The sequence below is a fragment of the Sphaerospermopsis sp. FACHB-1194 genome (genome assembly GCF_014696235.1).
Taxonomy (GTDB): domain Bacteria; phylum Cyanobacteriota; class Cyanobacteriia; order Cyanobacteriales; family Nostocaceae; genus Sphaerospermopsis; species Sphaerospermopsis kisseleviana.
In genome coordinates, this window is sequence record NZ_JACJPU010000032.1 from 1 (window position 1) to 56,724 (window position 56,724).

Genomic DNA, 56,724 nt, shown 5'->3' on the forward strand with positions numbered 1-56,724 from the left:
TCGTTGTTGCTTGTTAACTTTGAGTTGGGTTTTGAATCCTAGTAGCATACAGTGATTTTACTGTAATTCTGTCACAAAGCAAAAGATGACAGGAAATTTTCAGTAAATGTGAGTATTTGTTAGTATTAGTTAAGAAAACAGTAACTAGCTACTAACCCCCAGTAATTGTACCTTATTAAACCAATGATCTATCAGTTAAAATCTCATAACCATCTTCTTTCACTAACACAGTATGTTCAAACTGAGCAGATAAAGCATTATCAACAGTTACAGCAGTCCATCTATCAGCCAAAATTCTGGTATTTTTTGAACCTGCATTTAAAATTGGTTCAATGGCTAAAGTCATACCAGCACGTAATTTCACATTGGGAATCTCACGAGTTCTATAGTTAAAAACCGCAGGTTCTTCGTGTAAATTTCTACCCACTCCATGACCTGTAAATTGTTCCACCACACTAAATTTATTCATTTTTACATGGTCTTCAATCGCACCAGCAATATCCGCAAGGTGAGCGCCGGCTTTAACTTGTTCAATTCCTTTATATAAAGCTTCTTCCGCTATTTTTATTAATCTAGCTGCTTCTGGGGTGACATTTCCCACGGCAATTGTTATACAAGAATCACCATGAAATCCCTGATAATAAGCACCTGTGTCAACTTTTAATACATCACCGGAGCGAATAACCTTTTTCGGACTAGGAATACCATGTACAACTTCATTATTAATACTAGAACAAATCGAAGCCGGAAAACCGTGATATCCTTTAAAGCTAGGAGTTGCACCCATTTCGCGGATACGTTTTTCTGCATGAGCATCTAAGTCAGCAGTTGTCATTCCTGGTTCTACTAACTCAGAAATTTCTTTGAGAACAGTGGCTACAATCTTAGCCGATTGTCGCATGATTTCGATTTCGCGGGGAGATTTAATTTCTATACCCCTGCGTTGTCTGGGTGCTGTGGGTTTGGTTTGAACTGTTTCAGAAATTAGGTTGCTGAGAATGTTCATCATGTAATTTAGTAATTTCCGTGACTTTACGGCTTAGATTTCAGGTTGTTGAGATTTATTGCAAAAAATATCTATCTTTACGTTAGCTTATTTTGCGTTATTTAGAAAATTTGGTAACGGGTAATTGGTAATTGGTAATTTTCCATCCCATGTTTTATAAGTTTTTTTAATCTGAATTTTGCCAAATTTGTTCAACTTACTATTTTTCGCAATAAATCACCTCTATTCTCAATATTATTGAGAACATTATCAATAATTTTACGAGTTTAGGTTTTTTCAGCGATTGATATTTACTTACTAACTTTTTCTGGTACTATATATGTATAATCTAAGGGATTAATATATCATTTTTATAATTATTACAAGATAGTTATTCCTCATCGGAATCCATTGTATCAGGTTCTATCGTTTTTGTCAACAGTTTAATCTCTCTATTTGGCGGGTTTTTCTGGTAAAAATTCACAACTATAAATCCTGTACATTCTTAAATCCTGATTTTGAGAAAGATAGATAAAGATATAGGACTAATATTTGATTTTTGAACAGAACTCCATACATGGTTCGGCTTCGCTCACCATAAATACTGACAGCCTTCTTTCCTGTTCCCTGTTCCCTGTTCCCTGTTCCCTGCCTCTACAAAAAATTCATGAATCAAATCAGATCACTATAGATTAGGATTTAATGACTATTTCTCCTTTCATACCTGCTTCAGAATGTCCGGGGATGGTACAACGTAAATTATATTTTCCGGTTTTGAGAGGAACAAACACCCATTCTGCTTCTGCACCGGGTTTGAGTTCTAATTCGTGGATGTTACCTTTAATTTCCACATTTCCCGCTTCTACCTTTTGGGTCCAAATAGCATCAGCGAAATCTTTACTTGTAAAATAATGCTTGACGGGGCTAGGGTTAGTTAAAACTAGCTTGTACAGTTTTCCTGATTGAAATTCTAAAAAATTAGGTTCAAATTTCAACTCACCCGCAGCATTTCCCAGGCTGACAGTAATTTCGGACGGTGGTTGTTTGAGTATATCAACAGAGGAATTGTTTAAGTTTTCTGCGATCGCTAAATTTGTATTTGTGAAACTCAGACAAATCAGAAGTGTCAATAAACAAAAGACTGAATATAGACGTTTAGTAATTTGCTTTACAAAATAGGTATACATAATCAAAGTTCCTAGTGAGCGATAAGTCGCTCAAAATCTAAATTAGCATGAGGACTAAAGTCCTGACTACATACGTTTTGTCACTTAATAGAATTATCTGCTATTATTGCAGGTCCAGCAGTAACTACTACCAATTTATCAGGATCGAGTTGCTGACGCGCAAATTGATCAACTTCGTTTTTGGTGACTTTTTGGATTTTTTCTGCAAAACCCTGTAATTCTATCCCATCCAGTCCAAAAACCTCGTTCATTAAAATTCTAGCGGTTAACTGCTCTGGTTTAGACAGTGAAATATTATAGTTACTAATCAAAGTGCGTTTTGCGGTTTCTACTTCTTCTGGGGTGACACCTTGCTGATTTATTTGTTGTAAGATTTTGCGGGTAGTTGCGATCGCCTTATTTGCATCTTCAGGACTGGTTTGCATTTCAATTAAAAATGTGCCAATATTCTTTCCCCCTTGGAAATTACTATAAATTCCATAAGTCAAACCTAAGCGATCGCGCACTTCTGAACCAAGTCTACCAGATACGCTGTTTCCTGCCAAAATTTCATTCAAAACCAAAGCTGAATAAAATCTCGGATCTTGACGTTTGACACCCAGATCCCCCATATAGGTGATAGTTTGCGACTTTCCGGGTAACACTGAATTAATCTGTAAACCACGTTCCGTTTTTACCACCAGGGGATATTCTACCATCGGTGGTTTTCCCTGAACTCGCCAATTACCAAATTGAGTTTCTAAGAGCGATCGCACTTTTTCAATTTCAAAATCACCCACCAATACTAAAATCATCGTATCTGGGCGATAATGTTTTTGTCGAAATGCCATCACATCTTTCCGGGAAATTTTCTGTATACTTTCTAAAGTTGGGAAAATGTGTAATGGATGATTTTGCGGATATAATGCTTGCATAAATTTCCGGTTTGCTACTTCATCAGCATCATCCAGTTCTAACTTTAAGCCATTTACAGCTTGTTGACGACTAATTTCTAACTCTTTTTTAGGAAAAGTGCTATTTTTAACGACATCAGCTAAAGTCTCCAGCAAAACTGGTAAGTCTTCCTGTAAACTTTTACCCTGAATCCGCACACCTTCCCGCAATGTGGTAAAATCTAAACTCGCTCCCCTACGATCTAAAATATCTGCAATAGTTAATGTATCTTTGGTTTTCGTCCCATTTAACAAATTATCCGCCACTAAAGACGCTAAACCGGCTTGATCAGTTTTGTCAAATTCCTTTCCTGCTTTAATATATCCACCTAACGTCACTGTCGGACTACTCTTGTCTGGTAATAACAACACCCGCAACCCATTGACAAACGTTAAGCGTTGTGGTACGTGTGGAATTGAATGATTAAAATCATCAATCTTTTCATCTGTAGCTGGTAAATACTTCGTCACCTCAGATGCAGTTATTTTCACACCAGTAGTTAAATTTTCTGCTGTGGAAAATTCAGAAGTTTGATAATTTTCATCTTGGGCATTTTGCACAGGTACAAAAAAACCAACCGCTGCTGCTTCTGGTTTTAGATACTTATTAATTACATCTATCACATCCGCTGGTTTGACTTTGCGGACATTTTCTATATATCGTTCTGTATATCTATAATCATTAGCAATAAGCAGATCATTAGCAAACTGCATCCCTTGACTGGTGATATCACGTCTGTTTAAAATTACATTTGCTATGAGTTGACTCTTAGCGCGTTCAACTTCCTCTAATGTTACACCAGTTTTGACAAGTTTCGTTATTGCGTTCTTGGTAGTTGCATCAATTTTTTGTAAATTTTGATTAGGTGCAACAGTAACAGATAAATGATACCAGCCAATTGCTCGCAAACTGACAACATGAGCAGAAATATCAGTTGCTAAACCAGATTTTACCAAAGCCTGATACAAATAAGAATTTTTTCCCCCCGTCAAAATATAATCCATTACTCCCAAAACTGGAGTATCGGGATCATTTAAATGGGGAAGTGGATAAATTATCTGTAAAAACTTTCCCGCACCAGGTTCTTGTAAAACTATAGGAGAAGTTGGTACTTGGGGAGTTGGGGGTTTAGGGAGTTGGGGAAGTCGTTGACTTTTGGGAATTTTTCCAAATATTTCCTTAACTGTTTCCAAAGCCCTTGCAGTTGGGAAATCGCCCACAATCACCAAGATAGCATTATTTGGATGATAGTATTTATCATAATAATCCCTCACCTGCTCAACTGTCAACCTTTCCACATCAGCCACAGTACCCGCAGGAGGTAAACCATAACCATGATCAGGAAATACAGACTGCATCACAGCACGCTTGAGGCGGTATTTAGGACTATTTTCATCACCTTGTAACTCAGAAATAACAACCCGCTTTTCACTTTCTAGGTGTTGGTTATCAATGAGTAAATTTTCCATTCTGTCTGCTTCCAGTTCCAGCAGTGCTTTCAGCTTATCGCGTTCCGCAGTATGGTAATATGCTGTTTGCTCAAAACTGGTAAAAGCATTAGAGTCACTACCCAAAGCACTAAATAACTGTCCAAACTGCACCGGACGGTTTTTTGTGCCTTTAAACATTATGTGTTCTAACTGGTGAGCAATACCATTGATGCCAGGAGCTTCTTTAGCCGAACCTATATTGTACCACATTTGCACCGTAACAACTGGTGCATTATGAACTTCTTTAGTGAGAACAGTTAAACCATTATCCAGAACAGTCTTTTGAACATTGTTTGTCACTGTCAGATTATTTTTGTTTGCGTCTACGGATATTTGCTGATAATGTTCCCAGTTGAGTTTAATAAAATTGAGATTTCCAGAAAACAAGTATCTCAGCAAAAAGGCTGATATCAAGGAGAAAAGGAATAATAGTAGCGGTACACGATAGCGATGGAAGCTAGAAATTACAAGCATATATTTTTTGAATATAAGTAAATAAGACTACATCTTTTTACCTATACAGTTCGAGTTTAAACTTTCTGGAAAATTTTGGGAAGGAGTTCAGGAGTCAGGAAAAAGATAAATATTACCTGTTCCCTATTGCCTTCTTACTGTCACCAGTCACCAGTCACCAGTCACCAGTCACCAGTCACCAGTCCCCAGTCACCAGTCCCCAGTCCCCAGTCACCTGTCACCTATTTCCCCAAAAACCGAATAAACTCCAAAGGTAAACCGTCAGTGTCAGCAATGAAAGTGACTTCTAAAATGCGATCGCCTATTTGCTGCTGAGTTGGTTCTAAAAGAACTTGGAGAGGTGACAACTCAGATACATCAGAGATTTTCGCTTTTAAGTCTGACAACCAAATATATAAATCTGGTACGGTTTGGGTTAAATCAAAAGAAAGATGATAATAACCCACATAATGCTCATCTGCAAAAGCATCAGGGGCGGGTTTCGGCTGTGGGATCTGGATCAGTTCAATGCGGCTATCTAATCCTTCCATCCAGCAAGCTAAAGTATAACCGGTAGTAAAGCGATCGGCAACCGTAAATCCTAACTGTTCATAAAATGCGATCGCCCGGTGAATATTCGCAGTTCTAATAGAAGCATGGTGCATGGAATTTTAGATTTTAGATTTTAGATTTTAGATTTTAGATTTTAGATTTTATATAAATATAAGTAAATATGCTGGTAAAAGCTTAGTAGCAAAGCAAATGGCAAAAGGCAAAAGGCAAGAGATAATAAGAAGATAAATATGCTTACCAATTACCAATTATCAATTACCAATTACCAATTACCAATTACCACTAATATCTACTCAAACAACCGGAAATAAGGATAGCGCACAGGTACACCAGGTTCTTTATCCAAATCAAAATTAATCACATCCCAAGATGGATCTTCAGCGGGATCAGGTCCAAACTCCACTGGTAAACCATATAAACGAGCAGTACCAGCTTCCGGTTGTCCAGAACGCCAAGGACTGCTGCGTTCTAAATAACCACTCATTAACTCTTGATAGCGACGGGCAATAATTACCCTTGTAGCCCGATAACCTTGAGTATATAGCTTATCTAAAGCCTCGTGAATTTCAAAGCGAATGCCATCAGGATGAGTATGTTGTCGATACCATTCATTATTCCACCTCCGCCAATGACGACCCGACTGGAGATGTACCAACTCTTCCGTTTTCGGGTTCGCTTCAAAAGCGCCATGACGCGTACATAAATAAGTATCAGTCAACGTCAGCGCCGGAATAGTCTGGCGACAGTGTGGACACTGTATTTCAGGTCCAAATATTGGGTACTGTAAGCCTGGATTCATCATGAAGTGTGTACAAGCATAGTTTTATTTTTACCAGCACCAATAGGTTGGATTTAACACTTCGGCTCTACTACTTTGAGTGAGTTGCCGCAAAAGCAAATCTCAGCAGTTTTTTCCTTAGCGTACAGACCAAACGACTGTGGTATCCTGGTTGTGCAACCAGCCTCAAAGGTTGGAGTTTTTCCAGTGTTCCTGGGTACCATATCAATATTCTATCGTGTCTACTGTTTCCTATTGGACATCTCCCGATTTTTCTCAAGCTGCCTTTATCGCAACCAACGCCGTTGTTGTCGGATCAGTCAGGATCGCAGCAGGGGCAAGCATCTGGTATGGTGCAGTAGTGAGGGGGGATGTAGAACGTATTGAAATCGGCGAATGCACAAACATACAGGATGGAGCCATTTTACATGGTGATCCTGGTCTGCCCACCATCTTAGAAGATCATGTTACTATAGGACATCGTGCCGTGGTACATTCTGCCCATATTGAACGGGGGAGTTTAATTGGCATCGGCGCGATAATTTTAAATGGAGTCCGCGTTGGCCATAGTAGCATCATTGGCGCTGGTGCAGTTGTTACCAAAGACATACCCCCATTTTCCCTAGTAGTTGGCATCCCCGCTAAAGTCGTCCGTCAACTCACAGAAACGGAAGCTGCCGAACTCATAGAACACACCCAAAAGTACCACAAATTAGCCCTCGTTCACGCCGGTAAGGGGGATGATATTGGTTTTAGGTAATATTATTCCCAATCACCAATCACCAATCACCAGTCACCAGTCCCCAGTCCCCAGTCACCAGTCACCAGTCCCCAGTCCCCAGTCACCAGTCCCCAGTCCCCAGTCCCCAGTCCCCAGTCACCAACTTCAACATTCTTGACAATGCCCCTTGGAAAAATACCCGACTTCAGATAAAAATAAAAATTGATATCTGTTGACAAAACTTTAATTTCTAGATAACAGAGGTTTCTAAATATGGACATTGATACCCGTGTAGTCATCGTTTTAGCACCATTAGCCATTGCAGCAGGTTGGGCTGCTTTTAATATCGGTGCTGCTGCAATCAGACAAGTGCAAAACTTTTTAAATAAAGAAGCATAATTTAGGTAATGGGTAATGGGTAATAGGTAATGGGTGATATTTCTCCAATTACCAATTACCAATTACCAATTACCAATCACCAATTACCAATTCTGTGAACATCAACTCCCTACTGCAACCCTTTCAACACTTTGGCGTTAACCTGGAACTACCCCGCATTGTCAAATTATTGGCAAATCTTGACAATCCCCATCAAAAAGTACCAGTGATTCATGTTGCTGGAACTAATGGTAAAGGTTCTGTTTGCGCTTATCTATCATCTGTTCTCACTGAAGCCGGTTATCGCACAGGAAGATATACTTCACCTCATTTAATAGATTGGCATGAGCGCATTTGTATTAATGAACAACCCATCACTTCAGAAAATCTGTTTCAATTAATACAGCAAGTTCAAGAAGCAATAGATAAAAATGGAGAATCACCGACCCAATTTGAAGTAATTACCGCAGCCGCTTGGTTATATTTTGCACAGCAAAAAGTCGATATAGCCGTGGTAGAAGTGGGATTAGGTGGTCGTTTAGATGCGACTAATGTTTGCGAAAAGCCTTTAGTAACAGTAATAACTTCTATTAGTAGAGAACATTGGCAACAATTAGGACCCACAATATCTGATATTGCCAGAGAGAAAGCGGGTATAATTAAAGCTGGATGTCCTGTAATTATGGGACCTTTACCAGAAGATGCCGAAAAAGTAGTAATATCCCGCAGTTTAGAATTACGAAGTCCGATTTTTACCCCGCAACCAGCAGTAGAAATTAATCCTGGATGGGCAGAATATCAGACAATTGAAAATTCAGGATCAATTAAATATAAATTACCATTAAAAGGGCAAATTCAATTAACAAATTCTGCCTTAGCATTAGCCGCTTTAGAAATATTACAACGACAAGGATGGGAGATTTCTGAACAAGCAATTATTAATGGGATAGAAAAAACCAAATGGCCAGGAAGAATGCAATGGTTTACCTGGAAGAATAAACAGAATAATCACGATTATCAATTATTAATAGATGGCGCACATAACCCAGCATCAGCAGCAGTTTTGAGAAATTATGTAGATAGTATTACCCCACCCCGCAAGCAGGGAGGGGAGTATAATTCTATAACTTGGGTAATGGGAATGTTAGCGACAAAAGATCATGGTGATATTTTTAAGGAGTTGTTAAAAAAAGGAGATAAATTATATTTAGTACCTGTGCCTGATAGTAATTATGCAAATTTAGAAGATTTAAAAAAATTAGCTTTAGAAATTTGTCCAGATTTAGGTTTTTGCAGCATCTATGAAGATGTATTTTTGGCTTTAGATGCTGCTTTCACCTCTTCAGAAAACCTGGTTATTTTATGTGGTTCTCTTTATCTCATCGGCTATTTTCTAGGTAATTCATAATTAGGGTTTGCTGAAAAAGTCCCTTCGTTGAGGCAGGGAATAGGGAATAGGGAATAGGGAATAGTTTTAGCTATCTGTTATCCCCAGATTTTCTAATTTATGAGACCCAAAATGCACAGTTTTTAAGGTATACCCTTCAAAAATCTTGCACTTTCTTTCCTCCTGATCAGCCTCAAACCTTTGATTTACCAGTATTTTGGGTTTATTCAGCAAGCCCTAATTATCAATTGTCAATTGTCAATTATCAATTACCTATTATCCCATTGTTGTGCTGCATCTGTGACAGCTTGATCAACTGTTTTTTGTTTTAACATTGCCGCTTGGAGATTTTCATAAATTGCCTTTTGCAACAATTTAAAATCCTTCATTTTGGGAGTTAAAACTTCTGCTTTTTGCATTTGTTCAGCACTGATAATTCTGGCTTTTTCCACAGTAGAAGCATTAGCCGGAACTTCCTGAAAATAACTATCTGATAAAGCTTTCACCGTCGAAGGTAAAACATTTGCAGCTTTAGCAAAAGCTAATTGATTTTCGTCATTGGTGACAAATAAAGCAAATTTCACTGCTGCATCAGGATTTTTGGTAGCACGGGGGATGACAATATTCATTACAGCCACATTTTTCTTACCTGTATCACCGGTTATTTGGGGTGCGATCGCCGAAGCTTTAGCAATTTCTGGGGCATTATTAGAAATAGTCTTCAAAAACTCAGGACCAGAAGCTAAAAACGCCGTTTCCCCAGATTGGTATAAATCAATAGCATGACGATGGCCTTGAGTCAATGATTCTTTAGGTAGTAATCCTTTCTGATATAAATCTACCCAATACTGAAAAGCTGCTTTTCCTTGTGGTGTGTTAAAAGCCGCCTTACCCTCAGCATTTACCAAAGTCACACCCATTTGCACAAAAGATTCCAAAACCTCACCAGAATCTTGAGGTACAAAAGTAGCAAAAAAGGCGTATTTACCAGTTTTATCTTTAATTTGTTGCGCCGCTTGTGCTAATTCTGTATAAGTTGCAGGTGGTTTTGTGATACCTGCTTGTTTGAGCAAATCAGTGTTATAAATAGTTAACCTCGTAGTCAGATACCAGGGAATCCCAAAACTTTTACCATTGAGGGTACTAGCTTGCCAAATATTGGGCAAATAGGAGGAACGGACTTCACTAGGGACCTTTGCATCCAAATCTAACCAGGCATTTCTTCCTGCTAGTTGGGAAGCAAAATCTGGGTTAAGGTTAACAACATCTGGGGGCGTTTTTGCGGAGACAGATGTTAAAATCTTGTTCTCCATCGCAGCCCAAGGAACATCCACCCATTTGACTTTGATACTGGGGTTTTGGGATTCAAAAGTCGAAATCAGACTTTGGAAGTAGTTAGTAAATTGGGGTTGGAGTTGCATCGTCCAAAACTCAATGGTGGCGACTCCTGAAGCAGCAGGTTTTGTAGTTGTACTCACATTACCCGTGCTGCAACTGACCACCCAACTAGCTAATAAGCCAAACAAAACCCAAACAGTTAGTTTTTGTAATTTTTGCAATCTGATCATCGTGGTAATATTTTTACGATTAACGAGGGTGATTGGTGATTGGTGATTGGTGATTGGGGACTGGGGACTGGGGACTGGGGACTGGGAAAGAAAATTTTAGATTTTAGATTTTAGATTTTAGATTGGAGTTAACAAAAACAATCCAAAATTCTTGCATCCAAAATCCAAAATAAATAACTCCTGACTCTTGTACGGGCGTTCGCGAAGCGTGCTGGAAGCATCAGCATTCGGAAAATAGCCTTTTCATAAAATTGATAATTGGTCGCCCGAATGCTTCGCCCCTACGACTCCTGACTCCTTATCATAAATTTTCCATTTAGCAATCTAGCAGGTAAAACTGTGGTTAGCATCTTGAGTAATCTTGGTAATCTCCTTGGTAAATCCAACAAAGGTGTTGGTATTGAACTAGCACCAGATCGAATGAACATAGTTCAAATGCGTAAGCAGCGCCAAGGTTTAAAAATAGAATCTTTGATAACTTACCCCGTCCCAGAGGGAATAATTATAGATGGTAAGATTAACGATTCTCCCCGGATGGCGGAAATTATCCAACAGGCAATAGCTGAAAGCAAAATCCAAGCTTCCCGTTTTGCTACTTGTATTCCCGGAAAAGATGCTATTGTGCGTGTGATTCCTGTACCAGCTGAGTTGGATGATAAAGAGTTGCGGGACATTGTGCTTAACCATGAAGCAGCATTGTATTTACCCTATCCACGAGAAGAAGCTGATGTAGATTATCAAAAATTGGGGTATGTTGTAGACGAGGATGGCATTGAAAAAGTACAAGTGCTTTTGGTTGCCACTCGTAAAGAAGTGACAGATACCTATATTAATACTTTTGCCGAAGCTGGATTAGCAGTTGATGTTTTAGAGATTAACAGTTTTGCTCTGATTAGAACTATTCGGGATCAGTTGCGACTATTCGGACCCCAAGAAGCAGCAGTTTTAGTTGATATTGAATTTGATAGTACAGAAATTGCCATCATTATCAATGGAGTACCACAATTTTCTCGTGCTGTGCCTATAGGTACATATCAACTGCAAGCGGCTTTATCTAGGGCAATGAATTTGCCCATATCACGGGAGATGGATATGTTGATGGATATGATTATTCCCGCAAATCCTTTGGATGTAGCTAGAACCGGGCTGACTGGTGCTAATCCTGGTATGAGTCCGATGTTAAAAATACTAGGAGAATTAGCTGATGAATTACGTCGTTCTATAGATTTTTATATCAATCAGAGTGAGGGTTTAGAAGTTGCACAGATTTTACTAGCTGGTATGGGAGGAGGATTGCAACAACTGGATGAATTTTTTACTCAAAGATTAGGTTTTCCTACTACTCAAATAGATCCGATCAGAGATTTATCTTTGGAAGTAGAAGAAGATAAATATCCCCCAGTGCAACGCCCTGGTTTGGGGATAGTTCTTGGTTTAGGAATGCGGGAGGCATAAAAAAATGTACAGTCTAGATATTAATTTTCTCAAAGATCGCTCACCTGCTGAGTTGGATAATAATAAACCTGTTAGACCAAAAACTGATATCACTGAATATACACCAGCTTTATTGGGAGTCGGTGTGGGTTTGTCTATTCCAGCTTTGGTGTTTGGTGTTTTGTTGTTTTTACAAGCCCAAAATGCAGGACTAGGACAACAAATTGCCCAACTAGAGGAGGAAAACAAAAACCTAGATGTAAAATTAGCCGATATTCAGAAAATTAAGGAGGAAACAAAAGGCATTAAAGATCAAACACAAGCTTTAGTCACAGTGTTTGATCAGATTCGTCCTTGGTCAGCAATGTTACAGGATTTACGCGATCGCATTCCCGCAAATGTACAGTTGGAAACCATTAAACAAATTCCACCTGTGATCAAAGCCAAGAACAGTGAAGACGACAGTAACAATGCCGGAGAATTAGAAATTACAGGTTATGCCCGTTCTTTTGCTGATGTCAATGACTTTCTGTTAATTATGGGCAAATCCAAGTTATTTAAGCCCGAAGAAAGCAGAATTAGTACAGCGGAATTAGTTGATGCACCTGAGATCACTGGTGCTGTTCCACCTGAGACGAAAAATGAAGTGAAATTTAAACCTCCTCAAGTAGTTAAATACACTATTAAAGCTAGTTTAAGTCCTGTACCTGCATCGCAATTAATCCGTGATTTAGAACAAAAAGGTACAGTCGGATTAGTTGAAAGAATCCGTAACTTGCAAAAAATAGGAGCCATTAAATGACAGTCAGTGATGATTTAAATTTTTCTAAAAACGCCAATTTTGATGAGGCTGGATCTTCCTATCCTGTTGCCTTTGGTGTGACTTTTATACCTAAAGTAACTGGTGGGGTAGTTGGTGCTATGGGCTTGCTAGGCGCTGTTTATATGATACTAAACATGGTCATGCCAGAGTTTACCAACTTCCAAGACTTGCAAACCAAAAGTAAGGACTTGCAAGGACAAGTAGACCAAAAAAATCTCCAAGCTAAACAAGCATATAAATTACTAGGAGAATTAGCTCAATCTAAGCAACAACAAACCCAAGTTTTAGCTTTATTTGCTAATGAAAAAAGTCTGGATACATTACTTTTGGATACCAGTCGTTTGGTAGATTCCAGTAATGCTACAGCTATGGGCAGTAATGCCATTAAAGCCCAACTGAAAAAGTTTGCACCAGCAGGAGAAAAACCAGAAATTATTACTGATGGTAGTCTGGGAGACAAAGTTAACAACAAACTCAAACGCCAAGTTATCAAAGTAGAAATAGAAGGCAATTTTGAACAAACTCAGGCAATCATGCGTAATATTGAGCGATTACAGCCTTTATTACTCGTGCAAAATTATGATTCTAAATTAGTACCACCAGAAAAAGAAGATACAGATGATAAGCAAAAAGGAGTGCGTACAGGAGTCGGCAAAATTTCTACTTCCTTTGACTTAGTAGCATTAATGCCATTAACTGCTGAAGAACAGGCAGAAGCAGCAGCAAAAACCGCACCACCGCCTAAGTAACCTGCAAAAATCCTGAGTGCTGATTTGTCACTTATATGGCAATTCCATGTACAATGGATGACTATTAGATTTTGGCTTAATAAGTAGATATACAGACTGTTTTTTATTGAATGTGAGGAATGAACTGTGAAACAAGTTCATAGTAATGTTTTAATTTCTAGTGCGGTTGCTTGTGTCGTTTTAGCAGCACAACCTGTTTTGGCACAGACCACTCAAATTACAGAAGTGAAACTCAATCCCGTTGATGGGGGAATTAGTGTAATTTTAAAGACATCTTCTGGAAATAAACCCCAGATTTTCACCACTAAAAGAGATAAAGCCTTAGTTGGAGATATTATTAATACGCAACTGCGTTTACCTCAAGGCAAGAGTTTCCGTCAAGAAAAACCCGCACCGGGAATAGCATCTGTAGAAGTTAATCAGTTAGATGCTAACAGTGTCCGTGTTACCGTCATGGGTATTGATAACGCTCCTGCTGGTAAACCTGTAGTCCGTGAAAATAACAATCTGACTCTTGGTTTTACTACCACAGGAGACGCGACAGCAGCAGCACCCACACCAACCACAACCCCAACCACACCGAATACAAACACCACAGCATCAGCACCTCCAACTCCCCCTGGTGGTGCTGTAGAATTTGGTAAACAACCAGATGTGTTAGTACCTAACCCAGAAATAACAATTGATGGTAAAAAAGCACAACCAGCAGGACCAAATCAACCTTATAACCTAGCACCGCCTTTTTTACCTAGAGCAGTTGCCCCACCAGTAGGAGATATTACAGTATCTAACATTGATACATCTCCTACAACTATTGATTTAGGAACACAGGAACGAGTACCGCGTTTGGTGTTACGTGATGCACCAGTGAGGGAAGTTTTATCACTATTGGCTCGTGCTGCTGGACTTAACCTGGCTTATGTGGGATCAGAAGGAACAGCGCCACCAGCAGGCCAAACCATTAGCCAAACAATTTCTTTAGATATAGAAAATGAACCAGTGCAGGATGTATTTAATTACGTTTTGCGTTTGAGTGGTTTAGAAGCTAACCGCAGTGGGAGGACAATTTTTGTCGGCGCTAAATTGCCTAATTCTACCCGTGATACTGTAATGCGGAGTTTGCGACTCAATCAGGTTTCAGCTGATGTTGCCATAAACTTTTTAGTAAGTTTAGGAGCAGAAAGTAGTGTCAGTGTTGAAAGAACAATTACTAATGTTGTTTCTACTAAGGTAGGTGAGGAGACAGCCAAGAATAACCAAGAAGAGGTAAAAATACCAGAAGTAAAACCTCTGAGTCTTGGCGATGACGACTTTAAAAATATAACGCCTTTACTAAGAGGTTTACAGGCTGTAGGAGACTTGCGAACAAATTCTGTTACCTTGATTGGTTCTCCCAAGTTAGTTGATATGGCAATATCTCAACTGACTCAGCTTGATATTCGTCGTCGTCAAGTGATGGTGAACGTCAAAATTATTGATGTTAACCTATCAAATTTTCCACAGTACAACACCAGCTTTTCGTTTGGTATCGGTCGTAAGTTACGGTTCAACAGTAGTGATGGTTTAGCAAGCGTAGTATTTGATGGCGATGGTAGACTAACCTCTAATAGAAGTATTGTCGCTACTTTGGATGCTACAGTGGAATCTGGCAACGCTAAAATTTTGACTGACCCTACTTTAATAGTGCAAGAAGGTCAAACAGCCAGTGTTAATCTCACTCAAGAAGTCGTGGGCAATTTCAAAAGAGATATCACAGATACTGTGGGAGGTTCAAGAGAAGTTATCACAATTGAAAAAACCAATGTTGGTCTGACTTTAAGTGTAAAAATCGAACGCATTGACGATAATGGTTTTGTATCTCTATCAGTAGCTCCTGTTGTTCGCGCTCCCGCGGATGCAGAAGTTGTAGAAAATGCAGGACGAGTTGTTTTGATATCTGAACGTTCTCTCCAGTCTGGCTTAATCCGCCTGCGAGATGGTCAAACTCTAATTCTGTCCGGTATTATTCAAGACCAAGATCGGGCAACAGTTAACAAAGTTCCTATCTTGGGTGATATTCCTCTAATTGGTTCGTTGTTTAGAAGCACCAATAGAGAGAATGTTCGCAGAGAGGTAATTGTATTACTCACACCACAGGTAATGGATGACACAGAGCGTTCTAGCTATGGTTATAACTACAATCCTAGTCCCCAGGTGCGGTAAACGCTTGAGCGTAGGGGGTTGAGAGTTCCTGGTAGTCGGTAGACTGTGCAAATACCCGGATTGTTGGATGATTCGGGTATTTCAGGTGTCTTTAATGGGTAGCAAATTCCGTAAATTCGCGCATTTCTGGAGAATGAAAAGCTAAAACTATATCTTGTTTGGGTACGCCTTGTTCAAGCAAGAGAGTAGCAATTCCTACTTCAGTTCCATCATGCTGTATCCAGATTTTGCCGTTTTTGATATCAATGTGTATACTACATCCATGAGTGCGATTATTCCCACGCCAACCAGTATGTAAGAGAAGATAGTGGTCATTTTGGGTATCTATAACCGCTTGTGCTTCGATTTCTTCCGGTGTAAATCGTCTTTGAGCTTTTTCTAAAATTAGATTCTTAACTATTTCACGATACTCTTCTACTGCCATTTGACAATTATCTCCTGTTTTGGCTCATAAATGAGTAAGTTGATTTGGTTTCTAGCAATTACAGAACGGGTAAAACGTCGCTGAAAAAATGATTTGTAAATTGAATCGGGTATTGCCAGATATAGTTTTCTTTGTGGATCAAATTCTTCAAGAGCAAACTGGTAGTTAAGAAACTGCCCAAGGGCGGTATGAAATTCAGAAACGTTTGATCCGCTTATAAAGCTTTTGATTTCAACGGCAATCTTTTCTTCTGCTCGTTCAGCTGCTAACATCTGTGCAGCTAGATCAATTTCAAAGTCTACATCTCCCACGCTTACCTCATAAGGGTCAGCAGTTATTATCCATCCTTCCTTCTCTAAAGCAGTTCTTACTGCATAGTGAAAACGATCCTTTGCCATGTAACATTATCCTGACTCATAACCTTAAAACATTAGTACCATTTTAATGTAACTTAGGACTCACACAACAATGTATTGACATTGTGTACACGATTATTTATAATAAGCTAAAAAGTTTGGTTGTGAAATTATAATTGCTGATAGATTTTATCCATCAAGTAAAACCTGTTCTCGTTGTGGGCATAAAAAAGAAAGTCTTTCTTTATCCGAAAGAATTTATTGCTGTGAGAACTGCGGTTTTGAGATAGATAGGGATCTAAACGCTGCAATTAATTTATCGCGTCTGGCTAAGGCGTGAAAGTCTACGGAGGGATAACTGCTCCCATGCTCCCGTTGAAGTAGAAAGTAAAGTCTAGTTTTGTCTAGGTTTTATATAGCAGTAATTCAAATTCAGGAAACCAAAATGGCAGCTTCCTTTGAAATGGATAATCCTGGACGCAATCAGGTTATTAATATTAGAGTTCAAGAAAAACAGCGTAATTTAATTGATTATGCTGCATCAATTCTTGGTAAAACTCGTTCTGATTTTATGCTAGATGTCGCTTGTAGAGAAGCGGAAAAAGTAATTTGTGATCAAACTTTTTTTGCGTTAGATGAAAAAAAATATCAAGAATTTATTGATATTTTAGATGCACCACCTAAAGCAGATGAGGAACTACGTAAGTTTTTAGCTGCTAAATCACCTTGGGATTAAGAATGGATCAGAGGAAAATTATAGAAGCTCCTCAACCAATTAATTCTAGCCATGATATATCACAATTCAATTCAAGGTCAGAAACTTTAAATAATTGGTTGAGGGAAAAAGCATTTAAAAATGAGGGTGATACTGCTAGAACTTATGTTGTAATTTGTGAAAACAAAGTAATCGGTTATTACTGTTTGGCAAGTTCTGGTGTATATCACTCGGTGGCTATTAGAAAAGTCAAGCAAAATGCACCAGATCCAGTTCCTTGTATGATCGTTGGTAGGTTAGCTGTTGATGAACAATGGGAAGGGCAGGGTATCGGATCTGGTTTATTAAGAGATGCAATTTTTCGGGTTTTACAAGCATCCAAAGTTGTCGGCATACGGTGTATTTTAGTTCATGCTAAAGATGAAGCAGCTAAACAATTTTATCTAAAACATAAGTTTAAGCCCTCACCCATAGAATCTTTAACATTAATGTTGCCTTTAAAAGATATTGTGGCGAATATTTAAGATGTATAAACGCTTCATTCAACGTCTCTAAAAGGCTTTTAAACTTTGTTTTGTGGTTCATTTACCTGACAATTGGGGAGCATCCCAAATGTGTAATTTGATTTTTTGGGAATCTTTGAATTCCTACAAAGTCCTAATATGAATGAACCGCAAAGAACGCAAAAGACAAAAATTTAAGAGGGTTTAAGAGGTTTTTTGGTATTGCTGAGTTGATTTTTGCAAAATTTGGATGCTCCCGAAAATTGCTGTACCCAATCCCCAATCCCCAGTCCCCAGTAAGCATTTATTCCTAAAAATTCGGTGTTTCCAGGGCAACTATGCAGCAAAAAACACAATAAATTCTGAAATCTATATAAATTAATGCTTTCACCTATGCACTTCTGGCTACAACACCTTAGAATGATTCATTGAAAAGTCGAGCCAATCTGATTTACAGGGGTTTTGAGTGTAAATACTCTCAAGGGACGATTTTTGTAATGCTGCCAACAGAGATTTCCGTAAAGATCCGACAAAGTACATCTTGACTAAATCTCAATTAAACCTCAAGGAGTTTGATATGAACAAAGGCGAATTAGTTGATGCAGTGGCGGAAAAAGCCAGTGTGACAAAGAAACAAGCGGATGCGGTGTTAACTGCTGCTATTGAGACAATTATTGAGGCTGTGGCTTCAGGCGATAAAGTCACCCTGGTGGGATTTGGTTCTTTTGAATCACGGGAACGGAAAGCTCGTGAAGGCCGCAACCCCAAAACCAATGAAAAAATGGAAATTCCAGCTACCAAAGTTCCTGCTTTCTCTGCTGGGAAGCTCTTTAGAGAAAGAGTAGCACCCCCAAAAGAGTAGGTTCTGTTCTAGGAAGTCTATTTTTGATGCGACAACAGGCACACGGGGGAAATTTAGCTTGGGCAGCGGCGTTAGCTGGCTGTTCCCCGGATGCTATTGTCGATTTTTCTGCCAGTATCAGCCCGTTGGGACCTCCAAACAGCGTTATTGCTGCGATCGCCTCCCAATTTGGTAATCTTAAACACTATCCTGACCCAGATTACAGCGAACTCAAACTAGCTCTGGGTCACTTTCATCAGTTACCACCTGAGTGGATTCTGCCGGGAAATGGTTCAGCAGAATTATTGACTTTACTAGGTAGGGAATTAGGACAATTAGCGGCTACAATGTTAATAACTCCAGCCTTTGGCGATTATTACCGCACCCTAGCGGCTTATAATGCTAAAGTGCTGGAGTTTCCTATTTTGGGGATTGGGGATTGGGGACTGGGAAAGATTTATTCCGTATTTTCCTCAGATACCCCGTCTAAAAATTGTGGTTTATTGCTAAATAATCCACATAACCCAACGGGTAAGCTATTTTTACGGGATGATATTTTGCCGTACCTGAAAGATTTTGCTTTGGTGGTGGTGGATGAGGCGTTTATGGATTTTCTGCCTCCTGATCAGGAACAAAGTTTGATCGGATTGGTACAGGAATATGAGAATTTGGTGATATTGCGATCGCTCACCAAGTTTTACAGTCTACCTGGGTTAAGGTTAGGATATGCGATCGCTCACCCGGACTTGCTCAGAAAATGGCAATCATGGCGAGATCCCTGGCCTGTGAATACCTTAGCTGCTGCTGCTGCGATCGCCGCACTCGAAGATACAGACTTTCAACAACAGACCTGGAAATGGCTACCACAGGCACGAAATCAACTTTTTCAGGGTTTATCGGCAATTAACGGATTAAGACCCCTAGAGGGCGCTGTTAACTACCTATTGGTAGAGTCTCAACATTCAACTTCTCAGTTACAAGAAAAATTACTTCAGCAATACCAAATTTTAATTCGTGATTGTCGCAGTTTTAAAGAGTTGGGCGATCGCTTTTTCCGTGTCGCTGTCCGTTCCCAATCTGATAACCAACGCCTACTAACAGCCCTTAAATCAGTTATCAGTTATCAGGTGACTGGTGACTGGTGACTGGTGACTGGTGACTGGTGACTGGTGACTGGTGACTGGTGACTGGTGACTGGGAGGATGAATAACCCAATTCCCAATTCCCAATTCCCCATTCCCAATTCCCAATTCCCTATTCCCTATTCCCAATTCCCTATTCCCTATTCCCAATTCCCAATGAAAATTGACTACGATATTGTAATTATTGGTGGTAGTATTACTGGATACCAAGCGGCTTTAGCTGCAACCCAACTACAAGCGAAAGTTGCCTTGGTACAGCCTCAAATACACTATGAATTAAACTATCATTACCCACTCAGCGAACTAAGTAAAATCTCACAGCAGTGCGTTGATATGGCAACTATTGGCATTATGACCGAGAGTAAAAACATCAAATCATATTTTCACCGGAACAAGCCAATTAACAATACTGGAGTACCAAAAAAATCGCAAATTTCCATATTGCAACCGACTTGCAGCTATTCCTACCCACAAGCGAAGTTGTATGCTCAAAGCATTGCAGCAAATATCAACCAACTTAATTCTCTTGCTAATTTGTCTGCCCAAGGTGTTGATGTAATTATTGGTAATGGGAAATTTCAAACTTCTCCCAAGCTGAGTTTTGCAGTGAATGACAGAATTTTAAGCGCCCGTACCTATTTACTCGCTTGCGGTTCACGTCCAAAAATTCCCGATATTGAAGGTTTAAACACTACAGGTTATCTCACCTTAGCGAATATTTGGCAATATTTAGAAACACCAAACCCTCCAAAAAATTGGGTAATTATTGGTGGTTTACCCCAAAGTATTGAAATTGCCCAAACTTTAGCTCGTTGGGGTTGCAACATCAATTTAATATTAAATCATCCTAGTGTTTTTTCTGATCTTGAACCAGAAATAAGACAATTATTGATAGCACAATTAGAAGCTGATGGTGTGCGTATTTTTAACCAAACAATCGTCACCCAAATACGAAAAATTGAAGATCAAAAATGGGTGCAAGCTGGAGATAAAGCTATAGAAACTGAAGAAATTTTAATTGCAACTGGACAACAACCAAACATAGATAATTTAAATTTAGCAGCAGCAGGAGTAAAATGGTATCCAAGGCGTTTAGTTGTGAATAAAAAACTCCAAACCACAAATCATCGCATTTACGCTTGTGGTGATATTCTAGGTGGTTATGATATTGCCAACATTGCCAATTATGAAGCTAAAATTGCTGTGAAAAATGCTCTATTTTTTCCCAGACTTGAAGTTAATTATCGTTGTATTCCTTGGATAATATCTTCTCAACCAATGGTAGCGCAAATAGGGTTAACAGAATTACAAGCAAAAAGAAGATATGGTAAAAATCAAGTTTTAGTTTTTACCAACTATTTCAAAACCTTAACAGCAGCACAAATTAAAAATGAAATTACAGGTATTTGTAAATTAATTATTTTAGAAAATGGTCAAATATTAGGATGTTCTATATTTGGTGTAGAAGCGGGAGAATTAATAAACTTAGTAGCTTTAACAATGTCAAAAAATCTGAAAATTGAGAACTTAGAAAATTTAGCTGTTGTTGATCCTAGCTTTTCAGAAATATTACAGCAAACCGCAAGAGAATGGAATAAACAAAAGTTAAATAAAAACCACATTTTGCAAGAGTTTTTGCAAAGTTTATTGCATTTTCGCAGAGATTGGGATTTATAATATTCAACAAAATATTCAACAATAGAAAATTAAAAATTCCCTCTCAAAAGGTTTTATTTGAGATTTACAACCCATTTTGCAAACGCAAAGTTCGTAGTAAGGAATTTATTCCTTACTTGAGGACTGAAGTCCTCACTACGGAACTTAATCTACTTTTGAATTATTTTCTTCCTCTGCGTTCTCTGCGTCTCTGTGTGAGATATAAAAGATGTTGGGTTTCCTCCCGTCAACCCAACGTACTGAGATATAATATCTAATATTCAACAGGTAAGAATCATGACTTCTGTAACCTTACAAATCCCACAATCATTAAAATTCACAGATGATGAATTTGTAGAAATAGTTGCAGCTAACAAAGATTTACGTTTAGAATTATCACATCAAGGGGAATTAATTGTTATGTCACCAACCGGAGGAGAAACAGGAGAAAGAAACTTAGAATTAACTGGACAAGTTTGGTTTTGGAACAGAACACATAAATTAGGAAAAGCATTTGATTCTTCCACAGGTTTTAAATTACCTCTTGGTGGTACTCGTTCCCCTGATGTATCTTGGATAAAAATAGAAAGATGGAATGCACTGACACCAGAACAAAGAAAAAAGTTTTTACCTTTATGTCCTGATTTTGTGATTGAATTAGTTTCTGAAAGTGACGATTTAGCTGATACCCAAGCCAAAATGCGGGAATATATTAATAATGGATTGCGTTTAGGTTGGTTGTTAAATCCTAAAGATAAACAAGTAGAAATATATCGTCAAAATCAAGCAGTAGAAATATTAGAAAATCCTCAAAGTTTATCTGGGGAAGATGTGTTACCAGGTTTTATTTTAGATTTACAACCCATTTTTTAAACGCAAAGTTCGTAGTAAGGAATAAATTCCTTACTTGAGGACTGAAGTCCTCACTACGGAACTTAATCTACTTTTGAATTATTTTCTTCCTCTGCGTTCTCTGCGTCTTTGCGTGAGATAAAAAAGATGTTGGGTTTCCTTTCGTCAACCCAACCTACTATTAAGGGACTTCAATGGGAATCAAAGAATTTTCCGGTAAATAACTGTGATAACAACCATCATCAGCTAATACTAAAACCAACCTTACAGGATAGTCAGGAGGAACTTGCAAATCTGCCCAAGGTACTGCTATCTCTAAACAAGAGTTTAACGCAACTTGGGCGCGAGTTGCGCGGGGATGCCATTGATAATGTTCTGCTGCTTCTCGAAAATAAATTGTTTGGGAAATTAGGTTAATTTCTAAATGATGGTGAAAGAAATAATTAACCGGTGCAAGATCAGGAACTTCTGCTAAAGGTGCAGGACTATTGATCATTGGTCTATCGGGATAATACCACAATAAATTTAATTCTTTGGGTAGTTCTTTTCCTGGTGTGACACCGCTTTTAAAGTCTACTCGCACATAGAAATTTAGGTGATCAACACCGTAAAAAATGCGTTGTACTAAACTACTTTGGTGCATTGTTCCCCGTGAACCACCTACTTCTATTCTGCCGGCTTTATCCCAGTCTTGTTCATCCCCTTTACCGTCAATTATGGGATGAATAAAACTTTCTGGACGATGATCTAATTTGGCTTCGTGGACTTCTAATGGTTGGGTTAAATAGGCTGGTATGGGTTCATTTAATGCTTTATAAATGCCATATAAATGTTCTCTAAATAGTTGATCAAATATGGCATCTTGATTTGATGAATGTCCTTCTCCAAACCACCAAAACCAATCTGAACCTTCAGCAGCATATAATGCTTCCCACGCTGCGGGGTTATTTTCTTCGGTTGCTTCGGGATGTTTTGCTAAGGTTTCTCTTGCATGGGTTAAATAGTCCCAAGCGCGGTTTTTTACAGGATCACCGATCCAAGTTGTAAAACTGCCATCTACCCATGAACCGCTATGTAATTTTTCACCGGGAATAGTTGCTGTAGCGGGGTATTTTTCGAGAAATTCGGAAACAGTAACCAGTTTGATATTTTCTTGATTACTCAGGTTTTCATACAATGTTTCTAGGAAAATTTTACCATCTTGGGGATAAAATTCCCAGCAATTTTCCCCATCCAAAGCAATGGTAACTAACCAAGGTTGTGAAGTTGGGTTTTCTCTTTGTTTTCTAGCGATCGCCTGTAAATGTCCTACTAAGTCTGCAACCGCCTGTTTTGGCTGCATTGCACCATAAGTAAAACCCACTAAATCTGATAATCTATGATCCCGGAATACAATGGAAACCTCACCTGCGGGAGTTTGCAAACGATAGGGACGGTATAATAATTCTGGTTGTTGTAAATTTCCCGCCCCATCCCGATGAAAGAAATGTTGCAATGTCCAACCTAAAACCGCTTCATCTGAGCAAATCCACTTAAACCCCTGTTTAATAATATACGGTAAAATTTCTGGGCTGACGGACTGTTCTGAAGGCCATAAACCTCTGGGTGCTTGTTCAAACCTATCTTTATATAAATCCCAGGCTTTTTGTAAATGGCGGGGAATATCTTCCGCCCACTGGAAACGCTGGTTAGGTAATGTCATTTGTGGCACTGCCACCCGTCCAGAGTTGGTATCAGCTAACAGGGGTAAAATGGGGTGAGTGTAGGGGGTGGTGGTAACTTCTAACTGGCCAGTTTCCTGCATTTTCCGGTGTTGGGGAATAATGCGACTGAGGATTTGTTTTTGTTTAGAATAGATCCGTTGGCGATCGCCTAAAGTAAAATTACGTCCTTGTTTTAACCAAACTGCAATTTCTGGATCATCCCAAAATAAAGGATCAATCCACGCTAAATTATGCCAAGCTAATAAATCACTATAATCTACAGCTTGCCAATTTGCTAAACACCAACCTTGACCCTTTTCCTGTCTTTGATAATACAATTGGGCATAACGGGGATGGGGGTCAATTAAAGTATGATGGTTAGCATCAAAAAAATGTTGAACAATAAACTCTTTTTGTTCTGTGGTTAACTGTTCCACAGGTGTTAAACTGGCAGTTAAATAAGGGTCAAAAGCATTTCCCGCAATATAATCTTCTAACTGTAAAATCAAAGACGGTACTAAATTCACCGTTTGATGTAATTTCGGGTATTTTTCCAGCAATAATATTAAATCTAGATAATCCTTAGTACCATGTAACCTCACCCAAGGTAAGCGATACTGCTGACTGACAGGAGACTTGTACAATGGTTGATGTTGGTGCCAAATAAACGCGACGTAAAGGGGATGAGACATGATCAATAATATGCTTTTCAGGATTTACTAATAATTTTCAATTATCAATAATGGTAATGGGTAATTGGTGATAGTTGATAGTTGATAGTTGATAGGGAAACATAAAGATTGATTACCCACTCACCAATCACCAGTCACCAGTCACCAATCACCAATCACCAACCACCAGTCATCTATCCCTAGATGACTTGTTCAATTTCTGCAATTTCGGGAATCATTTCTTTGAGACGGCGTTCAATACCCATTCTCAAAGTCATTTGTGAACTAGGACAAGAACCGCAAGCACCTTGTAAACGCAGTTTCACTACTGGTCCATCGAGTTCTACCAGTTCCACATTACCCCCATCAGACATTAGATAAGGGCGCATTTCATCTAAGACAGTTTCAACGTTTTCAAGTGTCAATTCCATAGTTTTAGACCTGTTCAGTTAAGGACGGCTTTGAAAGTGGGATTTGCAGATTATCCACCCATTTCCCAAAATATAACAGGAGTCAGGAGTCAGGAGGCAGGAGTTATTTATTTTGGATTTTGGATTTTGGATTTTGGATTGTTTTTGTTAACTCCAATCTAAAATCTAAAATCTAAAATTTTCTTCCCCAATCACCAGTCACCAATCAATTATTGAGATTCAATCTCGCACTCGCTAGGGGAACACAAGACCGGTTGTTGATAAAGTGGGACTGTGAAGGTGACAGTTGAACCAAGACCTTCGCCTAAGCTATAAAAATGTACCTCACCGCCCATTGCTTCTACCAGCTTTTGGGATATGGTTAAACCTAAACCAGTACCTCCGTAGTGACGAGTACGAGAACCATCAACTTGAGAGAATAATTGAAACAGTTTATCTTGTTTGTCTAAGGAAACACCAATACCAGTATCTGCAACTTTAACTTTCACCATGCCGGGATTCTGTGGTTTGCTGGATTTTCCTTTTCCTTTTTTGATAACCCAGTCGGCGCTGATGGTGATTCCACCTTCATGGGTGAATTTAATAGCATTGCCTACCAAATTTAGCATAACTTGTAACAACCTTTGGTAATTACCTTGAACGATAATTTCATCAGAGGTGACAGGCATTTGCATTTGGAAACTGAGGTTTCTCATCTCCGCTTGGGGACGGGTAAAGTTTTCTACATCACTAAATAGCTCTTGAAGTTTGACAGGTGAGCAGTCTAACTCCATTTTCCCGGCTTCGATTTTGGCAATATCCAAAATATCATTGAGAAGATTTAGCAGATGGAGTGATAATTTAAGAGCTTCATCCACAAATTCCATTTGTTCTTCGGGATCATCTGCTATCCCTTCTAAAATCAGCTTTAAAAAGCCAATCATGCCATTTAAAGGTGTATGAATTTCGTGGGATACATTAGCGAGAAATTCGCTTTTTAACCGGGATGCTTCCTCAGCGTTTTGTCTTGCGTATTCTAGTTCTTTGTATAGGGTAGCATGAGCGATCGCTGTACCCAGTTGATCTGCCAACTCTTTAATTAATTCTATTTCCGTTTCTGTTATTAATATTTCTTCACTGCTTAAACTTAACCCAACTAAACCATTTGCTTGGTCTTGATAGTTAGTAGCAAAAAGTAAAAATCTGTGCTGCTGAGAATTTGTTTGAATGGGCATCTCTATGACCATCGGTTCTAGAGTTGCGAAAGCTTGAGCAAAAGCAGGTTCAGAAGATATCTCTATTTCTGAGCCTAAAATGGGCTTGAATGCTGGTTGGTGATATTCTGCGATTACCCTAACTTTTGAATCTCCTGGCTGATAAGGAAAGAAAATACAACGCTCCAGTTTGAGAGTTTGTCCTAAACTGTCAACTGTTTGCTGCCAAATAACATCTATATCCAGTGTCCACCAGATATTTCTGGTGATTTGGTTTAATAGTTTTTGGTATTGCACCAATAACTGTGGCACTTTCCGAGAATGCAAAAATAACTCAAGCTGTGAAGGCGTTTTTGCTGCCTGATTCACTTCTTTACCATTGACTGGAGATGGTAATAGCCTACCCATAACCAAAACTGTGGTTGCGGCTTCACCCAGTTGCGGCATAATTGGAGTAATTGTCAACTCCAACTCTAATAAATATTGACTGCATTTAAACCAACATTGAACTCTCTCTGGGACTAAAGTTGTTAAAATCCTTTGCAAGCCTTCCAAATAGGCAACTTTATCTACTGGGGTAAAGATTTCATTTTCATTAAGCGCATCAACTATTCTCTCAGTCATTAAATCCAGGAGTTCGCTGTACTGCCAATCAAATGTCAGATAACGCCCAGTACCATCTTGGATATATACCAACTCAGATGCAAGAGTTAGTAATAAGCCATCTGTACTGCGGTTAGTAGATTCCAGGTTCTGAGAAAATAGCTTTGGCAATGGGTTATTCGCAGTAATAGTCATTTATCGAGTTGGATAGACAATTTGCTTTCCACCGTGGTTGTACTAAAGCTGCTTAAATTTTGGCATAAAGTTTTACAGCTTTCATACTTTTGACTGTATATTTTTGACTTTTCTGGAATCTGGAGCGTTAAGTTTTACATTTTGTATCATTGGGGACTGGTGACTGGTGATTGGTGACTGGTGATTGGGAAAAATACAAATAACTTCCCCCTGCTCGCTGCTCCCCTGCTTCTTCCCCAGTCCCCAGTCCCCAAATTTCAATCATTCCATTCTCCTCTAGGGGGAATAGGTGTGCGTATTGGTGTGCGAGTTAGTTCATCATCTCTCGGTATGTCGCCGCGTAACCATTGGCGGATGGCGACTTCTATCACCTTACTGGGGTCATTGGTAAGATGCTGAATTTGGGCTATTAATTCAGAGTCTAGGCGAACAGCAATTTCTACCTTGTCTGTATGGATTTTTTCCCCGTTGGTGGGGTTTTCTTGCGTATTCATAGGTTTACGGTTTCCCAAAAAATTACCAAACTTAGATGATTCAGTTTTTAGGTGGCAGTTTTAATATACAGTGTCATCATATCTTGAAAATTAATTCACCTGCCTGGGGAATGGAAAGTGGCAGGGGGAGCAGGGAGAGCAGGGGGAGGTAAATAACCCAGTCACCAGTCACCAGTCACCAGTCACCAATCACCAATTACCCATTACCCATTACCCAATAAAGCATTAAAATACATGAAGTAAATAGATTTAACTTTTGATTGCTGCTAAAGCAAAGATGGTATATGACTGACGTTCCCGCAGTTCGCATTCGCAATTTCTGTATTATTGCTCATATTGATCACGGTAAATCTACTTTAGCCGATCGCTTACTCCAAGCTACTGGCACTGTAGACGACCGACAAATGAAGGAGCAGTTTCTCGATAACATGGATCTGGAACGGGAGCGCGGCATTACAATTAAGCTGCAAGCTGCCCGGATGAATTACACAGCTAAGGATGGTCAGCAGTACGTTTTAAACTTAATTGATACTCCTGGTCACGTTGACTTTTCCTATGAGGTTTCCCGTTCTCTGGCTGCTTGTGAGGGTGCTTTATTGGTTGTGGATGCCTCCCAAGGGGTAGAAGCCCAAACTTTAGCAAATGTGTATTTAGCACTAGAGCATAATTTGGAAATTATTCCAGTTTTAAATAAAATTGATTTACCAGGAGCAGAACCAGATAGAGTAGTTAGTGAAATTGAAGAAATTATTGGTTTAGATTGCAGTGGGGCAATTTTAGCTTCTGCTAAAGAGGGAATCGGTATTCCTGAGATTTTAGAGACGATTGTAGAACGTGTACCCCCAGCAGCTAATACGGTTGATCAACCTTTAAGGGCGCTGATTTTTGATAGTTACTACGATAGCTACCGGGGAGTAATTGTTTATTTCCGGGTGATGGATGGGACTGTGAAGAAGGGCGATCGCATCTATTTGATGGCATCGGGTAAGGAATATGAAATTGATGAGTTAGGTGTCCTTTCTCCCACCCAAAAACAAGTTGAAGAACTCCATGCAGGAGAAGTAGGTTATTTAGCCGCCTCTATTAAAGCTGTGGCTGATGCACGGGTGGGCGATACTATCACCTTATCTAAGGCTAAAGCTACAGAACCTTTACCCGGTTACACAGAGGCTAACCCAATGGTATTTTGTGGGATGTTCCCCATAGATGCAGATCAATTTGAAGACTTGCGGGAAGCTTTGGAAAAACTGAGATTGAATGATGCGGCTTTGCAATATGAACCGGAAACTTCTAGCGCAATGGGGTTTGGTTTCCGTTGTGGGTTCTTGGGTTTGCTACACATGGAAATTGTCCAAGAACGGTTAGAGCGAGAGTATAACCTGGATTTAATTATTACAGCCCCATCTGTGGTTTATAAGGTGATCACTATCAAGGGTGAGGAACTGTATATTGATAATCCTAGCCATTTACCTGCGCCCAATGACCGGGAAAGAATAGAAGAACCTTATGTGCAGGTAGAAATGATTACTCCCGAAACCTACGTTGGTACTTTGATGGAGTTATCACAAAACCGCCGGGGTATTTTCAAAGATATGAAATATCTTACCCAGGGACGGACTACCCTAACTTATGAAATTCCTTTGGCGGAAGTTGTCACCGACTTTTTTGATCAAATGAAATCCCGTTCTCGTGGTTATGCGAGTATGGAATATCATCTGATTGGCTACCGGGAAAATCCGTTGGTGAAGTTGGATATTATGATCAATGGTGATCCCGTAGATTCTTTAGCGATGATCGTCCACCGGGATAAAGCTTATGGTGTGGGCAGATCAATGGCTGAAAAGCTCAAAGAACTGATCCCACGTCATCAATTCAAAGTTCCCATTCAAGCGTCTATTGGTAGTAAGGTGATTGCCAGTGAACATATTCCGGCTTTGCGGAAAGACGTTTTAGCTAAGTGCTACGGTGGTGACATCAGCCGGAAGAAGAAACTTTTGCAGAAACAAGCCAAGGGTAAAAAACGGATGAAAGCTGTGGGTACGGTGGATGTACCCCAGGAAGCGTTTATGGCTGTGTTGAAGTTAGATCAAAGTTAATGTATGAGGTGACAGGAGGCAGGAGTCAGGAGTCAGGAGGCAGGAGGCAGGGGAGGTAGAATAAATTTTTCTCGCTGTTCCCTGTTCCCTGTTCCCTGTTGCCTGTTCCCTGTTCCCTGCCTCCACGAAAAATTCATGAATCAAATCGGATCACTATACCTCCCCAGTCCCCAGTCAACTAGATATTTGCAAATTTAAAGTTAACCTGGTTTTTTGATGAAATCGGGTTTTTTTGTAGAGATAAATTGCAAATCAATATGATAAGCTTTATCAAAAAACTATTTATTAAAAAAAACAACAATTTCACTAGGAATACTCGCAGTAATTGTCACACTTCGTATTTTGAGATCAAAGTAGTTTTTTCTATTCTTTCAAGTTTTGTAAATATCGGGGAGTTAAATCAATGAAGATACTGGTACTAAGTTGGGAATTTCCGCCAAGGTTAGTGGGAGGAATTGCCCGTCATGTAGGAGAATTATACCCGGAATTGGTAAAGTTAGGGCATGAGATTCACTTGATTACGCCAGAAGTAAAACAATCATCACTGTATGAAGTAGTTGAGGGTATTTATGTACATCGAGTACCAGTAGCCCATAGTCATGATTTTTTTCACTGGGTAGTAAATTTAAATGAGAGTATGGGACATCACGGTGGTAAATTGATGTTAGAGGAAAGACCATTTGATCTTATTCATGCCCATGATTGGTTAGTTGGAGATGCAGCGATCGCTCTCAAACATACTTTTAAAGTTCCTCTCATTGCTACCATTCACGCCACAGAATACGGACGTTATAACGGTATTTATAATGATACCCAACGCTATATTAGTGGCAAAGAAGAATTATTAGCTTATAACGCTTGGCGCATCATTGTTTGTACTGAATATATGCGGGGGGAAGTAGTCAGAGCATTAAATAGTCATGGTGATAAAATCGACGTGATTTTTAATGGGATTCGCCCAGAAAAAAAGCAACATTACCGAGATTTTCATGCTCAAGATTTTCGTCGCCAATTTGCCGCAGATCATGAAAAAATTGTTTATTACTTGGGCAGGATGACTTATGAAAAAGGTATACCTGTATTGCTTAATGCTGCTCCCAAGGTACTTTGGGAAATGGGCGGTTACGTTAAATTTGTGATAGTTGGTGGTGGTAATACTGACCATTTAAAACAGCAAGCTTGGGATTTAGGAATTTGGGATAAATGCTATTTTACTGGTTTTCTTTCTGATGACTACTTGGATAAATTTCAAACCTTAGCTGACTGTGCAGTTTTTCCCAGTCTTTATGAACCTTTTGGTATTGTAGCTTTAGAAAGTTTTGCTTCTAGAGTTCCGGTTGTGGTTTCAGATACGGGTGGTTTTCCGGAAGTAGTACAACATACGAAAACAGGAATTGTAACTAAAGTAAATAATCCAGATTCTTTAGCATGGGGAATTTTAGAAGTTTTGAAAAATCCAGGTTATCGACAATGGTTGATAGATAACGCTTATGAAGATTTAGAACGAAGATTTCGCTGGCCACAATTAGCAAAAGAAACGGAAGCTGTATATGAGAAAGTGGTGAAAGAGCGATCGCAAGTTGATTGGTAATTAAACACAAAGTAAAACTGAGGTTTTCGCAGAGTAGTGGAGATAATATTAATTACTCTGCGTTTTTTGCCGTTAAAAAACAGTACAAAGGCTGTACGCTGGGAATTTACCCCTTGGGAATGCGAGAGTTAGAAATGATGGCTGTTTGCTTCACATTCCTGAGTATGACCAAGGCATTCCCAAATATAGCCAAGTGCTTGAGAAAAGCAAGAACTATGTTGTTGAAGATGGGAACCTTCCTCATATCCCACTTTACAGCAAACCTAAACCGCTACTTGGAAAAAATTAGCCGTGATGTTAGTCCACCGTTACCAAACCCCAATTATAGACCGAATTATAAAGTTCCTTTATTAGCTGGACCTGTACATAATTTGGGTGGGGGTGGTCCTGATGTGGATGATGCGATTCAATGGATGATAAATCAAGTCAGGGGAGGTGCTAACTCTAACAAAAAAGTTAATGTTGTTGTCATTCGTGCTGCTGGTAACGATGATTATAATCAGCTAATTTATAATATGAGAGGTGTGAATTATGTAGAGACTTTAATCATTAGAAATAAACAAGAAGCGAATAGGACAGATATTTTTGATAAAGTCAGAAATGCTGGAGTAATTTTCTTTGCTGGTGGTGATCAATGTGAATATATTCGCAACTGGAAAAACACGAAATTAGAAGCTGCCATCAAATCAGTTTATGATAAGGGTGGGGCTATTGGTGGCACAAGTGCAGGGGCAATGATTCAAAGTGAATTTGTTTATGATTCTTGCGCTTGTGAAGATAGTATTGAAACTAATGAAGCACTGGAAGACCCCTATAGGAATATTACATTTACCTATAACTTTTTCCAGTGGAAGTATTTGCGAAGAACGATTATTGACACCCATTTTGATGAACGCAAAAGAATGGGAAGAATTATGGTTTTTATTGCGCGACAAATTCAAGATGGTGTATCTAATACTGCGTTAGGAATAGCTATTAGCGAAGAAACATCTTTACTTGTAGATAAATATGGAATTGCAAAAGTTATGGGGAGGGGTTCAGTTTATTTTGTTCTTGGAGATCATTCCCCAGAAGTTTGTCAACCCGGAAAACCTCTCACATATTATGATTATAAAATTTGGCGATTTCCTAGAGGTGAAACTTTTGATTTAAATAATTTACCATCTAGAGGTTATTATCTCAGAAGTGTGAAACGGGGAAGATTTGATTCTGATCCTTATTAATGGATGTACAGATCCTCTTGTGGTGCGGGCATCTTGCCCGCTTTATTTTACATCTATAGTTTTTCTTGTTCCCATACTCTGTATGGGAATGAATAAAGCAAGACTCTGGCTTCCGTTTTATTGGAGTCAGAGACTGGGAACGAGAGAATAATTCACACTTTCGAGAAACTTCTTAAACTTTTCACGGTAGTAATTAAATGTTCGGCAACTTGATCTATTTCATAAACAGTATTAAATCTGCCAATTCCCAACCTTACGGAAGCATAAGCTAAATTTTCCGAATGTCCTAAAGCTGTTAAAACATAGGAAGGTGCAACATTATTGGAAGAACAAGCAGAACCAGAAGATATTGCAACAATTGGTTGTAAACCTAAAGAAAGTGCAGCACCATCCACACCTTCCACACTAATATTTAAATTTCCTGCTAACCTTTTTTCAGGATGTCCATTGAGATAAATTCCCTCCAAAGTTGATAACTGTTTCCACAGTCTTTCTCGCAATTCTATTAACCTTTGATTTTCTGTTTCTTGTTCTTTTAAAGCAATTTCCACAGCTTTACCAAAACCAACAATTTGCGGTGTATATAAAGTTCCAGAACGCATCCCTCTTTCATGTCCTCCCCCATGTTGTTGCGCTGCTAATTTTACTCTGGGGTTACGTCTGCGAACATATAAAGCACCAATACCTTTAGGACCATAAACTTTATGGGCAGTTAAAGACATTAAATCAATATTTAATGCTTGCACATCTAAAGGTATTTTACCAATAGCTTGTGCTGCATCTGTATGAAATATAATTTCTTTTTCTCGACAAATTTTACCGATTTCTGCTAAAGGTTGTAAAACACCAATTTCATTATTTGCAGCCATGACAGATACTAAAATTGTATCAGGACGCAAGGCTGTTTCTAATTGGTTTAAATCAATTAATCCATCTTTTTGGACTGGGAGAATTGTAATTTCAAAACCCATGTTTTGTAAATATTCACAAGGGTCTAAAACTGCTTTATGTTCCGTAGCGACGGTAACAATATGTTGACCTTTGGAAAAATATGCTTCTGCGACACCTTTAATAGCTAAATTATTCGCTTCTGTTGCACCACTGGTAAAGACAATTTCTTCTGGGTTAGCGTTAATAGCAGTGGCTAAAATTTCCCTGGTTTGTTTAACTGCTGCTTCACCTTCCCAACCGTAAACATGACTATTACTAGCAGGATTACCAAACTTTTCTGTAAAGTAAGGTATCATGGCATTGAGTACCCTTTCATCTACGGGGGTGGTAGCTTGATTATCGAGGTAGATGGGACGATTAGACATAAATAAACTCAACAATTAAGTTAATATTTTACCGATTTTTTTGAGGATTTTTAAAACTTGATAAAGTTCGTTTTCCCTTCTATATAAAGTGAATCTATCAGACAAAGCATAACAAGGTTTATCAGTTTGGATGAGTTTAATAAATTGGAAGTCTTCACCATTAATTACCAATGAATATAGGGGGTAATTCGGGTGAGGATTGGCTAACATATAGGTAAGTGCTTGGGGTATGGCTTTAGCTAAGGAAAAATTAGTTCTTTTAGCTTCAATCACTAATAACCATAGCTTATTTTGTAGAACTAAAACATCTATTTTACCTTTAATAATCTCTGTAGTTTCTGATCCAGTTTCTTCATCATCTGTGAAGATTGTTTCACTAATTTCTATAGGTTCTTCTGTGGCAATATAAAAAGGAGAATCATAGAAACCAGCTAAATCTAGTAAGGGAGATAATACTACTAATTTAACTGCATCTTCTAAAGGACTAGATTTTTCTACTAAGTTGAGATAATTCTTTTTGACTCGGTCTAAATATTGCTGTTCTAATTCTGAGATATTAGGTAAATCTTGTTGCAATTCTGTAAAAAAAAGTTCATCTTTAGATTTTTGTAGGGCAAATTTTTGTTTTAATTCCGCAAGGGTAATATTCTGTGCTTGGATAATCTGAACCATATTTATCTAAAAATTAAATAAAGGTGTTATTTATATTATAAAGCCTGGATGATTATTTTCAGGAGGGAGCGATAAATCGCTCACTACAAACTGTTATTTGGTGGTTAATTCTTGGAGTTTTTTCAAGACTGCTTGTGCATGACCTTTTGTTTTGACGTTTGCCCAAGAATGGGCGATGATTTTATCAGGTGAAATCAAGAATGTTGAACGCGCAACACCCATATATTCTTTACTCATGAATTTCTTTAAACGCCATCCACCGTAAGTTTCAATTAATTGATGTTCTGGGTCACTTAATAGGGTAATTTCTAAGTTATGTTTGGCGATAAATTTGCAATGGGATTTACTGGAATCTGGACTTACACCAATTATTTTAGCACCTAAAGCGGTAAATTCTGCGGCTAAATCTGTAAAATCTTTGGCTTCTGTGGTACATCCAGGGGTGTCATCTTTGGGGTAGAAATAAAGGACTATCCACTCGTTGAAGTCAGCGAGGTTCACGAGTTTATCGTTTTGATCTGGTGTGGAAAAATCGGGTGCAGGTTGTCCAATTTCGGGAATGTTGGTCATGATGAAATTTTTAGGTTAATCTGAAATGTAGAGACTTTTCATGAAACGTCTCTACAAGGATTTTACAATGATGATTATATATTAATACTATTGGGTATCCGAGAAGGTAAAAGATAGGGATATTCTACACCTGTTTCTAGGGAACGTTGTTGATTTCGAGATTTAATTTTACTTTCAATCTCTAACAAATCACTTTGAAAATGGGCGAGAATTTGCCGATCAATTTTATCTGCAAACTGAATAAAATCAGAACTTCCTAATTTACTCCAGTTAATTCCACTTAATGCAAAGGTTAATTGCATTTGCTCTAAATCTCTTGCTGTTGAGGGTAAAATTTCCTCTAAACTGGCTGGTGTATCAGGACGAATATAATTTGCTAAGGGTGCGTTAGGAACATAACCAAAATAATCGTATTGACTAAAATTCAAAGCTGCGTGTTGGGGTCCACAGGTAAAGATCATAGCGATAGTAACCTTGTTTTTCTTGTAAAGATGGGTGTTTTGTCATGGCTTTTTCTGGTAACACTTGATATACTGTAGAGGATAATATAGTTATATTTAAATTGCCACTATTTCTAATTTTGATTACATAATTCTCAACTAAGAATACTATGTTACGTGATTTCACTAATCGAGATGAGTTAATAGCTTACCTGCGCGAACAATTTCCCCAGGCCGCAGAACGAGATGATCACATCAGCGAAACTGTGGGTGGAAGGAAAGCAGCAAAAGCGAAGCTAAAACAAGTAGATCCTGTTGCCTACGCAAAAACACGCAATTCTTTAACTGGTGCTGTTACTAGGTTATCACCTTATATTCGTTATGGCGTTTTAAGTTTGCGAGAAATTAGAGATGATATTTTAGAACGGGTGGAAAATCCAGAAGATGCGAGTAAATTAATTAATGAATTAGGATGGCGCGATTATTGGCAAAGGCTGTATGTTAAGTTAGGAAAAGGTATTTGGGAAAATCAAGAAGAATACAAAACCGGTTATAAAGTAGCAGATTACGCAAAAAATTTACCGGAAGATATTATTGAAGGAAAAACCGGACTGGTTTGTATTGATAATTTTAGTCAAGAATTAAGAAAAACTGGCTATTTACATAACCATATTAGAATGTGGTTAGCAGCTTATATTATCCATTGGCGACGTATTCAATGGCAAGCCGGCGCAAAATGGTTTTTGCAACATTTGTTAGATGGTGATCCTGCAAGTAATAATATGTCATGGCAATGGGTAGCGAGTACCTTTAGTCATAAACCTTATTTTTTCAATCGGGAAAATTTAGAACGTTACACAAAAGGGGTTTATTGTCGTCAATGTCCGCTTTATGGTAAGTGTGATTTTGAGGGGAGTTATGAGGAGTTGGAAGCGCGACTTTTTCCCAAAGGTGAGTTTAGTAAAAAGCCTAATAGTCAAAGTTGGCAGAAGGGGAAAAAAGGAAGGTGAAATTTAATTTGTCTGAATCAGGATATCCAGGATTAAAGGATTTACAGGATGGTAATTTTTAGATGGTTGGTTGATGATGAAAGTTGTATTTGTCTGAATCAGGATAACCAGGATTAAAGGATTTACAGGATAGTAGTTTATAGATGGTTTAAATTATGCAAAAACAATCATTAAATCACATCCTAAAAAATCCCCAACTTCCAAAAAACAATCATTCAATAATATCCTGTACATCCTCAAATCCTGGCAATATTTACAAATAAAAGCCGATAGCTATATAATTAAAGAAGATTGTGTTTTACAAATGATGAGGATTTTCATGATGACTACAGCACAGGAAAATAAAAAATCTATTTTAGAAAAACTAGATAATTTAACACCTGCACAACAAGAAAAAGTATTAATTTTTATTGAGTCATTATATCTGCAATCACAACCAAATGATATAGAACAAAAACAACGTCGAAAATGGCAAGAAATCAGAGGTAAAGCACCTTATCCTTTAGTTAGTGAAGATGCTCAAAATTGGGTTTCCAGAAATAGAAACGAGGAAAGTAAAAATAGGGAATTAAATCTCAGAAATGTCTATGAACATTGAAGATTATTTCATTCAGGGTAAAAAGTTATTTTTGGATACAGTACCAGTAATTTACTATGTAGAGAATCATCCTCAATATCAGTCTTCAGTTAACTATGTTTTTCACGGTATAGATTCAGGTTTACTAAGTGCGGTTACTTCTCCTATCACATTATCTGAGTGTCTGGTTTATCCTTATCGTTTAGGATTAACAGAATTACAACAGGATTTTATTGATTTGATTGTTTCTGGTGTAAATGTTGAATTTGTACAAATTGATGAATTAATTGCTAAACAAGCATGACAATTAAGAGCTAAATATAATTTAGCTTTATTAGATTCTTTACAAATTTCCGTAGCTATATTTTCTCAATGTGATATTTTCTTAACTAATGATATTCAGTTAAAACGAGTTACAGAATTAATGATTTTAGTTTTGAGTGATTTTTTACTCTAACTTGTTTGAATTAAGACACAAAACTCTTTAATTTTGACTTTTGACTTCCCGAAAGGTGTCCTGATTCAGACAAATAGAATAAACCTACTTACTTATTTCAGACTGTAACCATATTTCCAAATCATGAATATCTGTAAAATCTAATAATGCTTCTCCTAGCTTTTCCAGTTGTTCTATGTTTAAACTGTTGATATTCTGAATATAAGTATCTCCCAACTTTCCAAATCTTTTTGATAACATACGTATCAATAAAATCATCTCACCTTCCTGCTTTGCTTCTTGATAGACTCTTGTTTGCTTAATATCACTGACTAAAAACATTGCTTCTATCTCCTGACGGCTTAATTGTGAAAACTTATTGTATCTGTGTGCATTCTTACTAACTTTATTATTTCCTATTATAAACTTTAAATAAAAACTTCAATAACTCAAAACCTGTTATATATGGCGCGGATAGATTTCTAGGCATAACATTAGAGTAGCAAAAACTCAGAACACTGTCAACCCCCCAAGCTGAAATCACCAAAACTCGTTAAATTATTGACATCATTCTCAATAATAATGAGAATAGACCCCCCTTTATTGCCAGAAAAACTTTTTTCTCAAATCACATACAAATAACTCATATTCTCTCTGCGACTCTGCGTGAGCAAAAAAAAGCACAAACCGAATATAATATTGATTGAACCCCAAAATAAACAACCGAAAAAATGCCATCTACCGTTACCCTCACCATTACCACAGGGAAACTATCAGGAAAACAATATATATTCGACAACCGCAGCACTTGTGTTATCGGTAGAAATGATGATTGCAATTTACAAATAGCCGATAATATTGATATGAAAGTTTCCCGTTATCACTGCTTATTAGATATCAACCCCCCAGAAATTAGAATTAGAGATTTAGGCAGTTTAAACGGAACTTATGTAAACGGTAAAATTATCGGACAAAGAAAAGCAGGCCAAACAGCAGAAGCAGCGAAAAATATTGTACTTCCTGAATATAATTTAGGTCATAAAGATCAGGTGCAAATCGGTGATATTCTTTTTAACATATCTGTAAAATCAGAAGTTGAAAAACAGCAAATTCCAGAACTTTCCAACATCCTAGAAAATCAAAAACCCAACTTTTTAGATATTATTAAAAACATCCTCAACCTAGCAAACGCAGGTAATCAAAATCTCAGAGTAATTTCTAACTATCAGATTATAAAATCATTAGGTGAAGGTGGATGTGGAGAGGTATTTTTAGCGCAACATCAAAAAACTAAAAAACTCGTAGCTTTGAAAATCATGTTACCCGCAGTTGCAGCAACAGAACAGGGTGTAAGAATGTTTTTAAGAGAAGTTGAAAATAGCAAATGTTTACAACATCCCAACGTCATCCAATGTTTAGATTACGACTTTGCCGGAAATACCTTTTTCTTTGCAATGGAATATTGCGAAGGTGGGGATGTTTGGGATTTAATGGAAAAATTAGGGGGAAGTTTACCTGTTAATCTTGCTGTTGATATTATTTTACAGGTTCTCGATGGTTTAGAATATGCCCATAATGTGGAAGTTCCCTATGTAAGATTAGCAGATGGAAGATTGGGAAAAGGTAAAGGTTTAGTCCATCGAGATTTAAAACCCAACAATATTTTTATTACTAAAAACAATGGTAAAATGGTAGTGAAAATCGGAGATTATGGTTTAGCCAAAGCTTTTGATTTAGCTGGTTTAAGTGGACAAACTTTTACAGGTACAAAAATGGGAACTCCTGTATTTATGCCTCGTCAACAAGTGTTAGATTTTAAACATTCTTTACCTGAAGTTGATGTTTGGGCAAGTGCAGCTTGTTTATATAATATGTTAACAGGAAAATTTCCCCGTGATTTTGATGGTGATCCTTGGAGTAGTATTTTAAATAATCCTCCTGTACCCATTCGTGAACGAGATAGTAGCATTCCTGAAAAATTAGCACAAGTTATAGATTTAGCTTTAACCGAAAAACCGCAAATTTATTTTCAAACTGCGATAGAATTTAAAGAAGCTTTGTTAAAAACTATCTGATATGAATAAACCAATTATCTGGATCAATGGAGACTGTTTAAGTCCCGAAAACCCCGCTTTACAAGAATATCCCAATACCCCAGCTATTTGGGTTTGGGATGATGCTTTAATCGAAGAATGGCAATTAAGTTTAAAAAGGATAACTTTTATATATGAATGTTTACTGGAATTACCTGTAGAAATTCGTCGGGGAAATGTCGCAGAGGAAATTATTAAATTTGCTCAGGAACATGATGCTAAATTAGTAGTGACTACAGATAGTCCCAGTCCCAAATTTGATGATATTTGTAATCAAATTGAAAAGAAATTGAAATTAGAAATATTTGAAGTTGAACCGTTTTTTGATTATGATGGATTTATTGATTTAAAGAGGTTTTCTCGTTATTGGAAAGTAGCAGAAAAATATGTTTTTGATTAAGTATTCAACTACCTGCTGAATCTGATTTTGAAGATATAGAAAATAAACATAAATAGTTGGAAAATAACTAAAGTTCTTAATCATCCCTAACCAAAATGCCTAAACTCCTTGCTGACATCCAAAATTTACTCTCTGATTTAATCGCTCGCTATTCCTCCCGTGTCGATTATCTCATGATTCGTTTAGAAGAAGCTGAAGGAACAGATATTTTATTGCGTGGTGACAAAGTAGAAACCCTCAGTGAAGGTATTTCTATCGGTGGCCATGTTCGCGCTTGTCATAAAGGTGGCTGGGGTTTAAGTAGTTTCAACCAGTTAGCAACTATCGAACAAAGAATAGAAGAAGCGATCGCTGCTGCTAGGATAGTGGGAGATGAAGAAACCATCCTCGCACCCATTGATCCCATCCAAACAGTATGTAATTTACACCTCACAGGCATTGATCCCCGTACCGTTTCCCTCAAACAAAAAAAAGAATTGTGCGATCGCTACACCGAATTATTAAAAAGCGTTGATTCTCGCATTACCACTACCTCAGTCCGTTATGGTGATAGTTGCCAAAGAGTAATTATTGCTACCTCAGAAGGAACATTAATAGAGCAATCTTGGGTAGATATGGAAATGCGCTTTGCAGCTACAGCAAGAAACGGCGACACCGTACAAACAGGGAGAGAAACCACAGGATCACGGAAAGCTTTTGAAGATTTAGTCAATTTAGATACTCAAGTTAAAAGCGCAGCAGAAAGAGCAGTAACAGCTTTATCCTTACCATCAGTTAAAGGTAACACTTATACCGTCGTCATTGACCCCATACTTACAGGTTTATTTGTTCATGAAGCTTTTGGACATCTTTCCGAAGCAGACATGGCCTATGAAAACCCTGATTTATTGGAGGTTATGACTCTGGGAAGGCGTTTTGGTTCAGAAGAACTGCAAATTTTTGATGGTGCTGCACCCCAAGGTCACAGAGGTAGTTATTTTTACGATGATGAAGGTACACCTGCGACAACTACGCAATTAATCAAAGATGGGGTTTTAGTGGGACGTTTACATTCTCGTGAAACTGCGGGTAAATTAGGCGAAGCACCCACAGGTAACGCTCGTTGTTTAGATTATCACTACTCACCCATTGTAAGGATGACAAATACCTGGATAGAAAGAGGTAAAACCCCAGTAGCAGATTTATTCACAGATATCAAAGAAGGAGTATATGCACGTAACTGGTTAGGTGGGATGACAAACGGGGAAATGTTCACCTTTAGCGCGGGTGAAGCGTGGATGATTAGAAATGGCAAAATAGCTGAACCTGTAAAAGATGTTACACTATCCGGTAATGTTTTTCAAACCCTAGCAGATATTGAAGCTATAGGTGATGATTTTTACTGGGATGAATCCGGTGGATGTGGTAAAGGTGGACAAAACGGTTTACCTGTGGGTTGTGGTGGTCCTTCTTTGCGTATTCGGGATGTAGTGGTAGGGGGAGAAAGTTAACTAATTGATAATTGACAATTGACAATTGATAATTGTTTAATTCCATGTTTAAAATCTCCCCTTTCCAGGGGAGAAAAGCCAAAAATCCCGCTTTTTCAAGACTCTGACTTTCAAAGAGAGGTAATTGTCCATTATTGAATCATATTCATGATATTATATTTTCATCACTTTATCTATCTGTTGTAAAAGCGATTCTAAAGTAGAAGAATTATCTAAAACAAAATCCGCACGGGCAATTTTTTCTGATAATGGTAATTGACTATTAATTCTTGCTGCTGCTTGTTCATTTGTTAAATTATTCCTTTGAATTAATCTTTGTTTTTGCTGTGCTTCTGAACAAGAAACAACCCAAATTTCACCAACTAAATTTTCTAAACCTGCTTCAAATAATAGGGGAATAACTAATACTAAAGTAGTTGCAGATGATTCATTAATAGTTTTTAAAAACCAATTTCTCACATAGGGATGAATAACATTTTCTACCCAAATACGTTCTTCTGGTTGATGAAAAATAATTTCTCCCAATTTAGCACGATTTAAGTTACCATCTGCTAATAAAATTTCTGATTTACCATAACGTTGGGCAATTTGTGAGAGTATGGGAGAACCTACAGATACAGCATCTCTAGCATAAACATCTGCATCTAAAATCGGTAAATTATAAGCAGTAGCTAAATAATTAGCCACTGTACTTTTACCTGTAGCTATACCACCTGTTAAACCGATTAGTCTTTTAGTCATTAGATATTAAGCTGTTACACAGCTAAATTGTATAATCCTAATATTCTGAACTCTTGTTTAACAGGCAAGATGCCTGTTCCACTTATACAAATTAAATGCACAACAGCTTATTAGTCATTAGATGTTAGTTATTAGATGTTAGTCATTAGTTAGTTATTAATTTATTATATTTACCCAATCACCAATCAATCACCAATCACCAATCACTTATGCGCCCATTGAATAATTGCTTTGAGTAAACCTTCAGCAGTGTATTCTTCTGCTTCTATATCAACTCTACCAAATAAATCAAAACAAGTTTTAGTTGTTTGGGGACCGATGGAAGCTATGCAAGTTTTATCTAGATAATGTGTAATTCCTTCTGGAAATTTCGTTGTTGTTAATAGACAGAAAAATTGTACAGTTTTGGAACTAGCAAAGGTAATTACATCTAAAGAGTGGTTTTGCAAAGCTTTTTCTGCTGCTGGGGGAATAGTTTGAGGACAGAAAGATTCATAAGCGGGAACTTCTCTGACTTCTGCACCCTGAGAAGTTAATTCTTGGACTAAAACTTGTCTTCCTCCGCTTTCCACTCTGGGAAATAAAATCTTTTTACCTGCTAAATTTTCAGGAAAGTTAATAACTAAAGAGTCAGCGATAAAGTGAGGAGGAATAAAATCTGGTTGAATATCGTGTTTTGCCAGACTTTGGGCGGTTTTTTGACCCACAACAGCAATTTTTACCTTAGCTAAGGCGCTTTTATTTTTAGCTTTAGCTTGAAGTCTCTCAAAAAAGTAATCTACACCGTTAGTGGAGGTGAAAATTAACCAGTTGAAAGTTGATAACTGAGATATTGCCTCATCTAAAGCTCTCCAACTGGTAGGAGGTCCAATTTCTAAAGCTGGTAGTTCAATAACTGTAGCACCTTCGGCAGTCAGGCGATCGCTAAATTGGCTAGACTGTCCCACAGAACGGGTAACGAGAATGGTTTTCCCTGCGAGGGGAAAAGTAGGAGGATGGGGGGATGGGGAGATAGGTATATTACTATGCACGATTTTATAGTTGTAAGAGGAGCAGTTTAGCAATTTATGTTTAGCAATTTATAATATTCTATATTTTTTCATATTATAGGAACTTCCTTAATCCTACAACTTCACCAATAACAATTACAGATGGGGATAAATATAAACCCGTAGTTTTTGTCAAAATATTACCTAGTTCACCTGTCCAGACTTCTTGACTGGGAGTTCCTGCCCAACGGATGATAGCAATGGGTGTGGATTGCGACTTTCCATATCTTAGCAGTTGATGGACAATCTCCGCCAGATTTTTTCCCCCCATCAAAATTACTAAAGTTTCTAATCTTGATAATGCTTCCCAGTCTAAAACCTCTGGTTCGTGTGCTGTTAACACTGCAAAACAGCGACTGAGTACGGTATCTGTGAGGGGTATTCCTGCTAATAAAGGTGCTGCTAAAGCTGAAGAAATTCCTGGTATGACTTCATACTCACAACCCGCAGATTTTAACGCTTCTATTTCTGAAATACAACGTCCAAAAATAAACGGATCACCTGATTTCAGTCTAACAACTTGTTTCCCTTCCCGGCAATACTTCACCAATAAACTGTTAATTTCTCCTTGGGGAGTGCTAGGTTTACCTCCGCGTTTACCCACATCTAATTTTAAACAATTTGGTGGTACACATTCTAATAATTCCTTATCTACTAAAGCATCATAAATTAAAACCTCAGCAGATGCCAAGAGACGAAAAGCTTTCACTGTTAAATATGCCACGTCTCCAGGGCCTGCACCAACGATGTAAACTTTTTTTTTGGTCATTGGTAATTGGTAATTGGTAATTAATTATTTACTGTCACCTGTCACCTGTCACCTATTACCTATCTCTTTGAGAATTTTCTCGATAGTTGCTGCTTTTTGCGGTTGACGTTGTTTCTGAAATAGTGCTTTTGATGTTTGTAAATTTTGGAGTGCTTCTGCTTTTTCGTCTTGCAATAATTGAATATTTGCTAACCTTAAATAAGCATCAGGATTTTTGGGACTGCGAGTAATTACATCATTAAATACTTCCTTAGCTTCTTCAATTTTTCCTTGATGGTTTAACAAATCACCTAATAACAACCTCACTACATCATTAGTAGAATTTATTGCTATTACTTGCCGAAAAGCTGCTTCTGCACCTGCATAGTCTTTTGCTTGAAAAAGATTAACTCCTTTTTGAAATAAATTTGAGGTTATTAATGTTTTAACGGCAAAATAAATCAGAAAGCTGATACTAACAGTGACTGAAGAAATTGCAATTATATTACTCAGTTGTGAATTTTCTAACATCATTGTAAATCCCTGTAAATCCCTGGTCTAACTAAGCTAAAATAGCAGCAATAGGAAAAATGAGATATTCTATAAAAAACAGTTTCCAGATAAACTGATAAAATTGAGCAATTTCGCTTTTGTTTTGCAAGTCCACTTTTTGACTTTTTCTCCAGATTAAAACTAAGGGTATAAGATGACTAATAAAGAGAAATATAGGATTCACTTCAGCTAATCTGAATATACCCACAAACATCATCCCTAGATAACAAACTGTTAATACCCAAAGGGCGAGTTTAAATACTTTTCTTTGTCCTAATTGTATAGTAAAAGTGGTAATATTATAAAGTTTGTCTCCTTCTAGATCGGGAATATCTTTAAAGATGGCGATCGCAAATGTAAACACCAAGATAAACGCTGTCAAAACCCACACCGCACTGGGTATACCTTGGCTTCTTTGGAATAACCAACTAAAATGTAAAAACAGTCCTAAATTAACAATAGTTCCCCGCACGGAAAAAATACACAAAGCTGCCCAAAAAGGAAACTGTTTTAAACGAATAGGTGGTAAAGAATAAGCAGTACCAATTAATAAACTTATCCCCACCATTCCCAACAAATATGGTCCATTTAGCCAAGCTACAACCAAAGCTAAAATACCAGTAATAACAACTATTAAAGTTCCTTGTTCTCTAGAAAATTCTCCTGAAGCTAAAGGTAAATGAGGTTTATTAATTTTGTCAATATCTACATCTTGTAATTGATTCAAACCAACAATATAGATATTACCAGCAATACAAGCTAACCAAGTTCCGAAAATCTGCCCTAAATGAACTACAGAAAAACTTGTAGAAGTGACACCAAGGGTCAGTAAATATAAACCGAAAACACTTAAACTTGTGCCAATAATAGTATGTGGACGGGAAAACTTCCAAAAAGCATAAAGCCGACTTCCTGGAAAAATAGGTGAATTTTGTTGAAAAAATTGATTCATTACTCGATTTTAGATTTTAGATTTTGGATTTTACCGCAGGGCATAGGGAACAGGGGAGAAAAAGGTTTTTCCCAGTCACCAATCACCAGTCACCAATCACCAGTCACCAATCACCAGTCACCAATCACCAGTCACCAATCACCAGTCACCAATCACCAGTCACCAATCACCAATCACCAGTCACCAATCACCAGTCACCAATCACCAGTCACCTCTTCCCACACAACAACCCAAACCGAATCAAACCCCGTTCATAACCCCGACTCATCAACCCCAAAGAAAGCGCCCCTTGAATTGTACTCCAACCCGAAAAAAGTAACCCAAAAAATGCTTGAGGAGTAAAAGCAGAATCAATCACAAAATTCCAAAAAGGTGCAACAGCAGTGGACCAATCAGCGGTGCGAACGTTGTTTAATGGTAATTGATGAGCGATCGCCTCATACTCTGGCAAGGAAATTACATAGGGTAAACAATAAACCCGATAAATGTCCTGTAAATGCTTTTGTTCATCAGCAGTCAAAGGTGAAACATCCGTAGGACGATGACACCATGTCACCATAATCAAAGTACCACCAGGCTTTAACACCCGATAACACTCTTGCAGAAACTTGGTTTTATTTGGCATATGTTCGCCACTTTCTAAAGACCACACCAGGTCAAAAGAAGCATCAGCAAAAGGCATTTCTTGGGCATTGGCAACCAGGAAATTACTCCTAGAACCCAAATTAGCCTCCAAGGCTCTTTCCTTGGCTCTAGCGGCTTGTACAGGGCTAAGTGTGATTCCTGTGGACTTAGCATTAAACTTTTGCGCTAAGTATAAAGAACTGCCACCAATCCCACAACCCACATCGAGGATATTCTCTGCATCCTTGACACCTGACCAGTTCAGCAGTTCTTCGATTAAATCAATTTGTGCCTGACGACGGTCTTTTTGCTGCTTACCATCTGCACCATAATAGCCGTGGTGCATATGTTCTCCCCAAATTTGTTCCCATAGTCCAGAGGAAGCATCATAAAAGTCTTGAATTTGCTTATAAAGTGTTGTACTCATGAATCAACTAGATGAAGATCAAGCCTAAGTAAAAAAAATATATTTTTAGGCTACCATTTATGTTTTTAATTAGATAAGGCAATTTTGCTTTTATAGGAAAATTTGGAATTACTTATGACTGTTGCTCGTACAATCTGCTTAGGATTTCTGACTGTTATCCTGGCAGGAACTATCCTATTAATGATGCCTTTTTCCACTAGCAATGGTACCTGGAATGACCCCATTGTAGCACTATTCACCTCAACCTCCGCAGTTTGTGTTACAGGTTTAGCTGTAGTTGATACTGGTACTGGTTTTTCCTTTTGGGGTCAATTGTTTATTGTCATGCTAGTACAAATTGGTGGTTTAGGATACATGACAACTACCACCTTTTTGATTTTATTAATTGGCAAAAGATTTGATCTGAGGCAAAAATTAGCGATTCAACAAGCTTTAGACCGCCCAGGAATGAGTGGTAGTACCCAAATTATCCGCTCTATCATTGCTACAACTCTGATTTTTGAAATTACGGGAATATTTTTGTTATTGCCAGCTTTTGTTAAAGATTTTGGTTGGGATCAAGGACTTTGGTTATCAATATTTCACAGTATCAATTCTTTTAATAATGCAGGTTTTAGCCTATTCAAAGACAATTTAATAGGCTATCAAACCTCTATCTTAGTAGTTTTCACTGTTACAGGCTTAATTATTTTTGGAGGCATTGGTTATCAGGTTATTTTAGATATGTATTTTTGGTTTCGTGATAGATGCTTAAAGAAACCTCATGCCATAGTATTCTCTCTTGACTTTAAAGTAGCAACCAGTACGACTCTACTGCTTTTAGTTGTGGGAACAATTGCTTTTTTGTTCATAGAAATGAGAAATCCTGAAACCTTTGGTAATTTTAGTTTTCCTGAGCAATTATTATTAGCTTGGTTTCAATCTGTTACCCCTAGAACCGCTGGATTTAACACTGTTGATATTGGTAAAATGACTGATGCCGGGTTATTTATTACCATTGCTTTAATGTTTATTGGTGCCAGTCCTGGTGGTACAGGAGGAGGTATAAAAACCACGACTTTAAGAGTTCTCACTAGTTGTACAAGGGCAATCCTCCAAGGGAAAGAGGAAGTTTTACTGTATGAGCGTAAGATAGCAATATCACTGATTTTAAAAGCTGTAGGTGTAGTTTTTGGTTCTCTAGCTACAGTGATTGGCGCAACGATTTTAATTAGTATTACAGATCCGAAATTAGAGTTTATTCAAATTCTTTTTGAGGTGGTATCAGCATTTGGTACAGTGGGTTTATCCACAGGAATAACAGCAGGTGTTTCCACTGGAGCAAAAATAATTTTAATTGTCACTATGTACATTGGTAGAGTCGGTGTTTTATTATTAATGTCAGCTATATTAGGTGATCCTCGTCTGAGTAGAGTTCACTATCCTGAAGAAAATTTACTTGTTGGTTAATGGGTGATTGGTGATTAGTGATTGGTGATTGGGTGAAAATAACTAATAACTAATAACTAATGACTAATAACTAATGACAACGGAAAACTGACAACTTACAAAATTATGAATCTTTCATCATTAAAATTTTTTCGCAGTTTACGGCACGATAATCAGCAATTTGCTGTAATTGGGTTAGGTCGTTTTGGTCGTTCTGTTTGTGCAACACTGCACAGTTTAGGTTATCAAGTTTTGGCTACTGATGTGGATGAAAAGCGAGTTGCTGAAGCTTTAAATGATCAAATAGTCGGTCATGCAGTGCAACTAGACTCTACTGAACCTGCTGCACTCAAAGAAGCTGGTATTTTTGAATTTGATACAGTAATTGTGGCTATTGGTAATTACATTCAAGAAAGTATTATCACCACTCTTAATGTTAAAGAAGCTGGTGTACCTCATGTAGTTGCAAAAGCTTCTAGTGAAGTTCACCGCAAGCTATTAAAACGAGTGGGAGCAGATCATGTAGTTTTCCCAGAATATGAAGCTGGTTGTGCTTTAGCAAGAACTCTCACTAGACCATCTATTTTAGATCGCTTTGACCTCGATCCAGATCATAGCATTGTTGAAGTAATTGTCCCTGATGAATTTCACGGTAAAACTGTTGCAGAAATTCAACTGAGAAACCGTTATGGTTTAAATTTGTTAGCAGTAAGTCAGGATGGTAAATTTAAGATTAATCCTGATCCCACTAAGCGTTTAGAACGTGGTTCAGCTATGGTGGTAATTGGTTGCAATAAAGATATTAATCGTTTACCAATTTAGGTGACTGGGGACTGGTAACTGGGGACTGGGTAATCAATTTTATGTTTTTTAATCAGCTATTAACCCAAGTTGCTAGTTATGGGGAAGAGCGATAGCTACGCTGCACTTCGTGAACGCTAGGGTGAAGTTTGGGAAATAAATGGGTCAATAAAGTAATAACCCACATTCCGCACTTCATAAAGTAGCATAATTAAACTACATTGACGGTCAATTAAAACTTATGGTTTGAACAATTACGTATCAGTGGAAAACAAAATTATGAACACACAAAGTTGAGCTTTTATTTGTGTTTAAAAGCTGTTTCAACAATAATATTTAATTCAAGGTGTGCAATCAGTTATCAAAAAGATAACCAATGAAATCGTCAAACCAGAGAGAACAACTAAGATAATAAATAATATTTTTGGCAAGTAGCAGGTAGGAATTGCAAGATATGACAATGCGACTCCGTTAAATTAAGAATTCGTTGAAATCCTTGTATCATTAAAAGATGAATCCCTTGAAAACATTGAAATATCCATCTTAATGTGGGAGATTCTGTGGGTTTATTCAATTGATTTTTAACTGTGGATTTTTGTGCCTGCCACAAGAGTTTTGCTGTTGTGTAATTAACTCCTGATTTTCTCTTAATTTACATTTCACTCTATAAACTGTTGTTTTTCCTTTATTGGTTTCAGTAATTCGAGGGTCTGATATTTGATGATATTTTAATTTGGTTGTTATTTCTTTGACTTTTAATTCGGTCAAAGATTTATCTGTAAATTCTTCCTGTTCTAATTTCGCTATTTGTTTGTTAGCTTTTAATAACTCTTCTTGGATTTTTTTGTCTAGTTTATTTAAGTCTGCTTTTTTTCTTTCTGCACTTTCTACTAATAACCATCTTTGCTCTATTCCTCCATAAGATACTTTCTCTTCGAGATAGCTATGGTTGGTGAGCGCAGTCGAACCATAACCCTTTATTTTACAGGCTTTCAGGTCTTTATTTATAAAGGCTTTTACTCTTATCTTGGCTTTTTTAATGGATAATGGTACTCGACTTATCCATTTCATGTTTGACATTAATTTTAAATTACTTTCGCTCCATTTCTTCTTTTTGGTAATTCATATTTCTTGGCATTTTTATTTAATTCAGTCTTATTCTCTCATTTTTTTCCTGAATTTATTATCAATGCCCTATGAATTTCTCTTTAGTAGTCAAATGTAAATTAACGTCTATATTTTTACTGTCTTAATTGCGTATTTATATTTAAGTCTTTATGCTGCTTATAATACTTGTATATGTACTACAATTTGAAGTGCGGAATGTGGGATCAAAGAGCGATAGCGAAGCGCTGCTGCAAGCAGTTCGCTCCTAGTTCAATTTATTGAAGTTAATGTTTTTTGTATAAAAATCATAAACTTAAACAATCTATGAATTTAATATAAGCCCATATTTGCTAAATTTGACTGAAATAAATAAATTGCTGTTAGTTGTTAGTGAAATAATGTGGTGCGATCGCTTTATTTGGCTTTACTTAGTTCTACTTAGGAGATACTGAATAAACCTAAAACCCAGATGAATCAAAGATTAGAGGTATTTAAAAAAAATTTCCTCACTATTTGCAACACAGGACAAACAGTGAGCGTATATAAAGTAAGCCTATTTTGGTAACTCCTGTGCTGGCTAGAAACCTCAGAAGATTTACTTACAAAGTTTTGGAGTCAAAATGTCAAATGTAATGCAATATACTGAAACATCAGAAGTGTTGGGTATTCCCATAATACTGAAGATGTTAATGCAGAATGAAAATGAATTTACTATCATTGCTATCAAAGATGATGGTGAATTTCACAAGCTGTTCACGTACATGGCGGATATTGATGCTTTACAAGCAGATAAAGCAGAAGTGAGTAAATTGGCTGATGATTATGCACGGCAAGTCAATAAAATACTGAAAGGGGTTATTTTAATTTCAGATGGTGTTGTTTGGTTTGTTACAAATGTAATGGATTTTATCTCATCCATGTTTGGAGGTTTAGCAGGATTTGGATTAATTGGAATTGCATTTGTTCTTGGGATCATGTTAACGGTAGCAGCTCTTTGGATTTATGCTTTTTTTATCATTGGTCCGTTGATGGCTATTTCATTTATTCTCAAAGCTTGGTTAAACAGTAAGAGGGAAAAAGCTATCAAGCAACTTTCTCGAAATTCCTTGGAATTTGCTAGAAGATGTAAAGTTGATTTGGATTTGTAATAAATCTGGGAAAGTCGGCAAATTCTTAATACCTAATGTTTTGATACAGGAACAAAAATCAAAACAGTTTGGGGACAAACAGTTTGCATTTAGATAACAGATAATACCTCACAAAAATTATTGGAGAAAAAAATGAAAAACTTGTTTATCAATTTCACAATCACAACTGCATTAATTACATCAATATCACCCTTAGCATTTGCATCACCCAAACCAGAATCTAAACTTCCTTCAGGTGCTTATTATACCCCAGGAACTATGTTTAATAACTCTAGGAGAGAGATTTTAAATCGTCATGGAAAAATTTGCATCAAAATAGTTGATGGACCACCTAATAACTATCGTGGACGAGAAGAAATTATGATTAGTAGCGTATCAAATCGAGGAGGTAAACTTTACATTGATGGGAATAATCAGGAAATCCAGGTAATGAATGTTAGAGAATTACCAGAGTATGAATTTTTAAGCAAATATTCTACTGTTTTAGCTGCATTCAGTGATAATGTTTCTAGTGGTTGGGGATTATTAGCAGGAAATAACTCTGATTCTCGCAGTACTCCAGCGCAAAATAAGAGAATGCAGGAATGTATAAATACTAAAGGTAATTATGTCCGTAAAATCAAAGGTAGAATGCTGCAAGGACAATTTTAGATAATTCTCTTGGATTACCAGCGTTTTTGGCTCGACCTGTACAGGAGTCAGGAGGAAGTTGTCACAATCTTGAAATTTTTTTACCTTTTTGCAACACCGAGTGAATCTGGTTCGTATATAGATTGTGAACAGTATTTAGTATTTACATCTAGTTCAGCAATTTACTTTATCACTCATCAAACATTCATTTCACAGGAATTGGAAATTATGGTTAATACAGTGAAAATTGATTGATTTTTCAAGATTACAACCAGGGTTTTACAACTGACCTGAGTATTGCTTTATATTCGCTTAACAAGGATAAATAGATGAATCAAATTCGTTGCTGTAGAAATACGACTTTAGTGTTTAGCTTATATTTGCCCGTGATTACCTCATGTTTAATTCTCAGTTCAGGAATTTTTGAGGGTAAAGAGGCTAATGCAAATGAAATACCAAAAATTGCCCAAAGTAATAATTCCTCAAGAAACTTTAGATTGGCAAGTAAAGAAAAAGTGAGAATTGCCGTTCTTGATTTTGATTTCAGCAGTGTTAGCAACCCTAATCTGTTATCTATTTTACAAGGAGGAAGCAAGGGTGTAAGTGATATCCTAGTCAACAGATTAGTCAAAGATGGTAATTTTTCTGTCATTGAACGCAGTCAAATAGACGCTATTTTGAGGGAACAAAATTTCGGTGATTCTGGACGAGTTGATGCTGGTACTGCGGCTCAAATTGGTAAGATTTTAGGTGTAGAAGCAGTTATAATTGGCTCAGTAACTCAATTTGACCTTCAACAACGGCGCTCTGGAGGAGGATTTTTAGGATTCGGAGCAGCATCTACTGATACAGATGCTTACGTCAAATTGAATATCCGGGTAGTGAATACTACTACATCAGAAATATTATTTGTTGCCGAAGGTAATGGTAATGATAGTCAGTCAGATACTCAAGTTAGAGTTGGTCCATTTGGTGGAGGTTCAGTAACAGTTAATGAAAGTAAGTTATTAACAAAGGCAACAGAGAAAGCCATCGAGCAAGTCGTTACGGAATTAAATAATAAATCAACAGATTTAGCATCTTTGCCAAAATCTTTACCAAGTGTCACCGCTACCGTAGCTGATGCCACAGGAAATACTGTGATTTTAAACAAAGGTAAATCTGATGGTTATCGAGTGGGAATGAAGTTATCAATTGAAAGGGTAACAAAACAAGTTAAAGACCCCACTACAGGTAAAGTTATTCGCAATGTTACTCAACCAATTGGCATAATTGAATTAGTTGAGGTAGATGCTACATCTAGCGTTGGCAAAATTACTAGTGGTGGAAAATTTAAAGTCGGAGATATTGCTAAACCGACTCAATAGATATCTGAAGGACGGAACATGGTTGCGTATTCATGACAGCCTGAGCGAATGGACAAGATCAGACTCAAAATTAGTTTGTAGGGGTAATTCATGTAGCTTGCTTCCCGAAGGGCATTACCCCTACTTTCGGTCTTTTTTGCGTAAGTCCTGAATAATGTTGAAAATGTGATGATAGTAATGTGTAAGAGGCGATCGCTTTTTGGTTGGTTGAATCAACAAAACCCAATATCAACCCAAATTATTCCATCTCTAAAAATTGTCTAACTAACAATAATATTGGTAAGCTGTTGTGCATTTAATTTATATAAGGTTAACAGGCAAGATGCCTGTTCCACAAGACTTAAGAATATTAAGATTATACAGTTTAGCTGCATAACAGCTTATCTAAGACATATTTAGGGAGATTATTCATTCAGAATTGTCTCCAAAATTTCTGGTGTCAAGTCTCTGGAAACTACTCTATCGCTACTTCGGCTTCGCTCAGTACAAGAATTTCATCCATCAATTTACCAAGAAAATCAACTTCCTCATTCAGATCCTCTCGTAAAAATAAACTAACCAGCGTTGCCAAAGATTGCTTTTTCCGTTCTGTTGCTTTTTGATAGGCTTGAGCAACTTTAGGACTCACTTTGATTGTAATTTCTTCACTAATCTGCATAGTCAAGACTTGTTGATAGTATTTATACTATTATATCGGATCAGCGCGATCGCTGCGATCGCTCTCCAAAAAACTATAAACAAATACAAAAAAAACAAATACAAAAAAATATAAATAAATATTTGCAACACGAGTTAATTATTCTTCGTATAAATAATAGTAGAGATTATTCTATACTTAATGATGTTCTTACTAAAATGTCATAAGTGTATGAATGATCTAAACCTCCACCTGCAAATCCTCGTCAAGGAAGCTTGCAAGTACCCCAAAGACACCCGCCAGCACCGTCAAGCAATTAACGGTTTACTGCGATCGCTTCTCAAATCAGGACGTATTTGGAGGCCATCAGCAGGGAATGACAACAACGAGGATATTTATGAAGAAGCATTACAAAAAACTCTGGTTGATTTATCTAGTAAAACATTATGTGAGAAGTATGATCCAGATCGGGGATTATTTCTACACTGGTTTAACAGGTGTCTAATAAATAAGTACAGAGATGAAATAAGAACAGTCAACGGTTATAAAAATCGCATACAGTCTGTCTTACAAAATGATGAAATATCTATTGATCCATTAGAGCAAAGAGTTTCTCCTATAGATGCGACTTTACTCATTGCAACTTGGGAATCATTTAAGCAATGGATTATAGAAGATCCTGATAATGTTCTCAAAGATTGTCACATCAGAGATAACCCAAAAGCTAACTGTCAATTATTTGCTGAACTGAACCGTATCCAAGGAAAAAAATGGCAAGAAATAGCTGATGAAGTTGGATCACCGCAGGGTTCGCTGAGATCCCATTGGAATAGAAAATGTGAACCATTACTGCAAAAATGGTTAGCAGAAAATCAAAAATTATTTGGAGAAGAAAACAATGAATGATAAACTAAATAAACTAAATGTATTACATGATTTAGCTATTACCTTTCCCATTACTGCATCCTTTCGCCACCAAGCTAGAACTTATGCAGCACAATATTTTACACCAAATATACAACAAAGAATTTATTTGAATACCTTGGCTGTATTTGTTGCTGATGCTTATTTTCAGATACTTGGTTTTCAGACTAATCTAAATCGGACAGAAAGATGGAATGTCATTCAACGTTTATGGAGTGAAGCTAACGAATTAGAATTATTAGGATTAGGTAATTTAGAATGTTGTGTCATTAAAAAAGAACAGGAAAAAATTATTTTACCATCTGATATTATTAGTAATAACATCGGCTATTTATTTATAGAAATTGCTGATTCAGAAAAAGAAGCCCTATTGCTGGGTTTTTTACCTGCTTTTGATACTAAACATGAAGAATTAGAAATAACAGATTTACAATCTATGGATGCTCTGATTGATTATTTATCTGAGAAAGAAACATCTTTACCAGTAGAAACAGCAGAAATTGATGAGATATCCCTAGAATTTACAGAAAAAAAAATTACTTATTTAAGAAATTGGTTGAATAATATTTATGAGGGAGATTGGCAACCTGCAACGCGGAATCTGAGAAATGCTATCTGCAATAAAAATATCTCCCTAGCAGGACAAATATTTAAAATGCAGCTTTCCATTTCCCAACCCAGTGAGGAATTAGTTAATGTTATAGTCACTATTCAAAGTGAAAATACTTTTTTACCTATAGGTATGCAAGTGAGTGTACCAGATGAATCACATACACATACAGAAACAGTAAATAAATCTGGTGATTTGATATCTATACCCCTAGAATTATCTCCAGGTGAGGAATTTTGGGTAGAGTTACGGATAGGAGAAAGTTTTATTAGAGAATATTTCATTGCTTAAAAAGGAGTGTTTATGACTTGGAAAATCTCCTTTAAAATTGGTGGTAGGGTGCAAATCAATAATTCTGAAGTTTTACCTGTCACTCTTGCTATTTATGATCAATATGGACAAATAGAAGAACTGGTTTCTTTTCTTTCTCCTCTACCAAAATCTTTATCAAATAAGTTTAAAGATTGGCAAGATTATATTGGTTTACAAGGCGATCGCAAAGTTGTTAAAAACCAGGAAAATCGCACTTTTGGGGTAATTAATCTCACAGAATTAGCTAATTCTTTGAAAGCAGAATTAAACCAATGGTTAGGTAGGGATGGTTGGGTTGATGAAAATGGACAACCAGATCCTCGTGTAAGTTTGGTTTTGGAACAATTTAGGGAGAAAATAAGTCAAAAAGATGAAGTTCAAATTATTGTTCAAACAGAAGATAGACAATTACGGGGACTTCCTTGGCAAGAATGGGACACTTTAGCAGGGTATACTAGCAATGGGGTAGAAGTTGCCATTAGTGCGACTAATTTTAAACGGTTGACACAAAAACAAACAGCACAATTAAAAGCAACTGCTCGGATATTGGTAGTATTTGGTGATGAAAAACTTAATTTTGCAGAAGAAATCAGTTTTATTAAAAGTTTGCGGCGACATGGTGGCGATCCTCATATCCTCAGACAACCTACACGCAAACAGTTAGAAGAAAAATTACAAGATAGTCAAGGTTGGCATATTTTCTTTTTTGCTGGCCATAGTGAAAGCGATCGCAATGGACGTATTGGACGGATTCAAATTAATCCCGCCGATGGGGAAGAAGGCATTATTGAAATTGCCGAGTTAAGAGATTTGTTAACAGGTGCAATTCAGAAAAAATTACAAATAGCTATTTTTAATTCTTGTGATGGTTTGGGATTAGCAAATCAATTAACTGAGCTATCTTTGCCTTATTGTATTGTCATGCGCGAAAGAGTTGAATCTGCCGTAGCTAGAGAATTATTAAGGTATTTTTTAGAGGCATTTGTACAAGATCGCTCTTTATTTGCGGCAATGAATTATGCCCGTCAACAGTTACAAAAAAAATTTGAACCTGGTAAAAGTTGGCTACCTGTAATTGTTGCTAACCCCTTAGCTAAAGAAGTAACTTGGAATCGTTTATTTTCTGAAAGAAGGTTATCTTGGCAATGGGAAATGGTTTTAGGATTGATAGCGATCGCTATGCTAATTTGTCTACCTGTGGGCATATTCACCGAGTTTAATGGACGGGAAACTTTAACACTTTACGCTCAACTTTACCCCCATATTATCATTTATCCTTCCCTGTTTCTTTGGATGTCTTTATTTGCAGCTTA

The 56,724-nt window shown here is 37.4% G+C and carries 61 protein-coding genes and 1 pseudogene (1 of these 62 only partly in view); 35 read left to right on the top strand and 27 right to left on the bottom strand.

From position 1 onward, the window contains the following. Positions 1–175: 175 nt before the first annotated feature. The 3 genes from map to H6F45_RS17460 form a co-directional block, all read right to left on the bottom strand. Positions 176–1,006: a type I methionyl aminopeptidase gene (gene map / locus H6F45_RS17450; protein ID WP_096572288.1), complete on the bottom strand. Its 831-nt coding sequence runs from the start codon at positions 1,004–1,006 to the stop codon at positions 176–178. Positions 1,007–1,677: 671 nt separating this feature from the next. Next, positions 1,678–2,172, bottom strand: coding sequence for a plastocyanin/azurin family copper-binding protein (locus tag H6F45_RS17455; protein ID WP_190347935.1), 495 nt, complete (start codon positions 2,170–2,172; stop codon positions 1,678–1,680). An 80-nt stretch (positions 2,173–2,252) separates the two neighbouring features. Continuing rightward, on the bottom strand, positions 2,253–5,069 hold the full coding sequence (locus H6F45_RS17460; protein WP_190347936.1) for a pitrilysin family protein: 2,817 nt from the start codon (positions 5,067–5,069) through the stop codon (positions 2,253–2,255). A 75-nt stretch (positions 5,070–5,144) separates the two neighbouring features. Between H6F45_RS17460 and H6F45_RS17465 the strand changes: the two genes are divergently transcribed. Beyond that, positions 5,145–5,384 carry a hypothetical protein gene (locus tag H6F45_RS17465; protein WP_190347965.1) on the top strand — a complete coding sequence of 80 codons (240 nt, stop codon included), beginning with the start codon at positions 5,145–5,147 and terminating at the stop codon, positions 5,382–5,384. Here H6F45_RS17465 and H6F45_RS17470 read toward each other — a convergent pair. Together H6F45_RS17470 and H6F45_RS17475 are read right to left on the bottom strand one after the other, a co-directional pair. After that, positions 5,291–5,713 carry a VOC family protein gene (locus H6F45_RS17470; RefSeq protein WP_096572285.1) on the bottom strand — a complete coding sequence of 141 codons (423 nt, stop codon included), beginning with the start codon at positions 5,711–5,713 and terminating at the stop codon, positions 5,291–5,293. The two genes, H6F45_RS17465 and H6F45_RS17470, sit on opposite strands and share 94 nt — an antisense overlap. A 197-nt stretch (positions 5,714–5,910) precedes the next feature. Then, positions 5,911–6,423, bottom strand: a complete 513-nt coding sequence (locus tag H6F45_RS17475) for a TIGR02652 family protein (protein ID WP_096572284.1) — start codon at positions 6,421–6,423, stop codon at positions 5,911–5,913. A 214-nt stretch (positions 6,424–6,637) separates the two neighbouring features. On the opposite strand from H6F45_RS17475, the gene H6F45_RS17480 reads away from it, so the two are divergent. The 4 genes from H6F45_RS17480 to H6F45_RS17495 all read left to right on the top strand — a co-directional run bounded on the left by H6F45_RS17480 (position 6,638) and on the right by H6F45_RS17495 (position 8,906). Continuing rightward, the gene (locus tag H6F45_RS17480; protein WP_096572283.1) at positions 6,638–7,159 is read left to right on the top strand and encodes a gamma carbonic anhydrase family protein; all 522 of its coding nucleotides are present in this window, start codon (positions 6,638–6,640) and stop codon (positions 7,157–7,159) included. Continuing rightward, positions 7,140–7,298: a hypothetical protein gene (locus H6F45_RS17485; protein ID WP_190347937.1), complete on the top strand. Its 159-nt coding sequence runs from the start codon at positions 7,140–7,142 to the stop codon at positions 7,296–7,298. The genes H6F45_RS17480 and H6F45_RS17485 overlap by 20 nt, the downstream gene beginning before the upstream one ends. A gap of 95 nt (positions 7,299–7,393) precedes the next feature. Then, positions 7,394–7,519 (top strand): photosystem II protein Y, encoded by a 126-nt coding sequence (locus tag H6F45_RS17490; protein ID WP_096572282.1) that lies wholly within the window; start codon positions 7,394–7,396, stop codon positions 7,517–7,519. 94 nt (positions 7,520–7,613) lie between these two features. Beyond that, on the top strand, positions 7,614–8,906 hold the full coding sequence (locus tag H6F45_RS17495) for a Mur ligase family protein (protein ID WP_190347938.1): 1,293 nt from the start codon (positions 7,614–7,616) through the stop codon (positions 8,904–8,906). 248 nt (positions 8,907–9,154) lie between these two features. Here H6F45_RS17495 and H6F45_RS17500 read toward each other — a convergent pair whose 3' ends face one another. Next, positions 9,155–10,453 (bottom strand): sugar ABC transporter substrate-binding protein, encoded by a 1,299-nt coding sequence (locus tag H6F45_RS17500; protein ID WP_137669110.1) that lies wholly within the window; start codon positions 10,451–10,453, stop codon positions 9,155–9,157. 281 nt (positions 10,454–10,734) lie between these two features. Then, on the bottom strand, positions 10,735–10,881 hold the full coding sequence (locus H6F45_RS26630; protein WP_242052655.1) for a hypothetical protein: 147 nt from the start codon (positions 10,879–10,881) through the stop codon (positions 10,735–10,737). On the opposite strand from H6F45_RS26630, the gene pilM reads away from it, so the two are divergent. The 4 genes from pilM to H6F45_RS17520 all read left to right on the top strand — a co-directional run bounded on the left by pilM (position 10,874) and on the right by H6F45_RS17520 (position 15,661). Then, the gene (pilM, locus tag H6F45_RS17505; RefSeq protein WP_242052656.1) at positions 10,874–11,908 is read left to right on the top strand and encodes a type IV pilus assembly protein PilM; all 1,035 of its coding nucleotides are present in this window, start codon (positions 10,874–10,876) and stop codon (positions 11,906–11,908) included. The two genes, H6F45_RS26630 and pilM, sit on opposite strands and share 8 nt — an antisense overlap. A 4-nt stretch (positions 11,909–11,912) precedes the next feature. After that, positions 11,913–12,689, top strand: a complete 777-nt coding sequence (locus tag H6F45_RS17510; protein ID WP_137669109.1) for a PilN domain-containing protein — start codon at positions 11,913–11,915, stop codon at positions 12,687–12,689. After that, entirely contained in the window at positions 12,686–13,459 is a 774-nt protein-coding gene (locus H6F45_RS17515; protein ID WP_137669108.1) for a pilus assembly protein PilO, read from the top strand. Before H6F45_RS17510 ends, H6F45_RS17515 begins: the two co-directional genes overlap by 4 nt. Before the next feature lie 126 nt (positions 13,460–13,585). Then, positions 13,586–15,661 carry an AMIN domain-containing protein gene (locus H6F45_RS17520; protein ID WP_190347939.1) on the top strand — a complete coding sequence of 692 codons (2,076 nt, stop codon included), beginning with the start codon at positions 13,586–13,588 and terminating at the stop codon, positions 15,659–15,661. A gap of 91 nt (positions 15,662–15,752) precedes the next feature. Here the strand turns inward: H6F45_RS17520 and H6F45_RS17525 are convergent, their stop codons facing one another. Both H6F45_RS17525 and H6F45_RS17530 read right to left on the bottom strand, forming a co-directional pair. After that, positions 15,753–16,085: a XisI protein gene (locus H6F45_RS17525; protein WP_096572276.1), complete on the bottom strand. Its 333-nt coding sequence runs from the start codon at positions 16,083–16,085 to the stop codon at positions 15,753–15,755. Beyond that, positions 16,076–16,483 carry a XisH family protein gene (locus tag H6F45_RS17530; protein ID WP_137669169.1) on the bottom strand — a complete coding sequence of 136 codons (408 nt, stop codon included), beginning with the start codon at positions 16,481–16,483 and terminating at the stop codon, positions 16,076–16,078. The genes H6F45_RS17525 and H6F45_RS17530 overlap by 10 nt, the downstream gene beginning before the upstream one ends. Positions 16,484–16,589: 106 nt before the next feature. On the opposite strand from H6F45_RS17530, the pseudogene H6F45_RS17535 reads away from it, so the two are divergent. The 7 genes and pseudogenes from H6F45_RS17535 to H6F45_RS17565 form a co-directional block, all read left to right on the top strand. Beyond that, a pseudogene (locus tag H6F45_RS17535) lies at positions 16,590–16,781 on the top strand (transposase); the annotation flags it as partial. Positions 16,782–16,886: 105 nt separating this feature from the next. Continuing rightward, a complete protein-coding gene (locus H6F45_RS17540) occupies positions 16,887–17,177 on the top strand; it encodes a DUF1778 domain-containing protein (protein WP_096572274.1) in 291 nt (96 codons plus the stop codon). A gap of 2 nt (positions 17,178–17,179) precedes the next feature. Beyond that, complete coding sequence (locus H6F45_RS17545; protein ID WP_190347940.1) at positions 17,180–17,680, top strand: GNAT family N-acetyltransferase; 501 nt, start codon at positions 17,180–17,182, stop codon at positions 17,678–17,680. Between the two features lie 556 nt (positions 17,681–18,236). Next, the gene (locus H6F45_RS17550; RefSeq protein ID WP_096572272.1) at positions 18,237–18,521 is read left to right on the top strand and encodes an HU family DNA-binding protein; all 285 of its coding nucleotides are present in this window, start codon (positions 18,237–18,239) and stop codon (positions 18,519–18,521) included. A 26-nt stretch (positions 18,522–18,547) separates the two neighbouring features. Continuing rightward, complete coding sequence (gene cobD / locus H6F45_RS17555) at positions 18,548–19,645, top strand: threonine-phosphate decarboxylase CobD (RefSeq protein ID WP_190347963.1); 1,098 nt, start codon at positions 18,548–18,550, stop codon at positions 19,643–19,645. Positions 19,646–19,798: 153 nt separating this feature from the next. Continuing rightward, positions 19,799–21,319, top strand: coding sequence for an NAD(P)/FAD-dependent oxidoreductase (locus H6F45_RS17560; RefSeq protein WP_190347941.1), 1,521 nt, complete (start codon positions 19,799–19,801; stop codon positions 21,317–21,319). 276 nt (positions 21,320–21,595) lie between these two features. Beyond that, the gene (locus tag H6F45_RS17565) at positions 21,596–22,171 is read left to right on the top strand and encodes a Uma2 family endonuclease (RefSeq protein WP_137668053.1); all 576 of its coding nucleotides are present in this window, start codon (positions 21,596–21,598) and stop codon (positions 22,169–22,171) included. Positions 22,172–22,331: 160 nt separating this feature from the next. Here H6F45_RS17565 and H6F45_RS17570 read toward each other — a convergent pair whose 3' ends face one another. Together H6F45_RS17570 and H6F45_RS17575 are read right to left on the bottom strand one after the other, a co-directional pair. Beyond that, positions 22,332–24,545: a glycoside hydrolase gene (locus tag H6F45_RS17570; protein WP_190347942.1), complete on the bottom strand. Its 2,214-nt coding sequence runs from the start codon at positions 24,543–24,545 to the stop codon at positions 22,332–22,334. A 179-nt stretch (positions 24,546–24,724) separates the two neighbouring features. Further along, entirely contained in the window at positions 24,725–24,955 is a 231-nt protein-coding gene (locus H6F45_RS17575; RefSeq protein ID WP_096572267.1) for a NifU family protein, read from the bottom strand. A 36-nt stretch (positions 24,956–24,991) separates the two neighbouring features. Here H6F45_RS17575 and H6F45_RS27085 point away from each other — a divergent pair, with 36 nt between their 5' ends. Next, positions 24,992–25,117, top strand: coding sequence for a hypothetical protein (locus H6F45_RS27085; RefSeq protein WP_277876995.1), 126 nt, complete (start codon positions 24,992–24,994; stop codon positions 25,115–25,117). 47 nt (positions 25,118–25,164) lie between these two features. Here H6F45_RS27085 and H6F45_RS17580 read toward each other — a convergent pair whose 3' ends face one another. The 3 genes from H6F45_RS17580 to H6F45_RS17590 form a co-directional block, all read right to left on the bottom strand. Next, the gene (locus tag H6F45_RS17580; protein ID WP_190347943.1) at positions 25,165–26,946 is read right to left on the bottom strand and encodes an ATP-binding protein; all 1,782 of its coding nucleotides are present in this window, start codon (positions 26,944–26,946) and stop codon (positions 25,165–25,167) included. Between the two features lie 127 nt (positions 26,947–27,073). Beyond that, on the bottom strand, positions 27,074–27,211 hold the full coding sequence (locus H6F45_RS17585) for a hypothetical protein (protein WP_162501898.1): 138 nt from the start codon (positions 27,209–27,211) through the stop codon (positions 27,074–27,076). Next, positions 27,204–27,440, bottom strand: coding sequence for a hypothetical protein (locus tag H6F45_RS17590; protein ID WP_096572265.1), 237 nt, complete (start codon positions 27,438–27,440; stop codon positions 27,204–27,206). The genes H6F45_RS17585 and H6F45_RS17590 overlap by 8 nt, the downstream gene beginning before the upstream one ends. 284 nt (positions 27,441–27,724) lie before the next feature. Between H6F45_RS17590 and lepA the strand changes: the two genes are divergently transcribed. The 3 genes from lepA (at position 27,725) to H6F45_RS17605 (ending at position 32,350) form a co-directional block, all read left to right on the top strand. After that, positions 27,725–29,536 (top strand): translation elongation factor 4, encoded by a 1,812-nt coding sequence (lepA, locus tag H6F45_RS17595; RefSeq protein ID WP_096572264.1) that lies wholly within the window; start codon positions 27,725–27,727, stop codon positions 29,534–29,536. Between the two features lie 403 nt (positions 29,537–29,939). Next, positions 29,940–31,127, top strand: a complete 1,188-nt coding sequence (locus tag H6F45_RS17600; RefSeq protein WP_190347944.1) for a glycosyltransferase family 4 protein — start codon at positions 29,940–29,942, stop codon at positions 31,125–31,127. 164 nt (positions 31,128–31,291) lie between these two features. Next, positions 31,292–32,350, top strand: coding sequence for a Type 1 glutamine amidotransferase-like domain-containing protein (locus H6F45_RS17605; RefSeq protein WP_190347945.1), 1,059 nt, complete (start codon positions 31,292–31,294; stop codon positions 32,348–32,350). 152 nt (positions 32,351–32,502) lie between these two features. Here the strand turns inward: H6F45_RS17605 and H6F45_RS17610 are convergent, their stop codons facing one another. The 4 genes from H6F45_RS17610 to H6F45_RS17625 form a co-directional block, all read right to left on the bottom strand. After that, positions 32,503–33,666 carry an IscS subfamily cysteine desulfurase gene (locus H6F45_RS17610; protein WP_137668049.1) on the bottom strand — a complete coding sequence of 388 codons (1,164 nt, stop codon included), beginning with the start codon at positions 33,664–33,666 and terminating at the stop codon, positions 32,503–32,505. A 15-nt stretch (positions 33,667–33,681) separates the two neighbouring features. Continuing rightward, positions 33,682–34,338 carry a type I restriction endonuclease gene (locus H6F45_RS17615; RefSeq protein ID WP_096572260.1) on the bottom strand — a complete coding sequence of 219 codons (657 nt, stop codon included), beginning with the start codon at positions 34,336–34,338 and terminating at the stop codon, positions 33,682–33,684. Between the two features lie 93 nt (positions 34,339–34,431). Next, positions 34,432–34,908 (bottom strand): thioredoxin-dependent thiol peroxidase, encoded by a 477-nt coding sequence (gene bcp, locus H6F45_RS17620; protein WP_190347946.1) that lies wholly within the window; start codon positions 34,906–34,908, stop codon positions 34,432–34,434. 74 nt (positions 34,909–34,982) lie between these two features. Next, the gene (locus H6F45_RS17625; protein ID WP_242052657.1) at positions 34,983–35,369 is read right to left on the bottom strand and encodes a lipoxygenase family protein; all 387 of its coding nucleotides are present in this window, start codon (positions 35,367–35,369) and stop codon (positions 34,983–34,985) included. Between the two features lie 149 nt (positions 35,370–35,518). Between H6F45_RS17625 and H6F45_RS17630 the strand changes: the two genes are divergently transcribed. The 3 genes from H6F45_RS17630 (at position 35,519) to H6F45_RS17640 (ending at position 37,239) form a co-directional block, all read left to right on the top strand. After that, a complete protein-coding gene (locus H6F45_RS17630) occupies positions 35,519–36,358 on the top strand; it encodes an FAD-binding domain-containing protein (protein ID WP_190347947.1) in 840 nt (279 codons plus the stop codon). Between the two features lie 304 nt (positions 36,359–36,662). Continuing rightward, complete coding sequence (locus tag H6F45_RS17635; protein ID WP_190347948.1) at positions 36,663–36,956, top strand: hypothetical protein; 294 nt, start codon at positions 36,663–36,665, stop codon at positions 36,954–36,956. After that, positions 36,946–37,239 carry a hypothetical protein gene (locus H6F45_RS17640; protein WP_137668043.1) on the top strand — a complete coding sequence of 98 codons (294 nt, stop codon included), beginning with the start codon at positions 36,946–36,948 and terminating at the stop codon, positions 37,237–37,239. Before H6F45_RS17635 ends, H6F45_RS17640 begins: the two co-directional genes overlap by 11 nt. Before the next feature lie 237 nt (positions 37,240–37,476). Here the strand turns inward: H6F45_RS17640 and H6F45_RS17645 are convergent, their stop codons facing one another. After that, a complete protein-coding gene (locus tag H6F45_RS17645; protein WP_190347949.1) occupies positions 37,477–37,713 on the bottom strand; it encodes a DUF4351 domain-containing protein in 237 nt (78 codons plus the stop codon). A 389-nt stretch (positions 37,714–38,102) separates the two neighbouring features. Here H6F45_RS17645 and H6F45_RS17650 point away from each other — a divergent pair, with 389 nt between their 5' ends. From H6F45_RS17650 to H6F45_RS17660, 3 genes are all read left to right on the top strand, one after another. Further along, complete coding sequence (locus tag H6F45_RS17650; protein WP_190347950.1) at positions 38,103–39,446, top strand: protein kinase; 1,344 nt, start codon at positions 38,103–38,105, stop codon at positions 39,444–39,446. Between the two features lies 1 nt (position 39,447). Then, positions 39,448–39,864: a deoxyribodipyrimidine photo-lyase gene (locus H6F45_RS17655; RefSeq protein ID WP_137669606.1), complete on the top strand. Its 417-nt coding sequence runs from the start codon at positions 39,448–39,450 to the stop codon at positions 39,862–39,864. 95 nt (positions 39,865–39,959) lie between these two features. Next, positions 39,960–41,354: a TldD/PmbA family protein gene (locus tag H6F45_RS17660; protein ID WP_190347951.1), complete on the top strand. Its 1,395-nt coding sequence runs from the start codon at positions 39,960–39,962 to the stop codon at positions 41,352–41,354. A 153-nt stretch (positions 41,355–41,507) separates the two neighbouring features. On the opposite strand, the gene coaE is transcribed toward H6F45_RS17660, so the two are convergent. The 5 genes from coaE to H6F45_RS17685 all read right to left on the bottom strand — a co-directional run bounded on the left by coaE (position 41,508) and on the right by H6F45_RS17685 (position 45,396). Continuing rightward, complete coding sequence (gene coaE, locus H6F45_RS17665; RefSeq protein ID WP_190347952.1) at positions 41,508–42,095, bottom strand: dephospho-CoA kinase; 588 nt, start codon at positions 42,093–42,095, stop codon at positions 41,508–41,510. 203 nt (positions 42,096–42,298) lie between these two features. Beyond that, positions 42,299–43,126: a uroporphyrinogen-III synthase gene (locus H6F45_RS27360; RefSeq protein ID WP_347237746.1), complete on the bottom strand. Its 828-nt coding sequence runs from the start codon at positions 43,124–43,126 to the stop codon at positions 42,299–42,301. A gap of 73 nt (positions 43,127–43,199) precedes the next feature. Next, on the bottom strand, positions 43,200–43,913 hold the full coding sequence (gene cobA, locus H6F45_RS27365; protein WP_190347953.1) for a uroporphyrinogen-III C-methyltransferase: 714 nt from the start codon (positions 43,911–43,913) through the stop codon (positions 43,200–43,202). Positions 43,914–43,961: 48 nt separating this feature from the next. After that, positions 43,962–44,423: a tetratricopeptide repeat protein gene (locus H6F45_RS17680; RefSeq protein ID WP_096572252.1), complete on the bottom strand. Its 462-nt coding sequence runs from the start codon at positions 44,421–44,423 to the stop codon at positions 43,962–43,964. A 31-nt stretch (positions 44,424–44,454) separates the two neighbouring features. Further along, a complete protein-coding gene (locus H6F45_RS17685) occupies positions 44,455–45,396 on the bottom strand; it encodes a homogentisate phytyltransferase (RefSeq protein ID WP_137667217.1) in 942 nt (313 codons plus the stop codon). A 23-nt stretch (positions 45,397–45,419) separates the two neighbouring features. Between H6F45_RS17685 and H6F45_RS17690 the strand changes: the two genes are divergently transcribed. Next, complete coding sequence (locus H6F45_RS17690; RefSeq protein WP_190347954.1) at positions 45,420–45,653, top strand: hypothetical protein; 234 nt, start codon at positions 45,420–45,422, stop codon at positions 45,651–45,653. Here the strand turns inward: H6F45_RS17690 and H6F45_RS17695 are convergent. Next, complete coding sequence (locus H6F45_RS17695; protein WP_096572250.1) at positions 45,605–46,447, bottom strand: methyltransferase domain-containing protein; 843 nt, start codon at positions 46,445–46,447, stop codon at positions 45,605–45,607. The genes H6F45_RS17690 and H6F45_RS17695 overlap by 49 nt on opposite strands. A 114-nt stretch (positions 46,448–46,561) precedes the next feature. Here H6F45_RS17695 and H6F45_RS17700 point away from each other — a divergent pair, with 114 nt between their 5' ends. Then, complete coding sequence (locus tag H6F45_RS17700) at positions 46,562–47,896, top strand: TrkH family potassium uptake protein (RefSeq protein ID WP_096572249.1); 1,335 nt, start codon at positions 46,562–46,564, stop codon at positions 47,894–47,896. A gap of 105 nt (positions 47,897–48,001) precedes the next feature. After that, entirely contained in the window at positions 48,002–48,697 is a 696-nt protein-coding gene (locus tag H6F45_RS17705; protein ID WP_096572248.1) for a TrkA family potassium uptake protein, read from the top strand. Between the two features lie 549 nt (positions 48,698–49,246). On the opposite strand, the gene H6F45_RS17710 is transcribed toward H6F45_RS17705, so the two are convergent. Further along, entirely contained in the window at positions 49,247–49,756 is a 510-nt protein-coding gene (locus tag H6F45_RS17710; protein ID WP_096572247.1) for a hypothetical protein, read from the bottom strand. A gap of 647 nt (positions 49,757–50,403) precedes the next feature. Here H6F45_RS17710 and H6F45_RS17715 point away from each other — a divergent pair. From H6F45_RS17715 to H6F45_RS17725, 3 genes are all read left to right on the top strand, one after another. After that, entirely contained in the window at positions 50,404–50,931 is a 528-nt protein-coding gene (locus H6F45_RS17715; RefSeq protein WP_137667218.1) for a hypothetical protein, read from the top strand. A 132-nt stretch (positions 50,932–51,063) separates the two neighbouring features. Next, positions 51,064–51,582, top strand: coding sequence for a hypothetical protein (locus tag H6F45_RS17720; RefSeq protein ID WP_190347955.1), 519 nt, complete (start codon positions 51,064–51,066; stop codon positions 51,580–51,582). A 308-nt stretch (positions 51,583–51,890) separates the two neighbouring features. Further along, complete coding sequence (locus tag H6F45_RS17725) at positions 51,891–52,928, top strand: CsgG/HfaB family protein (protein WP_190347956.1); 1,038 nt, start codon at positions 51,891–51,893, stop codon at positions 52,926–52,928. Positions 52,929–53,382: 454 nt separating this feature from the next. Here H6F45_RS17725 and H6F45_RS17730 read toward each other — a convergent pair whose 3' ends face one another. Beyond that, positions 53,383–53,586 (bottom strand): hypothetical protein, encoded by a 204-nt coding sequence (locus tag H6F45_RS17730; RefSeq protein WP_199291034.1) that lies wholly within the window; start codon positions 53,584–53,586, stop codon positions 53,383–53,385. A 210-nt stretch (positions 53,587–53,796) separates the two neighbouring features. Here H6F45_RS17730 and H6F45_RS17735 point away from each other — a divergent pair, with 210 nt between their 5' ends. The 3 genes in view from H6F45_RS17735 to H6F45_RS17745 are tightly spaced (at most 12 nt apart) and all read left to right on the top strand, a layout consistent with a single transcriptional unit that may run on beyond the window. Beyond that, positions 53,797–54,471: a sigma-70 family RNA polymerase sigma factor gene (locus H6F45_RS17735; protein ID WP_190347957.1), complete on the top strand. Its 675-nt coding sequence runs from the start codon at positions 53,797–53,799 to the stop codon at positions 54,469–54,471. Continuing rightward, positions 54,464–55,390 (top strand): DUF1822 family protein, encoded by a 927-nt coding sequence (locus tag H6F45_RS17740; protein WP_190347958.1) that lies wholly within the window; start codon positions 54,464–54,466, stop codon positions 55,388–55,390. Before H6F45_RS17735 ends, H6F45_RS17740 begins: the two co-directional genes overlap by 8 nt. Before the next feature lie 12 nt (positions 55,391–55,402). After that, positions 55,403–56,724: the 5' portion of a CHAT domain-containing protein gene (locus tag H6F45_RS17745; RefSeq protein ID WP_137667230.1), read on the top strand. The gene runs 925 nt beyond the window's last position; only the first 1,322 of its 2,247 coding nucleotides appear in the window; its start codon is at positions 55,403–55,405; the stop codon falls past the right edge of the window.

Bases quoted from the DNA above. Each gene is read 5' to 3' on its own strand.
- H6F45_RS17460 (WP_190347936.1), bottom strand. From the start codon at position 5,069: ATGCTTGTAATTTCTAGCTTCCATCGCTATCGTGTACCGCTACTATTA.
- H6F45_RS17710 (WP_096572247.1), bottom strand. From the start codon at position 49,756: ATGTCAAACATGAAATGGATAAGTCGAGTACCATTATCCATTAAAAAA.
- lepA (WP_096572264.1), top strand. From the start codon at position 27,725: ATGACTGACGTTCCCGCAGTTCGCATTCGCAATTTCTGTATTATTGCT.
- H6F45_RS17580 (WP_190347943.1), bottom strand. From the start codon at position 26,946: ATGACTATTACTGCGAATAACCCATTGCCAAAGCTATTTTCTCAGAAC.
- H6F45_RS26630 (WP_242052655.1), bottom strand. From the start codon at position 10,881: ATGTTCATTCGATCTGGTGCTAGTTCAATACCAACACCTTTGTTGGAT.
- H6F45_RS17485 (WP_190347937.1), top strand. From the start codon at position 7,140: ATGATATTGGTTTTAGGTAATATTATTCCCAATCACCAATCACCAATC.
- H6F45_RS17615 (WP_096572260.1), bottom strand. From the start codon at position 34,338: ATGGTTCAGATTATCCAAGCACAGAATATTACCCTTGCGGAATTAAAA.
- cobA (WP_190347953.1), bottom strand. From the start codon at position 43,913: ATGACCAAAAAAAAAGTTTACATCGTTGGTGCAGGCCCTGGAGACGTG.
- H6F45_RS17490 (WP_096572282.1), top strand. From the start codon at position 7,394: ATGGACATTGATACCCGTGTAGTCATCGTTTTAGCACCATTAGCCATT.
- H6F45_RS17475 (WP_096572284.1), bottom strand. From the start codon at position 6,423: ATGATGAATCCAGGCTTACAGTACCCAATATTTGGACCTGAAATACAG.
- coaE (WP_190347952.1), bottom strand. From the start codon at position 42,095: ATGACTAAAAGACTAATCGGTTTAACAGGTGGTATAGCTACAGGTAAA.
- H6F45_RS17550 (WP_096572272.1), top strand. From the start codon at position 18,237: ATGAACAAAGGCGAATTAGTTGATGCAGTGGCGGAAAAAGCCAGTGTG.
- H6F45_RS17695 (WP_096572250.1), bottom strand. From the start codon at position 46,447: ATGAGTACAACACTTTATAAGCAAATTCAAGACTTTTATGATGCTTCC.
- H6F45_RS17530 (WP_137669169.1), bottom strand. From the start codon at position 16,483: ATGGCAAAGGATCGTTTTCACTATGCAGTAAGAACTGCTTTAGAGAAG.
- H6F45_RS17515 (WP_137669108.1), top strand. From the start codon at position 12,686: ATGACAGTCAGTGATGATTTAAATTTTTCTAAAAACGCCAATTTTGAT.
- H6F45_RS17500 (WP_137669110.1), bottom strand. From the start codon at position 10,453: ATGATCAGATTGCAAAAATTACAAAAACTAACTGTTTGGGTTTTGTTT.
- H6F45_RS17705 (WP_096572248.1), top strand. From the start codon at position 48,002: ATGAATCTTTCATCATTAAAATTTTTTCGCAGTTTACGGCACGATAAT.
- H6F45_RS17680 (WP_096572252.1), bottom strand. From the start codon at position 44,423: ATGTTAGAAAATTCACAACTGAGTAATATAATTGCAATTTCTTCAGTC.
- H6F45_RS17470 (WP_096572285.1), bottom strand. From the start codon at position 5,713: ATGCACCATGCTTCTATTAGAACTGCGAATATTCACCGGGCGATCGCA.
- H6F45_RS17715 (WP_137667218.1), top strand. From the start codon at position 50,404: ATGTCAAATGTAATGCAATATACTGAAACATCAGAAGTGTTGGGTATT.
- H6F45_RS17645 (WP_190347949.1), bottom strand. From the start codon at position 37,713: ATGTTTTTAGTCAGTGATATTAAGCAAACAAGAGTCTATCAAGAAGCA.
- map (WP_096572288.1), bottom strand. From the start codon at position 1,006: ATGAACATTCTCAGCAACCTAATTTCTGAAACAGTTCAAACCAAACCC.
- H6F45_RS17630 (WP_190347947.1), top strand. From the start codon at position 35,519: ATGTTACGTGATTTCACTAATCGAGATGAGTTAATAGCTTACCTGCGC.
- H6F45_RS17610 (WP_137668049.1), bottom strand. From the start codon at position 33,666: ATGTCTAATCGTCCCATCTACCTCGATAATCAAGCTACCACCCCCGTA.
- H6F45_RS17625 (WP_242052657.1), bottom strand. From the start codon at position 35,369: ATGATCTTTACCTGTGGACCCCAACACGCAGCTTTGAATTTTAGTCAA.
- H6F45_RS17575 (WP_096572267.1), bottom strand. From the start codon at position 24,955: ATGGAATTGACACTTGAAAACGTTGAAACTGTCTTAGATGAAATGCGC.
- H6F45_RS17545 (WP_190347940.1), top strand. From the start codon at position 17,180: ATGGATCAGAGGAAAATTATAGAAGCTCCTCAACCAATTAATTCTAGC.
- H6F45_RS17565 (WP_137668053.1), top strand. From the start codon at position 21,596: ATGACTTCTGTAACCTTACAAATCCCACAATCATTAAAATTCACAGAT.
- H6F45_RS17735 (WP_190347957.1), top strand. From the start codon at position 53,797: ATGAATGATCTAAACCTCCACCTGCAAATCCTCGTCAAGGAAGCTTGC.
- bcp (WP_190347946.1), bottom strand. From the start codon at position 34,908: ATGACCAACATTCCCGAAATTGGACAACCTGCACCCGATTTTTCCACA.
- H6F45_RS17740 (WP_190347958.1), top strand. From the start codon at position 54,464: ATGAATGATAAACTAAATAAACTAAATGTATTACATGATTTAGCTATT.
- H6F45_RS17600 (WP_190347944.1), top strand. From the start codon at position 29,940: ATGAAGATACTGGTACTAAGTTGGGAATTTCCGCCAAGGTTAGTGGGA.
- H6F45_RS17510 (WP_137669109.1), top strand. From the start codon at position 11,913: ATGTACAGTCTAGATATTAATTTTCTCAAAGATCGCTCACCTGCTGAG.
- cobD (WP_190347963.1), top strand. From the start codon at position 18,548: ATGCGACAACAGGCACACGGGGGAAATTTAGCTTGGGCAGCGGCGTTA.
- H6F45_RS17685 (WP_137667217.1), bottom strand. From the start codon at position 45,396: ATGAATCAATTTTTTCAACAAAATTCACCTATTTTTCCAGGAAGTCGG.
- H6F45_RS17605 (WP_190347945.1), top strand. From the start codon at position 31,292: ATGACCAAGGCATTCCCAAATATAGCCAAGTGCTTGAGAAAAGCAAGA.
- H6F45_RS17635 (WP_190347948.1), top strand. From the start codon at position 36,663: ATGATGAGGATTTTCATGATGACTACAGCACAGGAAAATAAAAAATCT.
- H6F45_RS17585 (WP_162501898.1), bottom strand. From the start codon at position 27,211: ATGATTGAAATTTGGGGACTGGGGACTGGGGAAGAAGCAGGGGAGCAG.
- H6F45_RS17525 (WP_096572276.1), bottom strand. From the start codon at position 16,085: ATGGCAGTAGAAGAGTATCGTGAAATAGTTAAGAATCTAATTTTAGAA.
- H6F45_RS17455 (WP_190347935.1), bottom strand. From the start codon at position 2,172: ATGTATACCTATTTTGTAAAGCAAATTACTAAACGTCTATATTCAGTC.
- H6F45_RS17570 (WP_190347942.1), bottom strand. From the start codon at position 24,545: ATGTCTCATCCCCTTTACGTCGCGTTTATTTGGCACCAACATCAACCA.
- H6F45_RS17700 (WP_096572249.1), top strand. From the start codon at position 46,562: ATGACTGTTGCTCGTACAATCTGCTTAGGATTTCTGACTGTTATCCTG.
- H6F45_RS17560 (WP_190347941.1), top strand. From the start codon at position 19,799: ATGAAAATTGACTACGATATTGTAATTATTGGTGGTAGTATTACTGGA.
- H6F45_RS17655 (WP_137669606.1), top strand. From the start codon at position 39,448: ATGAATAAACCAATTATCTGGATCAATGGAGACTGTTTAAGTCCCGAA.
- H6F45_RS17725 (WP_190347956.1), top strand. From the start codon at position 51,891: ATGAATCAAATTCGTTGCTGTAGAAATACGACTTTAGTGTTTAGCTTA.
- H6F45_RS17660 (WP_190347951.1), top strand. From the start codon at position 39,960: ATGCCTAAACTCCTTGCTGACATCCAAAATTTACTCTCTGATTTAATC.
- H6F45_RS17720 (WP_190347955.1), top strand. From the start codon at position 51,064: ATGAAAAACTTGTTTATCAATTTCACAATCACAACTGCATTAATTACA.
- H6F45_RS17650 (WP_190347950.1), top strand. From the start codon at position 38,103: ATGCCATCTACCGTTACCCTCACCATTACCACAGGGAAACTATCAGGA.
- H6F45_RS17590 (WP_096572265.1), bottom strand. From the start codon at position 27,440: ATGAATACGCAAGAAAACCCCACCAACGGGGAAAAAATCCATACAGAC.
- pilM (WP_242052656.1), top strand. From the start codon at position 10,874: ATGAACATAGTTCAAATGCGTAAGCAGCGCCAAGGTTTAAAAATAGAA.
- H6F45_RS17540 (WP_096572274.1), top strand. From the start codon at position 16,887: ATGGCAGCTTCCTTTGAAATGGATAATCCTGGACGCAATCAGGTTATT.
- H6F45_RS17640 (WP_137668043.1), top strand. From the start codon at position 36,946: ATGAACATTGAAGATTATTTCATTCAGGGTAAAAAGTTATTTTTGGAT.
- H6F45_RS17730 (WP_199291034.1), bottom strand. From the start codon at position 53,586: ATGCAGATTAGTGAAGAAATTACAATCAAAGTGAGTCCTAAAGTTGCT.